We start from the raw sequence: 57,311 nt of genomic DNA on the forward strand, positions 1-57,311 counted from the left end.
CGGCGGCGACACGGCGGGCACGCACCGAGTCCTCCAACGCGACCTGCACCCTGGCCTGCGCGGCCGCGGCGGCAGCCTTCAAACCCTCCAACGCCGTAAGCTCCTCCACCAGTTCACGCTCCGGCGCGCACAGGTCGATGCACTCGAGGGCGGCAGCCGCCGCGCGAACCGCGGCAGAACCGACCGGTGCCGCGGCCGGTCCGGGGTCCCGCCTCGAACCGCTGCCGGCAGACGATACTGGCGCAAGCGCTGCCGCGGCGGGAGGTTCGGGTATGGCCGGATCAAACATCTCAGCGTCTCAATCTTCAGCATGCGTACTGCATGGCCTCGACTACGAGCGGTCACGAACCCTGGACGGATCCGCAGACGCCACCGACAAACCCACTGCCCGGCGGCCAACGATGGTGCTGAACTGCTACTGAAAACAGACTATCCGCCGCCACTGACAGTTTCGGAGGACGCGCCCTCGCTGCCGCTGCCGGCAGCACGGCAATTAGTGGAGTGGCCCTGACCGTCAGCGCCACATTGAGGTGGAAGTCCGCCGCCAGCAGCTCCAACCGCTTGCGCGTGTGGGAAGAAGAAATGACTCGAGGTGTCGATCAGGCGCGTCCGGGACGACATCCACCGGCTTCTCCTCGGCTTGCGGCCACCAACTACCGGAACCGGCCCGGCGTTGTTCCAGCACTTCGTCGGCTGCCAGCCAGCAACTAGCGCGACCGGCCCCGCCGTCGTTCGATCACTTCCTCGGCGGCAGCGACCAGCTGCTTGGCCGACTCGTTCCAGTCGTAGGCCGCCGCTCTGCGGATGCTGGCCTCCGACGCCGCGCGGAAGGCACCGGGCTGGTCGAGCGCTGCCACGGCCGCCGCGAAGTCGGCGGGCTCGTCCGGGTCCACGAGCGTGACGGCGCCGCCACCGACCTCCCGGAAGATGGGGATGTCGCTGGCGATCACCGGCGTTCCGGCGGCCATGGCCTCGATCAGCGGCAGGCCGAAGCCCTCGTCACGGGAGAGCGTGACCAGCGCCGTGGCCCGCTGCAGCAGCTGCTGGTACCCGTCGTCGGAAATCCCGTTGTGGAAGACCAGCCGGCGAGAGTCGACGGCACGCGCCGCCAGCTCGGCCTGCCGATCCGGACGCACCGGGCTGAGCAGATGGAGCCGGTAGTCCGGCAGCAGCGCCATGGCGTCAATGATGGTTTCAACGTTCTTGTACGGCATGAACGAGCCCATGTAGAGCAGGGTCTTGTCGCGGCCGCCCGCGGGATCGCGCGGCGCTCCCTGCGGCTGGGCGGCGTTGGAAACAATCCGGATCGGCCTGCGGGTGAGCCGGTGCCGTCCCATCAACGCCCGCGTGGTGTGGCTGATGGTGGCGACCGTGTCCGCACGGTTCAACAAGAGGCGCTGCGGCCAGTAGGCCTTGTGGTAAAGCCGCCAGAGCCACTGCACCGGCTTGGGCAGGAAGCCCGGCGGTTTGGGGTGGGAGTAGTAGATCAGGTCGTGCAGCGTCAGGATAAGCCCGTATTTGCGGCCGAAGCTGCCCATGGTCTGCATCGGGCAAACGACGACGTCGGCGCCCAACTTGTTCACGCGGCGCGCCACGAAGAGTTCGGCGGGGGAGAGCGGGCTGTTGATCTTGACCCAAGGCACGTCGGGCAGGAACTGCAGTTGCCGCTCGTCGTTGATCAGCATGCTCACGTCCGCCAGCCGGGACGCGGCTTCGATGAGGCTGGCGCCGTACCGGCTGATGCCGTCCAGTTGGTCGGTGCGCGTGAACCGGGCGTCAATCAGGAGTTTCATGCACTCATTCCGTCGATGAAGTCCCGGATGAGGGCGGCGGCCGCTGCCGGGGTTTCGTAATGGATCAAATGCCCGACGGCGGGGATCACCTCCAGCCGGGAGTCCGGGATCATCGCCGCGAGCCTGCGCTGGCTCGCCACGGAACCGATGTCGTCCCGTTCGCCGGCGATCAGGAGGACCGGAAGCTCCAGCAGGCCGGCGACCTGCGCGACGTCGGCGGAGATGGACGCCCGGAAGGCCTCCAGCACCACCTGCCGGTTCGCGAACGCGCTGAAGTAGGCGTCGTGCTGCCCGTGGATGTAGGAACGCAGCTGCGGGTCGCGGGTCTTCGCCATCATGACGCTCATGCCCCGGACGATCAGCCGGTGGCGCAGCAGCCAGAGGCCCAGCCGCTCGGGCAGCCTGGCCCCGGCGAAGTAGTAGAACCCGGCGAGCTGGGAGGGGATCGCCTTGGGGCCCTGCAGCGCGGGCTCGCTGATCGGGTTGACCAGGACGGCGGCCCGGAAGCTGCCAGGATGCGCCGCCAGGTAGTGGCTGACCACGATGGACCCGAAGGAGTGTCCCAGGACGTAGGTGTCCGGGCCCAGGTTAAGTTCGCCGGCCAGGGCGTGCAGGAACCGGGTGTAACCCTCGATATCGTGGGCGCCCGCAGCCAGCGGCTCCGATTCGCCGAAGCCGGGAAGGTCCGGGGCGATCACCCGGTAGCCGGGCAGCCGGCCCACCACCAGTTCCAACCCGTGGTGATCGCCGCGGAAGCCGTGGATGACAAGGACGGTGGGCGCGCCGTCGTCGTCCGCAGGATATTCCCAGTAGCGCACCCGGGCGCCGTCGAGCAGAATTTCGCGGCGCACCGCACGGTCGGCGACGGCGGTCACGCCGGGGTCCCTCCTGATTTCATGCCTTCGACTCTACCGACCCCCGGGCGCGATGCCGCGCAGCGCGGCCGATGTTGCCTGCGCAGCCGCCGGGCCCGCTCGATTGACGCTGGCGTGCGCCGCCGGTTAGGTTCAACAGCAGCCGGGCACGGAAGCCCGGACCCGAGCGTGGAGGACACAGATGGCGGAGTTCGTGCTGGCGATCGACCAGGGAACCACCTCCACGCGCGCGATTATTTTCGACCACGCCGGCACGCCGGTCTCCACCGGCCAGCGCGAGCACCGGCAAATTTTCCCGCAGCCGGGCTGGGTGGAACACGACCCGGTTGAAATCTGGGACAACACCCGCGAGGTGGTGGGCACGGCGCTGTCCCGGGCCAGCCTGACCCGGCACGACATCGCCGCCGTCGGCATCACCAACCAGCGCGAAACCACGGTGGTGTGGGAGAAGAGCACCGGCCGGCCGGTGTACAACGCGATCGTCTGGCAGGACGTGCGCACGCAGCAGATCTGCGACGAACTGGCCGCCGACGGCGGGGTGGACCGCTTCCGCGAGCAGACCGGGCTGCCGCTGGCGCCCTACTTCGCCGGAACCAAGCTGGCCTGGATCCTGCGCAACGTGGACGGGGCGCGGGAACGGGCCGAGGCCGGCGAGCTGCTGTTCGGCACCACCGACAGCTGGGTGCTGTGGAACCTGACCGGCGGGCCGGACGGCGGCACGCACGCCACCGACGTGACCAACGCCTCCCGCACCCTGTTCATGGACCTGCGCACGCTGCAGTGGGACCGGGAGATCCTGGACGCCTTCGGCGTGCCGGCCGCGATGCTGCCGGAGATCCGCTCCTCGTCCGAACCCTATGCGACCGTGCATGGCTCTCAGCTGCTGCGGCACGTCCCGGTCGCGGGCATCCTCGGCGACCAGCAGGCGGCCACGTTCGGGCAGGCGGCCTTCAACCCCGGCGAGGCCAAGAACACGTACGGCACCGGGTGCTTCGTGCTGGTCAACACGGGCGAGGAGATCGTCAGGTCGTCGCACGGCCTGCTCACTTCCGTGGGCTACCAGTTGGGCAAGGCGGCGCCGCACTATGTGCTGGAGGGGTCGATCGCCGTCGCAGGGTCGCTGATCCAGTGGCTGCGCGACAACCTGGGCCTGATCTCGTCCGCGCAGGAGGCGGAGCAACTGGCGGGCACGGTCGAGGACACCGGCGGCTGTTACTTCGTGCCGGCGTTCTCCGGCCTGTTCGCCCCGTACTGGCGGCAGGACGCGCGGGGTGCGCTGGTCGGCCTGACCCGCTTCGTGACCAAGGCGCACATTGCCCGGGCCGCGCTGGAGGCCACGGCCTTCCAGACCCGGGAAGTCCTGGACGCGGTGAACGCCGACGCCGCGGTGCCGCTGACCGGCCTCAAGGTCGACGGCGGGATGGTCGCCAACGATGCGCTGATGCAGTTCCAGGCGGACATCCTGGGCGTGCCCGTCATGCGGCCGCGGGTCACCGAGACGACGGCGCTGGGAGCGGCCTACGCCGCGGGCCTCGCCGTCGGATTCTGGGAGGACACGGACCAGCTGTCCCGGAACTGGGAGCAGGACAAGGTGTGGGAGCCGCAGATGCCGGCGGAAGAGCGGGAACGCAGGCTGCGTTTGTGGAAGAAAGCGGTCACCCGGACCTTCGACTGGGTCGACGACGATGTCCTGTGAACGTGCGGTAAAGTGGTCCCATGTTCGCACTGCTCCTTAGCTAGCCGCTGCCGCGGGGCCCAGGCCCTGCTTCAGCGGCCCGCCCCTCCGATGCCGAGGGGCTTTTGTGTGTCTAGGGGAGTCAGGCCAGTGCGCAGTACAGACAAGAGGACGAGGCAAGCACAGTGAGTACGCAGCCGGGAACGGAACAGCACGAGTACAGTTTCTCCGCCATGGAGGCCAAGTGGCCGGCCGTGTGGGAGGAACTTGATGTCTTCGCTCCCGCCGACGACGGTTCCCGCGAACGCCGCTACGTGCTGGACATGTTCCCCTACCCCTCCGGCGACCTGCACATGGGCCACGCCGAAGCCTTCGCCATGGGCGACGTCGTGGCACGCTACTGGCGGCTGAAGGGCTACGACGTCCTGCACCCGATCGGATGGGACTCCTTCGGCCTGCCGGCCGAGAACGCCGCGATCAAGCGCAACGCCCACCCCAGCGAGTGGACCTACGCCAACATCGACACCCAGGCGGCGTCCTTCAAGCGTTACGCGATCAGCGCCGACTGGTCGCGCCGGCTGCACACCTCCGACCCGGAGTACTACCGCTGGACCCAGTGGCTGTTCCTGCGGTTCTACGAGCGCGGCCTGGCCTACCGCAAGAACTCCCCGGTCAACTGGTGCCCGAAGGACCTGACCGTGCTGGCCAACGAACAGGTGGTCAACGGGGCCTGTGAACGCTGCGGCACCCCCGTGACCAAGAAGAGCCTGAACCAGTGGTACTTCAAGATCACCGATTACGCCGACCGCCTGCTGGACGACATGGACGAGCTCAAGGGCCACTGGCCGGAGCGCGTGCTGGCGATGCAGCGCAACTGGATCGGCCGCTCCGAGGGCGCGCACGTCCGGTTCACGGTGGAGGAGGCGGGCGGACGCCCGGCCCAGGACGTCACGGTCTTCACCACTCGCCCGGACACGCTGAACGGCGCCACCTTCTTCGTGGTCGCGGCCGACGCGCACCTGGCGCTGGACCTGGTGGCCCCGGAGCATCACGATGCGCTGATGGCCTACCGGGAGCAGATCAAGGCACTCTCCGACATCGAGCGCCAGTCCACCGAACGCGAAAAGACCGGCGTGTTCCTGGGCCGCTACGCGATCAACCCGCTCAACGGCGAAAAGCTGCCGGTCTGGGCCGCCGACTACGTGCTGGCCGACTACGGGACCGGCGCCATCATGGCCGTCCCGGCGCACGACCAGCGCGACCTCGACTTCGCGAGGGCCTTCGACCTGCCGGTCCGCGCCGTCGTCGACACCGGGGAAGGGGACCCGGCCGAGACCGGGATCGCCACCAGCGGCGAAGGCACCCTGATCAATTCCGGCGAGCTGGACGGCCTGTCCAAGACCGAGGCCATCGCCCGCGCCATCGACCTGGTGGAGGCGGCCGGCACCGGCGAGAAGACCGTGAACTTCCGGCTGCGCGACTGGCTGCTGTCCCGGCAGCGGTTCTGGGGCGCGCCGATCCCGATCGTCCACTGCGACGAGTGCGGCGAGGTCCCGGTTCCCGATGACCAGCTGCCCGTGCGGCTGCCCGACGACCTGCGCGGCGAAGCCCTGTCGCCCAAGGGCACCTCGCCGCTGGCCTCCGCCGCGGACTGGGTCAACACCGACTGCCCGAATTGCGGCAAGGCCGCCCGCCGGGACACCGACACCATGGACACCTTCGTGGATTCGTCCTGGTACTACCTGCGCTTCGCCTCCCCGGACTACGCCGAGGGCCCGTTCGAGAAGGACGCCGCGGCTCGCTGGCTGCCGGTGGACCAGTACGTCGGCGGCGTGGAGCACGCCATCCTGCACCTGCTCTACAGCCGGTTCTTCACCAAGGTGCTCAAGGACATGGGCCTAATCGACTTCGACGAGCCGTTCCGCGCGCTGTTGAACCAGGGCCAGGTGCTCAACGGCGGCAAGGCGATGAGCAAGTCGCTGGGCAACGGCGTGGACCTGGGCGAGCAGTTGGACAAGTTCGGCGTGGATGCCGTGCGACTGACCATGATCTTCGCCTCCCCGCCCGAAGACGACGTGGACTGGGCGGACGTCTCGCCCTCCGGCTCGGCCAAGTTCCTGGCCCGGGCCTGGCGGCTGGGACAGGACGTCGCCTCCGCTCCGGGCACGGAGTACGACGACGGCGACCGCGCCCTGCGCTCTGTCACCCACCGGACCGTTGCCGACGCGGCGGAACTGCTCGATGCCGGCAAGTTCAACGTGGTCATCGCCCGGCTGATGGAGCTGGTCAACGCCACCCGCAAGGCCATCGACGCCGGACCCGGTGCCGCCGACCCGGCCGTCCGCGAGGCCACCGAGGCCGTGGCCATCATCCTGAGCCTGTTTGCCCCCTACACCGCGGAGGACCTCTGGGCCCGGCTGGGCCACGAACCGTCCGTCGTCAAGGCGTCCTGGCCGGCCGTGGACCAGTCCCTGCTGGTGCAGGACACGGTCACGGCCGTGGTGCAGGTAGCCGGGAAGGTGCGCGACCGGCTGGAGGTGGCAGCCGACGTCGACGCGGACGAGCTGGAAAAGCTCGCCCTGGCCTCGCCGCAGATCATCCGGACCCTTGACGGCCGCGGAGTGCGCAAGGTGATTGTGCGCGCGCCGAAGCTGGTCAACATCGTGCCGGCCTGACCGGCGGCCCGGCCCCGATGAATTGGCTCGAGCACCTCGTACAGCGGTCCAAGCAGCTGCTGCATCAGCAGCAGCAGGCGCCTGCCCGGCCCGGGCAGCCGCCGCGGCACCGGGTCGCCGTCGTCACGGATTCGGCCGCTTCGCTGCCCGCGGACTGGGTCAATCAGCCGGACACCGCGGACTGGCTGCGGGTGGTGCCGATGCCGGTCATGATCTCCGGCCAGATCTACGGGGAAGGCGTCGACGACGTCGCGTCCGCCCTGGCGGTCGGGCTCGCCGAGGGGCGCGACATCAAGACGTCGCGCCCGTCGCCGGGCCTTCTGGAGCGGACCTACCGAGAGCTCGAAGACCTGGGCTTCGACGCGATCGTTTCCATCCACCTCTCGGCCGAGCTCTCCGGCACGATCGAAGCGGCGGGCCTGGCGGCCGACGGCGTGGGCATCCCGGTTGAAGTGGTGGACACGCGCAGCGCCGCGCTCGGTGAAGGATTTGCCGTCATCGATGCCGTCATCGCCGCGCAGAGCGGTCTCGACCGGCAGGCCGTGACGGAGCGGGCCAAGGCGGCCGCCGTGTGTTCGGACGTGTTTTTCTACGTGCCCAGCCTGGACCAGCTGCGCCGCGGCGGCCGGATTTCCGCCGCCTCCGGCCTGCTCGGCACCCTGCTGGCGATCAAGCCGCTGCTGGCCATCCGCGACGGTGCCATCCTGCCGCTGGATAAGGTGCGCACCGCTGCCCGCGCCCAGGCCCGGCTGCAGCAGCTGGTGGTGCGCCGGATCGAGGAGCTCGACTACGAACCCCGGGTTGCCGTGCACTACTTCGGCAACGAAACCGAGAGCCGGGCCATCGCTGAAACCCTGCAGCAGTACCTGAGCGACGAGGTCCTGCTGACTCCGGTACCCTCGGTCCTGGCCGCCCACACCGGCCTGGGCGTCGTCGCGGTGGTCGTCGGTCCGCCGACGCCGCCCCTGGACTAGTCGTTCCGGGGAACAACCTTTTGCTTACCTGCGGCACAACTTCCATATCGATACTCGTGTGCCAGTAATTCCAAAGGCGTAGGGACGACAATGAAGCATGGCCGCGCCCGAAGTACCGACACGCGCTCCGAAGAGCAAACTGGAGCGCATCTCTGATCACGCCATGTGGTGGCTGCCCATGGCGGCTTTGCTGCCTGCAAATATCCTGCTGCCGAATGCGGACTTTGGCGCCCGGATCCTCACCAGCCTCGGGGCAGTCGTCCTCGTCGAGGTCCTGCTGCTGGTCGGCGTGAGACGCGACAAACGCAAGCGTCTGACCGTGGATATCGAAGAACACGGGATCATCGATTGCCTCCTTCGCTATCCAAATGCTGTGCCCGGGTCACTGCGCGACCGCTGGGCACACGGGTCGGCACAGCTCAAACCAAGGACCATCGTGTTCAGAGAGCAAAACGTCATTGAACCCTTTGGCCTCGACCAAGTCATCGGAGCGCCTCGAATCCTCGAAGTCCAGTCACCGCCCGAGCAACGGGTGCTGCCTCCGTCTACGCGAAAGGAGCTCCGAAGGAACCAGCGCGTGGTCAGTATCCGAACGAGGGACGGCGAAGTGGAAGTGGCAGCTGATGAGATGAGCCTCGACTCCTTGCGCAGGCTCGTCTACGGAACAAACGATGGCGATTGAACGCTCACGACCGTGGTCGAGTCACGCCGCGCGAAGCCGGCGGTGATGCCAGGCCTAAGCGAGCTGCTCCAGTTTGTAGATAGCCATGACGGGGCCATCATCTCTAACAGGTACCGGAAAATTTGTTGCTCAACGTGACACCAGCTTCAGGAGTACCTAGGCCCGGCTTTACTGCGACCGAGCGCCGGCCGGACCACGCTGCCATCAACAGCCCTGCCAGCACCGCCGCGCCGGCGAAGCCCCGCGGCGAAGCCCATCCGAGCTCCGGCAGCGTCAGCGCCACTGCAACGACCGCGCAGGAGAGCAGGAACTCGACGGCGGCTCGCAGGAGCCGCTGCCTGTAAGCAGGCGATGCGGTGAAGTGTGCCAGCGGTACTAGCGGCACCATGGCGAGTAGGGCGGTACCGAGAAACGGGTAGAGCCCGTAAAAGACGAAGAACAGCGACGACGCCGCCAGGAGCACCACGAAAAGTGCCAGCTTTGCCACCCGCTGCGTCCCGCCGTAATTGTCCCAACGCCGGCAGACAATGGCCCAGGCCGGCAGGCCCAGCAACCAAAGCCCGCCCCAGTAGCCGGTGCCCAGCACCCACAGCGCCACCATCAACAAACCGGGCAGAACGAATGCCAAGACGCGGCCCCAAGTGACATCTCTGCGACCAGGACCGTAAATGAACACCCCAATCACTGCGTACACGATCAAGTACCCAGGCAACAGCTCAGCATCAGGCCGGGTCGCCAGCTCAAAGAGGAGCAACAGCATGCCAATGGCTGCGACAGCAACAGCGGCTACTACCCAGGGGCGGCCTGGAGCCGCCACATCGTCAAGCCAAGCCCGCCGATGCATCAGGGTTTCCATGCCTGCAGTATTGCAGAGCGGGCGGTAGATACCCCGCCCGCTCTGCCGCCCATCCTGCACGCCGCACACATCACGACGCGGCAGCATACGGGTGTTCGCAGGATTGATCAGAAGTCTCGAACGTGGAAGACAGACTTGAGGTTCAACTGGCGCAGGGGTTGGCTTTCTTTGAGGTTGTCGATAAGAACCGATGCTTCAACCCACGTCGCGCCAATTTCGTGGGTGAGTCGTTGGAGCGCCAAGAGCTGACCGCCTGTATCGACCAAATCGTCCACGTCAAGGACGCGGTCTCCGGATCTGATGAGGCCTTTGGGGAGCCCAAGTTGAAGGTGGCGGTCTTTATAGTCGGGCTGGCTCGTGACTGTGACCCAGGGATCGCTGTCGAAGGTTGGGGCTGCGTCTTTTGGCACTGGACAGAACCCGACGCCCAGAGTCGACGCAGTCAGTGCCCCTGTCAGGTACCCGCTGGCGGACGGGCCAATGACAACGGTGGGAGCGGCTGCGCGGAAAGGTTCGGCGAGCAGTTCGCCTATGCCGGCCAAAACCTCTGGCTCCCGCCACCAACTAAAAAGATTGAAGTAGTTTTGGTTGATTGAGCGGGTCGTTTTCCACTCGAATAGCTCCGCCATACGCTGTCGGAGTGCTCTAGGTTTCGCGGCCATGGGCTGAATCCTAATATCCAAGACCGTTTCGCAGGCATCCCCATGCCTAGCTGGAACCATGCCACCAGTGGGAGTGCGAAAGCGCTGAGAATGCCCCGTTGCTTGGCCTGCCGCCGCGGTCCCTTGGGGACTTCGGAACGAATCCGGGGGCTTGTTATCTTGGGTAACCTCCTGCTTCACGCCCGAAGTCGACGGGCTACGGCCAGTATGTCCGCTATTTTCGGTCCGTGCGGGGCGCGAATAAGCGTCGAAAACCTTTGAGCGGCGTAGGCCGGGAAGCTCGCTCTTCATAGTGCCCCCGAAGATCCTGCAGAAGGTTTTCGTATTCGGTCCGTTCAAAGGTGAAGGACTGGCCCGGGAAGATCCAAGGCTCGTCGTCAGCGGCCTGCCAGCCGAATCTCTGCCATGTGATTGTCTGGGGCGTCTGCGACAGTTCCATGCTTATCGTGCCGCACCATAGATCGCCGCAGACCGGACAGAGCAGGAGCGCAATACGCCCGTCGTCGAAGTCACCCGGCATATGTCCCAGCAGTCGGTCTAAGAACTCCAATGCAGCCTTCGGTGACCAATCATCACGTAGTGCCGTGGTTTCCTGTTCCGGCCGCGCCGCGTCTTCTGGAATTCTCAGCAGGTCCTTTAGGGGCCGACCGTCAACCAGGAATCCGAGGAAGTCCAGCGGGTGCTCTCGTCCTGTGGGAAATTCCATGTAGTGCGAGGTAGCAGTTTCGACACTTAGTCGGTGGCGATCGTTTCCCATGCACTCAGTATTGCTGGAGATTTGATTGTCCATGCAGATTTCTGATTTCTTCCGAACAGACAATACGCGTCAAGAGGTACATGCGTGTCTCGTCGGTCAAACAGGGGGGAAGCAGAGACTAGCGGGCGTCGGTGTCAGGACAGGCGTCCCCGCGGAGGTGTCCGGACCGCAGCGGCCATCCTGAAGCTGCGTATTCCTTTCCTCCACAGACGGCGCCGCCGGAGCCGCTGTCCACGACAGTTTGCTGCACGGCGGGGCCGCAGCACCGCCGACCTAGTGTTGCCGCATGGGCCGACACCGCTGGCTTCCGTCAACCGCCCGCGGCGGCATCGCGTCGCAGCCGCGGCGAATTCCGCGCTTCCGCATAGCCCTCGGGGCCGCATTCGTGGTAGCCGGTCTGTGCCTGGGCTATGGACTTGTTTCGCTGGCCACCGCAGATGTGAGTCGCTCGGCTGCTCCCATCCTCGATAGCATCCCGCTGGCGTCCGAGCCGGCTGCCGGCCCGTCTGCCGACGAGGAAAGGGAAGGGGAGCCCTCCGCCGCCGGCGAGGACGGTACGGAGACCGCGGGCGCACCGTCAGGCGGCGGCCTCGACATCATCGTCCATGTGGCCGGGGCCGTTGCCTCGCCGGGGATCGTTCGGCTGGCCGACGGCTCCAGGGTGTTCGAGGCCATCGACGCGGCCGGGGGTGCGACGAAGAAGGCCCAGCTCGAGGCGCTGAACCTCGCGGCGCCGCTGACCGACGGACAGCAGGTCTACGTGCCCACGCCGGATGCGCCCGGGCCGCCACAACCGGCGGCCGGTTCGGGAGGTGGCGGCGGTGCCGGTGGGGGCTCCGGCGGCGGGGAAGCTAAACCCGGCGGGGGCGGTGCCGGTGAGGGTCCGGCTGGCAAGATCAACATCAATACGGCGACGGCCGAGGAGCTCCTCGAGCTGCCCCGGGTAGGACCGGTTCTTGCCGCCCGGATTGTCGAGTTCCGCGAGCAGCACGGCCCGTACGGGCAGCCATCGGATCTTGATGCAGTGCCCGGCATCGGGCCGGTCATGCTGGAGGCGCTGGTGGAGCTGGTGTCGGTATGAGCCGCCCGCCGCGCTGGCAGCGGTACGCGGATGCGGCCAGACGTCCTTCTGTCGCCGGGCTGGACCAGAATGAGGGAGGACAGCAGCCCAGACGGCGCAGCGACCTGGGCCGTCTGTTGCTGCGCCACGTCAAGCCAGATCCCGCGGCCGCTGAGGCCGCTGCTGCGGAGGCCGGCGGCCGGCGCCTGGATCTTCGATTGGGGCTCGTCGCGGCGGCATGCTGGGCAGCTGCACTGGCGCTGCCCCACGCGCCGCCGGGGGTGGCCCTGCTGAGCGCGGGCGTGCTGTTGGGAACCGCCTGTGCAGCGGCCGCCCGTTTGCTATTACCGCTGCGGCCGGTCCGGCTCCTGCCTCGGCCGGCCAGCCTGTTGGCACGCGACCACCGGGCCCGGCCCCGGGAAGGCCCGCCTCAGCCACGGTCGCCCCGGGAGGGAAGCCGGCACCACCCACGGGCCCGGCAGCAGGGGCACTCGCCTCAATCCCGCGTCCGACCTCGGCGCGGCGGCGGCGCGGGAGGCATTGCCGTCGTCGTTGCGCTGTGCAGTTGCACCGGGCTGCTGGCACTGACGGTGGGGCTGCAGCAGGCGGAGCGGCTGGCGGGCCCGATCGGGACGGCCATCACGGGCGAGCAGACCATCACGGCCCGCCTGGTGGCGACCGGGGACGCCGCGGAAGTGAAGGCGCCGCGGCAGTTTGGCAGCGGGCCGCGTTTCCACCTGACCGCGACTATCGTCGAGGCCACGGCCGACCGCGTGCGGTTCGAGGCCGACACGCCAGTGCTGGTCCTCGGCGGTGCCGAGTGGTCCCACGTGCGGTTCGGCGAGCGGCTGCGGACCTCCGGCAAGCTCGTCCGGGCGGACCCGGGCCAGGCCGTCGACGCCCTGCTGATAGCAGCCATCGCCCCGTCGGAGCGCTCGGCACCGCCCCTAAACGCGTGGGTCTCGGCCCTGCGCGGCCAGTTCGTGGCGGCGCTGGCGGGATTGCCACCCGACGCCCGGGGGCTCCTTCCCGGGATGGTGCTGGGGGACAAGGAACACCAGGGTGCGGACCTCGAGGAGGCCATGCGGCGCACCGGGCTGACGCACCTTCTCACCGTCAGCGGCGCCAATGTTTCGTATGCGCTGGCCTTCATCTACCTGCTCGGATCGGCGGTCCGCCTGCCCCGGTGGGCGAAGGCAGTTGCGGGCCTTGTTGGTCTCGCCGGGTTCGTGCTGCTGGTCCGGCCGGAGCCCAGCGTGCTGCGGGCGGCGGTGATGGGTTCGCTGGGAGTGGTTGCGGTACTGAGCGGAAGGCGCAGGGCAGCGCTGTCCTTCCTGGCCGTTGCGGTGCTGGTGTTGCTGATCGTCGATCCGTGGCTGGCGGCCAGCTACAGCTTCGTGCTCTCGGTGTTGGCAACCCTCTCCCTCGTGCTGCTGGGGACCGTGTGCTCCCGCCGCCTGCAGCGCTTCCTGCCGGTCCCGCTGGCGCACGCGGTCGCCATGCCGCTGGCGGCGCAGGTTTTCTGTGCCCCGGTCATTGTCCAGCTCCAGCCCGAACTGGCCTTGTATGCAGTCCCCGCCAACGTGGCTGCAGGTCCGCTGGTCCCCTTCATCACGGTCGCCGGGATGATCGGGACGGGACTGCTGCCGCTGTTGCCAGGACCGGGCGCCGCGGTGCTGCATGCCGCGGGCTGGATGACCTTGTGGATCGCAGGGGTCGCCCGCTGGTTCTCCGAATTGCCCATGGCCGCGCTGCCGTGGGCGGGTGGCCCGCTGGGTGCCGCCGGAGCGGCGGGTGCCGGTTTGGCGCTCCTGTGGGGATTGCGGGCCGCGGACAGGCGGCGGGCTCCGCAGGAGCAACACCTTGGGTCCGACGACGCCGGGTCTGAGTTGCGGGGGCGCGGCTTCGCTTCCGGCATGCGCCCTACGTTGCTCAAGCTGATCTGTTGGACGGCCCTGCCCGGGCTCGCGGCAGGGGCGCTGGCGGGTGCGCTGCTGCGGCCGGCACCGGCGGGGGAGTGGGACGTGGCGGCCTGCGACGTGGGACAGGGTGATGGCCTGGTGGTGCGGACGGGCGAGGGCAGCGCGATCGTGGTGGATACCGGACCCGACCCGGAGGCGATGGACCGGTGCCTTGACGGACTCGGCGTGGAAAGGATCGACCTGCTGGTGCTGACGCACATGCATTTTGACCACTATGGCGGACTCGCGGGAGCCGTTGCGGGACGGCAGACAGCGCGGGTGCTGTACTCGAGCGCGGAGTTAGCGCCACCGGCTTCCGTGCTGGCCACGCTTGAGGGCCAGCGGCTGCAGGCCGAGCGTGCCTTTGCGGGCCTTTCCGGCTCGTCCGGAGCAGTTGCCTGGGCGGTGCACTGGCCGGTGGAGGGCGGGGGCGGCCTGTCCGAAAACGACGTGAGCATAGTCCTCGACCTCACGCTGCCGTCGCCTGCCGGGGGATCGACGCGGATGCTGCTGACCGGCGACCTGGAGGAGGAGCAATTGCCGGCCCTGATGCGCCGGTTGGGCCCGGACTTCGCAGTCGACGTGCTCAAGGTCAGCCATCACGGCGCACGGAACGGGGGAACCGAACTTATCACCGCGCTGCGTCCGGCCGCGGCCCTGATCTCCGTGGGCGCCGGCAACGATTACGGCCATCCGGCGGGCGAAATCCTGGCGGCGCTCCAAGCAGCCGGCGCGCACGTCCTCAGGACCGACGAGCTGGGAACGGTTCTCGTGGACGTCGGCGACCGGGAATTGTCCGTCCGTGCCAACCGCTAGCCGGGCAGCGGAGGCCCGAGCCGGCCGGGCAGGGGAGAACTGTGCCAAGTGGGTAACGAGAACTGAGCCAAGCGGGTAGCGGAGACCCGGCCAGGCGGCAGCGGGCAACTACTTTGGGCAAAAGGCCCGGATCGTGAAACTCTTGACCTGAACAAGGAGGAAACTGCCGTGAACCCGCCACCCGGATCCCGCTCTTCGGCCGCCAAGAAGAGTGCCGTCACCGTCTCCTGGCGTGACGTCGAGCCGGCCGCCGTCGTGCTCGTCAGCGGTCCGGAAGAGTACTTGGCCCACCGGGCCAAGGAACGCATCCGGGGCCTCCTGCGCGGCCGGCACCCGGACCTCGAGCTGGTCCAGCTCGATGCCTCCGCCTACACCACCGGCGAGCTCACCATGCTGGCCAGCCCCAGCCTCTTCGGAGAAGCGAAACTCATCGAGGCGTCGTCGCTGGCGCAGATGAACGACGAGTTCCTCACGGACCTGCTGGCCTATGTGGCGGCACCGGCCGAGGACGTCTGGCTCGTCCTGCACCACGGGGGCGGAACCCGCGGCAAGAAACTGCTGGACGCGGTCAAGGCTTCCGGTGCCCCCGTGGTCGACTGCCAGGCCATGAAGAAGGACTCCGAAAAACTGGACTTCGTCCGGCAGGAGTTCAAGTCGGCCCGCCGGGCCATCGAACCCGCCGCGGCCCAGGCCCTGGTGGCCGCCGTCGGCTCGTCCCTTCCGGACCTGGCAGCCGCCTGTTCGCAATTGATTTCCGACGCCGAGAGTGCGGTCACCGAAGAGACGGTCGAGAAGTACTACGGCGGGCGGGTCGAGGCCACCGGATTCAAAGTCGCGGATGCGGCCATATCCGGCCGCGGCGCGGCCGCGCTGTCGTCCCTCCGGCACGCCCTGGCCACCGGGGTGGATCCCGTGCCGATCGTTGCCGTGCTGGCCATGAAGCTGCGCCAGATTGCCAAGGTCAAGAGCGCGTCGGCCAATGCGCGCGATCTGGGCATGGCGCCGTGGCAGTTCGACCAGGCCCGAAGGGACGCGCGGCTGTGGGAATCAGATGCCCTGGCCCGCTGCATCCAGGTTTTGGCCGAGACCGACGCCCAGGTCAAAGGCGAGGGCCGCGACCCGGAATATGCCGTGGAGCGGGCCGTTACCTTAATCGCCACCAGCGCGCGCCGCTGAACCTCAGGCGCCCCTGGCTCTTCCGCCGTGTCCCCGGACCCGGCTGCCCATGTAGCCGCCGAGGAAACCCCCGGTGATCGCAACGGCTGAGCCTGCCCGCGCCAGGCCGAAACCCAGCCCCTGACGTCCCTGCCGGCGGGCCAGCCACGAGCCGGCGAATACCAGGGTGGCTGCCGAGGTTGCACGGCCATGAACCAGGCCCCGAACGGCGCGTCGGGCAGAACAGCATGCGGCGGGATGGCTGTGTCCACCCCGCTGAAGACTCCCGGCGCCCGAGGACAACCAAAGGTACCCTCCGGGCGGGCCGTCGTCTGCAGCCGGACGGCCGGACGCACAAAAGCCGGAGGCCGCCTCCCCGAATGGGTGGCGGCCTCCGGCCTTGGCTTAGGTCGGCCTTTCGGCCGGAACGCGCTGCTTAGAGCGCGTTGACCTTCTTGGCCAGCGAAGACTTGTGGTTCGCGGCGTTGTTCTTGTGGATGACACCCTTGCTGACGGCCTTGTCGAGCTTCCGGCTAGCGGCAACCAGGGCGGTGGCGGCGGCGTCCTGGTCAGCGGACTGGACGGCACCGGTCACGGCGCGGATGGCGGTCTTCAGCTCGGACCGAACCGAGATGTTGCGCTGGCGTGCCTTCTCGTTGGTGAGGATGCGCTTCTTCTGGGACTTGATATTGGCCACGAAATAACTCTCTTTGTTGAGGAACTTGGTCTTTTGAGGGCAGTCGGTCCGGTCATTGACTGAGCGGCGTGGGGTACCGTAATGGCAACCGGCCCGAGGTGCCCGTCGACCTGCGCGGACACACAGCTATAAATGTTAGCAGATCCGCGCTCAGGGCGGCGGATCTGAGCGCGACCGACACGCCGCGCCCCGGCGGCGGGCCTGCGGGCGGCCGACACGCCGCGGCCCGGCCGATGCACAGCCCGGGACCGCCGGCCGCTCCTCCGATCAGCTCCAGCCGCGGCGGCGCATGGCCCGGGCAACCTCGTCGAACGAGGCCCGCGGCAGCACCGCTCCTTCGCGCCGGACCCGATCCGGCTCCAGTTGCAGCACGCGGTCGAGCTTAACTTCACTCGGGCGGCCCCGGACGTCCCAAGCGCCGGAGCCCAGATCCAGGTAGTCGCCGTCGCGCCGGCCGTCGTTGTTCCGGTCCCGTGTGGTCAGCATGAGCGCCAGCAAGCGGCCGCGGTGGTAGCCGATGACCAGGACGGGCCTGTCCTTGCCCCGCGTGTGGTCTTCTTCATACGGCACCCACGTCCAGACGATCTCGCCGGGATCCGGCGCACCGTCGGGCTCGGGGGAGTAGCTGATGGTCCCCGTGCCCCGGTAGTCGCCCGGATACGCCGAGCCCGGTCCGGTTTCCGCGCCCGGGCGGCGGGCCACGCCTCCTGAAAGCTGGCCCTGCCTGCCGCCCATCGGTCCGCGCCGCTGCGTGGAACCTCCCGAGTGTCCGGCACCGGACAGCCCGCGGACGGCCCGGACGGCGGAGCGAAGGAGACGGTTGAGGCCGCGCTGGGAAAATGCCATGGCCCTAGGCTACCGACGGCGGCACGTGCGGGAAATCGGCGCGTCTGCCGTTTCGGCACGGCCGCGATATGGGCGGGTCTGCCGTTTCGGCACCACCGCGAGAGCGGCGGGTCCGTCGATCCGGCACATGAGCGATCTCGCCAGCTACGCGCCCGGGTGCGCGGATCACGGGCCGGCATGGGACACTTATAGTTGAGCAAATTCAGCGTGCTGGTCGACCCGGCCGCATTGCCGTAGCCCGCTTGTCTGAGAGTAAGGAACCATCTGTGTCACCGATGGCCCGCACCGCGCCGGTGCCTGCCGCCACCGATCCGGCGATCATCAGGAACTTTTGCATCATCGCCCACATCGACCACGGCAAGTCCACTCTTGCCGACCGGATGCTCCAGCTCACCGGCGTGGTCCAGCCGCGCGACATGAAGGCCCAGTATTTGGACCGGATGGACATCGAGCGGGAACGCGGCATCACCATCAAGTCCCAGGCCGTTCGCATGCCGTGGGAGCTTGACGACGTCAGTTACGCCCTGAACATGATCGACACCCCGGGCCACGTGGACTTCACCTATGAAGTTTCGCGGTCGCTGGCAGCCTGCGAAGGCGCGGTCCTGCTGGTGGACGCGGCCCAGGGCATCGAGGCCCAGACGCTGGCCAACCTCTACCTGGCGATGGAGAACGACCTCACCATCATCCCGGTCCTGAACAAGATCGACCTGCCGGCCGCGCAGCCGGAAAAGTACGCGGCCGAGCTGGCGAACCTGATCGGCGGCGATCCCGAAGACGTGCTAAAGGTCTCCGGCAAGACCGGCGTGGGCGTCGAAGCGCTGCTGGACAAGATCGTGCGCGACCTGCCGGCACCGACGGGCGACGCGGACGCACCGGCCCGCGCGATGATCTTCGACTCGGTCTACGACACCTACCGCGGTGTGGTCACGTATGTCCGGGTGGTCGACGGCAAGCTTTCGCCGCGCGAACGCATCCAGATGATGTCCACCCGGGCCAGCCACGAGCTGCTCGAGATCGGAGTCAGCTCGCCCGAACCCACCCCGTCCAACGGCCTGGGCGTCGGGGAGGTCGGCTACCTGATCACCGGCGTGAAGGACGTCCGCCAGTCCAAGGTCGGCGACACCGTCACCAACCTGCTCAAGCCGGCAGCGGAGTCCCTCGGCGGCTACGCAGACCCCAAGCCCATGGTCTTTTCCGGGCTCTACCCGATCGACGGCACGGACTATCCGGTACTGCGCGACGCGCTGGACAAACTCAAGCTCAACGACGCGGCACTGATCTACGAGCCGGAGACCTCCGCCGCTCTCGGCTTCGGCTTCCGGGTCGGCTTCCTCGGGCTGCTGCACCTGGAAATCACCCGGGAACGGCTTGAAGCCGAGTTCAACCTGGACCTGATCTCCACGGCCCCCAACGTGGTCTACGAGGTCACGCTGGAGGACAAGAAGGTCCTGACGGTCACCAACCCGAGCGAATATCCCGACGGGAAGGTTTCCGAGGTCCGGGAGCCGATGGTCTCGGCGACCATCCTCGCGCCCAACGAGTTCGTCGGCACCATCATGGAGCTCTGCCAAGGCCGCCGCGGCGAGATGAAGGGGATGGACTACCTCTCCGAGGACCGCGTGGAGCTGCGCTACCGGCTGCCGCTGGCGGAAATCGTCTTCGACTTCTTCGACAACCTCAAGTCGCGCACCCGCGGCTATGCCTCGCTGGACTGGAAGGCCGACGGCGAGCAGGTGGCCGACCTGGTCAAGGTGGATATCCTGCTGCAGGGCGAACAGGTCGACGCGTTCAGCGCCATCACGCACCGCGAGAAGGCCTACAGCTACGGCGTGATGATGACCTCCAAGCTGCGCGAACTCATCCCGCGCCAGCAGTTCGAGGTACCCATCCAGGCCGCCATCGGTTCCCGCATCATCGCGCGCGAAAACATCCGCGCCATCCGCAAGGACGTGCTGGCGAAGTGCTACGGCGGCGACATCTCCCGTAAGCGCAAGCTGCTGGAGAAGCAGAAGGAAGGCAAGAAGCGGATGAAGATGGTCGGCCGCGTGGAGGTCCCGCAGGAGGCCTTCATCGCCGCGCTGTCGTCGGATGACTCCAAGGACAAGGCAAAGAAGTAGTTCCGCAGTGCTTGTGACAACAACGACGACGGCGGAGGCGCGCCTCAGTGCCTAGCGTCCTGCCCCTGGGGGACCCGGCGCCGGCCGACGGCCTGCTGCCCGCACAGGCAGCGGCGGGCGCGGAGGACCGGGTGTTCTGCCTGTATGTCCACATCCCGTTCTGCCGGGTGCGCTGCGGCTACTGCGATTTCAACACCTACACCGCCAAGGAACTGGGTTCCGGGGCCTCGCAGGATGAGTACTCGGGCACGCTGAACACCGAACTGGAGCTGGCCGCGCGGGTCCTGCGCGAGTCCGGCGTGCCGGAGCGGCCGCTGGCCACTGTCTTCTTTGGCGGCGGCACGCCCACCCTGCTGCCGGCGGCGGACCTGGCGTCGATGCTTCGCAGGGCCGCGGGCCTGTGGGGTCTGGAGCCGGGCGCCGAGGTCACCACGGAGGCCAACCCGGACTCGGTGACGCCGCAGTCGCTGGAGATCCTGGCCGAGGCCGGTTTCACCCGGGTGTCCTTCGGCATGCAGTCGGCCGTGCCGCACGTCCTGCGGGTGCTCGACCGTACGCACGACCCGGAGCGGGTGCCGCAGGCGGTGCAGTGGGCACGCGACGCCGGGCTGAACGTCAGCCTCGACCTGATCTACGGCACGCCGGGCGAATCCATCGCGGACTGGGAAGCCAGCCTCGACTCCGCGATCGCCTGCACGCCGGACCATATCTCCGCCTACGCCCTGATCGTCGAGGAAGGCACCAAGCTTGCCGCCCAGATCCGCCGCGGCGAAGTGCCCGGCATCGACGACGACGACCATGCCGCCAAGTATGAGATCGCCGACGCGCGGCTCGGCGCGGCAGGCTTCGGCTGGTACGAGGTCAGCAACTGGGCCCGCACTCCCGAGGACCGCTGCCGGCACAACCTGGCCTACTGGCGCGGGGACGACTGGTGGGGAGCCGGTCCGGGCGCACATTCGCACGTGGGCGGCGTCCGGTGGTGGAACGTGAAGCACCCCGCGGCGTACGCCCAGCGGCTGGCCACGGGGGTATCTCCGGCAGCCGGCCGCGAAACGCTGGACACCGGCACCCGCCAGCTGGAACACGTGATGCTCCAGACCCGCATCATCGACGGGCTGCAGACCCGGGACCTGGGCCCGAACGGCCGGAAGGCCGTGGCCGGGCTGATCGCCGACGCCCTGGTCGACCCGGCCGCGGCCTTCGCCGGGACCATCCGGCTCACCCTCAAGGGCCGGCTGCTGGCCGATGCCGTGGTGCGGCGGCTGCTCGAGGACTGACCGTGCCGGCCTCCAGCGACCGGCCGATCCGGTGCAGGGCCGCCTCGTAGGCGGAGTCCCAGCTCCACCCGGCCGCCGGGGCGCCCGCCAGCTCCAGCGAGACGAGACCGTGGACCTGGCCCCACACCACGCCGACCATGGACGCGACGTCGTCGTCCGATGCCCCGGGCAGGGCGGCGGCGACGGCGGCAAACAGCGGCGCGATCGCCGGTTCCGCGGCACCGGGCGTCGGCTGGCACGGCACCTGGCTGGCCAATGAACCGCCGAACATGAGGCCGTACAGGACAGGATGCTCGAGGGCCCACGCCCGATAGGCCCTGCCCAGCGCCTCCATTCCGTCGGGAGCGGCGCGCTGTTGGGAGGCGGCGAAGGAGGCGAAACCGTCGTCGAGGATGGCGGTGAGCAGCTCCGCCTTCCCGCCGAAGAGCGAGTACACCGCCGTCGTTGACGTCCCGGCCGCCGCCGCGATCGCCCGGAGCGACACGGCGGGGGCGCCGTCGCGGGCGATCAGGGCCGCGGCAGTATCGAGGAGCGTGCGGCGCAGCGAATCATCGTGGACTATGGGTCTTGCCATGACCCCAGTATTCCATAACAATGTTCTGTAACACTGTTATGAAAGGAATCGGCTCATGTCGGAACAAGTACACACAGGACGGTTCACGGCCGACCCGGGCGGCGAACGGGTTACCGTCTTCCTCATCGGGATGCGGGCCAACCGATGGTGGAAGCTCGGCAGGGTGGCCCGCACCGCGTCGGCGATGCCGGCGATGCTGGCGCACCTGGCGGCCTCGCCGGAGGCCGGGCTGCTGGGCTTCCACCAGTGGTTCGGGCGGACCACGATCATGGTCAGCTACTGGAAAAGCCCGGAACATTTGCAGCGGTTCGCCTCCGACCGCTCGGCGCCGCACCTGGAACCCTGGCGGCGGTTCATGCGCGAATCGGCCGGCAGCGGGGACGTCGGCGTCTGGCACGAGACCTACGAGACGGTGCCGGGGGGCCGGGAGAGTGTCTACAGCGACATGCCGCGCTTCGGCCTGGCCGCGGCGACCGCCCACGTGCCGATCGCGGCGGGGATGAACACCGCCCGCCAGCGGTTGGCGCGGCAGGCAGGGTAGGAGGCCGGCAGTCTGGCGGAGCGGCAGGGCTGGCGGGATGCCAGGGCTAGCGGAACAGGCGCAGGTTGTAGGCGTACCGGTAGGGAACGCCGCGGTTGCACTTGACGCCGGCAATGACGGAATAGACCGTGAGGAAGACCCAGATGGAGGCCGCGATGACGGCAAAGAGCCCGCTGACCGCCGGGATGACGATCAGCAGGTTCGCAATGATCGCCACCACCGTGGGCGGAACGGTGAAGTTCAGTGCCTCTTTGGACTCCTGGGCGGTGAAGGGGCCCCGGTCCTTGAAGATCAGGTAGATCGCCAGCGACGGGAAGCAGCCCAGGATGCCGCCGAAGTGCGCCATGGTGGCCCATTGCCGGTCCTCCGAAGGGGTCAGGGGCAAAGCGGACGCCGACGCGCTCTGGTACTGCTGGCGCGGAGCGGACTTGCGCTCCGGCTGCTGCTTACGCGCAGAGTTCTCGGACACTGGACCTACCTTCGGAAAATCTTCTGATGGCTCACTTCTGTTCCTAGCCTAGCCGTTCCACCCCGTCACCCGGTGCATTCCGCGAGCGCCGGCGCCGGCCGGGACCGGCTCAAACGGTCAGGAAATCGATGACTTCTTCCACCCGGCCCAGGAGGCTGGGCTCCAGGTCGGCATAGGTGTTGACACTGCCCAGCAGCCTCTTCCAGCCGTCGGCGATGTCGATCTGGGTCCGGTGCGGCCAGCCGAGGCCGGCGAGGATGCCGGTCTTCCAATCGGTGCCGCGCGGAACCACCGGCCACGCGGACCGCCCGATGACCGCCGGTTTGATGGCCTGCCAAACATCGACGTAGGGGTGGCCCACAATCAGTACGTTGCCCGCTGCCGCGGGCACGGCCATGGCGGCCTCGGCTATCCGCCACTCCTTGGAGTTGGGGACCAGGTGGTCCACCAAAATGCCGAGCCTGCGCTGCGGACCGGGGGAGAAGTCCGCCACGGCCGCCGCCAAATCGTCCACGCCGTGCAGGGGTTCGACCACGATTCCCTCTACCCGGAGGTCGTCTCCCCAGACCTTTTCCACGAGTTCGGCGTCATGCTTGCCTTCGACCCAGATCCTGCTGGCCCGCGCGACCCTGGCACGCTGGCCCTCGACCTTGACCGAACCGGAGGCCGTCCGTTGCCGGACGGGTGCCTTCTGCGCGGGCGCCGCCGGCACCACCTTCACCGGCTCGCCCTCGAACAGGAAGCCGAAACCCAGCGGAAACGAGCGGACCTTGCCCCGGCGGTCTTCCAGCGACACCAGATGCACACCGCCGGACTTCTCCACCCGGACGACGGCGCCCACCCACCCGCTCTGTGCGTCCTCGAGCACCAGTCCCGGTTCGGCGCCGATTTCGCGCAGTGCCCGGGCCTTGGGGGCGGTGAGATCCTGGGGGCCCCAGCCGTAGCTGCTCATAAACTTTAAGTCCTCTGCTGGTTGTGGTCCTCACGGCACGGCCGCCCGACAATGCTAACAACGGCGGCGACGTATTAGACTTAGCACTTGGACGTGTTGAGTGCTAACGGTCTGTCCGCAGACGAGTTGGAGACAGGAGGAGTGCAGTGAGCGAGGTCCGGAGGCTGGAAGTGCTCCGCGCCATTGTCGAAGACTATGTGCACTCGCGCGAGCCGGTGGGCTCCAAGGCACTGGTCGACCGGCACAGCCTGGGCGTGTCGTCAGCCACGATCCGCAACGACATGGCGGCGCTGGAGGAAGAGGGGCTGATCGTCGCCCCGCACACCAGCGCCGGCCGGATTCCCACGGACAAGGGCTACCGCCTGTTCGTGGACCGGATTTCGGACGTCAAGCCGCTCTCTGCCCCCGAGCGCCGCGCCATCCAGAAACTGCTGGAAGGCGCCGACGACCTCGACGATGTCATGGAACGCACCGTGCGGTTGCTGTCCCAGTTGACCAACCAGGTGGCCGTCATCCAGTATCCCCAGCTGGGTGCTGCCAAGGTGCGCCACATCGAATTCATCCTGCTGGCTCCCAAAAGGGCCCTGGTCGTGCTGATCGCGGACAACGGCAAGGTGGAGCAGCATGTCGCGGCGCTTCCGGCGGACGTCACCGAGGATGCCCTGTCCACGCTGCGCGCAGCGTTCCTGTCGGCGCTGTCCGGGAAACCGCTGGCGGCGGTGCCGGGGCTGCTGAAGACCTTCCCGGTGCCGCCGCAGACGGCACCGGCGGGCACGGTCGAGGCCTTGGCGTCGCAGCTTTCGCAGCTTGCCGCGGCCACGAACGAGGAGCGGATCCTGATGGCCGGCACGGCCAACCTGGCCCGTTCCACGGTCGACTTCCAGCTGAGCATCGGTCCCATCCTCGAGGCTCTTGAAGAACAGGTGGTGCTGCTGCAGTTGCTCTCCGAACTGCATCAGGACGCGCGTGGCATGTCGGTGAGCATCGGCAGCGAAAACCCCTACGGTTCGCTGGCCGAAACCTCCGTGGTGGCCACCGGGTACGGCCCGGGCGCGACGGCCAAGGTCGGCATCCTCGGCCCCACCCGGATGGACTATCCCACCACCATGGCCGCGGTGCGCGCCGTCGCACGTTATTTGTCACGGATCCTCGCCGGCTAGCCACACGCCGCGCAGTGTCCGCACCGGCCGTCGGCGCCGGTGAACCGATCCCCAGGAAGTGAAGTACTACAAGGTGAGTAACCACTACGACGCCCTCGGTGTCAGCCAGGACGCCTCCACCGAGGAAATCAAGAAGGCCTACCGCAAGCTGGCCCGCAAGCTGCATCCGGATGTGAACCCCGGCCCGGAGGCAGCCGAACAGTTTAAGCAGGTCAGCCACGCCTACGAGGTGCTGTCCGACCCGCAGAAGCGGCGCATCTACGACACCACCGGCAACGAGAACGGCAATGACACCGGCTTCGGCGGTGGCTTCTCCGGGTCCGGGTTCGCCTTCCAGGACATCTTCGAAAGCTTCTTCGGCGGCGCCGGGGCGGGCGGCGCCGGTCCGGCCTCCCGGACCCGCCGCGGCCAGGATGCCCTGATCAATGTGCGGATCGACCTCAAGGACGCGGTCTTCGGGGTCAACAAGAAAATCGAAGTGGACACCGCCGTCGTCTGCCCCACCTGCGACGGCAGTTGCTGCCGCCCCGGCACCAGCCCGCGCACCTGCGACATCTGCGGCGGTTCCGGCCAGGTCCAGCGTGCGGTGCGGTCCATCCTGGGCCAGGTCATGACCACTGCCGCGTGCGGCAGCTGCCAGGGCTTCGGCACGGTCATTCCCGACCCCTGCAACGAGTGCAACGGGGAAGGCCGCGTCCGCAGCCGGCGTTCGCTCACCATCAAGCTCCCGGCGGGCGTCGGGACCGGAACGCGGATCCAGCTGGCCGGCCAGGGCGAAGCAGGCCCTGCCGGCGGCCCGCAGGGCGACCTGTATGTGGAAATCCGCGTCAACCCGGACAAGAACTTCATCCGCGAGGGTGACGACCTGCATGTCACGCTCTCGGTGCCGATGACCGCTGCCGCGCTGGGCACCGACCTTACGCTGGACACCTTCGACGGCGAACAGGAAGTCAGCATCAAGCCTGGCACGCAGGCGGGCGAGACCCTCACCCTGCGCGGCCTGGGCGTGACCCACCTGCGCGGTTACGGCCGCGGCGACCTGCAGGTGCACGTGCATGTGGAGACGCCCAGCAAGCTGGATGCGGAGCAGGAGGACCTGCTGCGCCGGCTGGCCCGGGCCCGCGGCGAGGAATACACCGAGGGCAAGCTGGCGTCCTCCGGCACGGGCGTCTTCGCCCGCCTGCGGGACCGGCTCGGTAACCTCTAGGCGTGACCAGCCACCTGTTCTTCACGGCTCCGGGCGAGCTCGACGACGTCGCTCCGGGCGACAGCTTCACCCTGGCCGGGGACGAGGCGCGGCACGCCGTCACCGTCAAGCGGATCGAGCCGGGTGAAGCCGTCGATCTGGCCGACGGGCTGGGCCGGCGGCTGATAGGGGAGGCCGTTGCCGGCACGTCCGGCCAGCTCACCGTCCGCGCGCTCCGGATCCTGCAGGAACCGAGGCCGGACCCGGAGTTGGTGCTGGTGCAGGCGCTGGCCAAGGGAAACCGCGACGAACTTGCCATCGAAGCGGCCACCGAACTGGGCGTCGATGCCGTGGTGCCGTGGCAGGCCGAACGCAGCATCGTGCGCTGGAAGGCGGACAAGGCGGCCAAGGGAGCGGCGAAATGGCAGCTGGCGGTCCGGGCGGCCGCCAAGCAGTCGCGGCGTGCCCGCGTTCCGGAGGTGGAGCCGCTGGTGGAACGGGCCGGGCTCTGTGCCCTGATCCGGGACAGCCGGCTCTCGCTGCTGCTGCACGAGGACGCCGCAGGCAGCGTTGCCGACGCCGTGGAGGCGGCCGGGTTGCGTGCCGGCTCAGCCGCCGGGGAGCGCGGCGGAAACGACGGCGCCGGTGCCCGGCCAGGTGCCCAGCCCGGGGGCCGGACCGGCGGCGTGGCGCGCGTGCTGATGATTGTGGGCCCCGAAGGCGGGATGAGCCAGGCCGAAGTGGACGCGATGCTCGACGCCGGGGCGGTGGCGGTGCGGCTGGGGCCGCACGTCCTGCGTTCCTCCACGGCCGGGCCCGCCGCCTTGACCTTGCTCAGCGAGTTGCTGGGCCGCTGGCGCTGACCGCGTCCGTCAGCAGAACCGGCCTAGGTGATGGTGAAGACCTTACTGTCCGCATTCTGCCGTTCGTCGGTCCGCCCGTCCTGGTCCTCTTGGAACACGTACAGCTGGTAGGTGCCCGGATCCAGCTTCTGGCTGAACCGGAACTCGCCGATCTGCCCGCTGTCGGCATCAACGAGGGCCGTGCCGTCCTTGACCAGTTCGCCTTCGGACGTGTCGTCGGAGCCGGCAAGGCGAAAAATCTGCCAGCTCAGTTCCGATTCGTACGCGACGCCGCGGCCGAACACCTCCACGCGTCCGGCGGCGGTGGCACCGTCGGCCGGATCGATGATCCATACCGGGGCCGCCATGCTGCTGTTCCGGCCCATCGGCTGGCCCAGCGGCACATGGCCAAAGGCTTCGTAACCGTGATGCCCGTCCACGAGGATGACCACTTCCAACGGATCGTCCGACGTGCTCAGCCCGGCGTTCGCCGCCGCGGCAGTGGCGGTGAAGACCAGTTGTTGCACGGCCCGTTCGGCGATGCCGGCATCCACGCGGCGGCTGAAGGCGTCCGAGGAAATGTCCAGCGTGATGACCGAACCGTTGGTGATGGACGCGCCCACCTTGCTCGCCGGGCTGAGCGGGTTGAAATAGTCGGGATCGAGGGGCTGCAGCCGCGTCAGCGCGGCCACCGCCGTCGTGATGGGATCACCCAGGTTCTCCGCCTGGCGGTATTCGCGGTACAGGAACACGTTGTCGGCGTTGGTGCCCAGCCAGTAGATGGGAGAGAGTTCCGAAGAGCGCAGGGTTTCGACCGGCACGCTGGAGACCAGGGGGCTGCTGGCCGAAGCGGGGGCGGTGGGATCCGGCATCGAGGTCTGGCCGCCGCCGCCACCGCCGGCGGCCTGCGGCGAGCATCCGAGCAGCACCAGCGACGAGGCAGTGACCAGCGCCAACCACGCACCGAAGCGGCGTGTCGGGACCGGGCCTGCGGGCTGCCGGAGCTGATTGCTGGCGATGCTTTCGATCCCTTCTGACGTGGGCAATGACCGGGTGGGTGTGGGCCGAAAAGGGCTGCTGCCTCCTTTCCTGCCTCACTAGCTTGGCACAGGGGAGGGGGGCTGATGGCTGCTTTAACCAGCGCTCAACCGGACTGATGCAGGATTGATGCAGGATCGATACCAAGGCGTTTTTCGTCCCCGCAGAGGACGGTGCGGCGGCTCGTGCCGTAGCATGGACGTGTACCGTCGGGACCGGATTCATTTCCGGTTACCGCCAGCAAGCGCCCACCGAAGGAGCGATGAAAGGCCACATCGGCCGGACTATGTCCCAATCACGCCTGGATGTCGATCCGCTGGGATCAAGCAGCCGTTCCGTCCATTTCGATTCGTCGGAACACATGGTCAGGGCGCTCGGCGCCCACGACGAGGTGCTGCGGGTCATCGAGTCGGAGTTCAGCGATGTGGACCTGCATGTACGCGGCAACGAACTTTCCATCACCGGCCCCGCCGACGCGGTGCAGCTCACGCTCAACGTGGTGGAAGAAATCCGCGCCCTGGCGGCGAAGGATACGAGGATCACCGCGCAGGTGGTCGCCCAGCTGCTGCGCATGCTCGGCGAACAGTCGGCGCAGCGGCCGGCCGAGGTCCTGACGCTGAACATCCTCTCCTCGCGCGGCCGCAACATCCGGCCGAAGACCCTGAACCAGAAGAACTACGTCGAAGCCATCGACAACCACACCGTGGTCTTCGGGATCGGCCCCGCGGGCACCGGCAAGACCTACCTGGCGATGGCCAAGGCGGTACAGGCCCTGCAGCACAAAGAGGTCAATCGCATCATTCTGACCCGTCCCGCCGTCGAGGCGGGGGAGCGGCTGGGCTTCCTTCCGGGCACGCTCAGCGACAAGATCGACCCGTACCTGCGCCCGCTCTACGACGCCCTGCACGACATGATGGACCCGGAGTCGATTCCGCGCCTGATGGCCGCAGGCACCATTGAGGTGGCGCCGCTGGCCTACATGCGCGGGCGCACGCTCAACGACGCGTTCATCATCCTGGACGAGGCGCAGAACACCACTCCGGAACAGATGAAGATGTTCCTCACCCGGCTGGGCTTCGGTTCCAAGATGGTCGTGACCGGCGACGTGACGCAGATCGACCTGCCGAACGGCACCAGCTCGGGCCTGAAGATCGTCAGCGAAATACTCGACGGCGTGGAAGACGTCCGCTTCTCCCGGCTGGACGCCACCGACGTGGTCCGCCACCGGCTGGTCAGCGACATCGTGACGGCGTACAGCCGCTGGGACGAGTCCCGGCGCGGCGAGGGCGGCCGGGACGAATCGCGCCGCTCGGACGGCGGCCGGGGACCGCGCCGCGCACCCGCGGCCAGGCGTAAGACGGACGTGGAAGCCGGCCCGGAGGATCGAGCATGAGCATCGAGGTCAACAACGAATCGGCCGTCGCCGCCAACGAGGAAGAGCTGGTGCGGCTGGCACGGTTCGTGCTGGACTCCCTCTACGTCCATCCGGAAGCGGAACTGTCCATCATCATGGTCGACACCGAAGCGATGGAGCGGCTGCACATCGAGTGGATGGACGAGCCGGGCGCCACCGACGTGCTGTCCTTCCCGATGGACGAACTGCGTCCCGGCACCGCGATGAAGCCGGGCCCGCCCGGGGTGCTGGGCGACATCGTGATCTGCCCGCAGGTGGCGCAGGAGCAGGCGAAGAAGGCCGGCCACGGCCTGTTGGACGAAATGCTGCTGCTGACCACGCACGGCATCCTGCATCTGCTCGGTTTCGACCACGCCGAGCCGGCCGAGAAGGAAGAGATGTTCGGCCTGCAGCGCCAGTTGCTGTCCTCCTTCACCGGCAAGGCAGCCCCCACCGAAACCACCCTGTAGAGACCGGCGATGCTCTGGATACTCGCCGGCATGACGCTGGCTTTCACGCTGTTCGCCGGGGTGCTGACCGCCGCCGAGGCCGCCTTCACCTACTTGCCGCGCCACGACGCCGAAAACCTGCTGCGTTCCGGCCGGAGCCGCAGCCTGCGCCTCATCCTGGCCTCGCCGGCGGCCCACATGCACGGGCTGCGTTTCTGGCGCGTCTGGTTCGAGATGGCCGCCGCCGTCGCCATCGCCCTGCTGTTCCACGACCTGCTGGACAACATCTGGCTGGCCGGACTGCTGGCCACCGTCACCATGGCCGCCGTCGGATTCGTGCTGGTCGGGGTTTCCCCGCGGCAACTGGGCCGGATGCACGCCGGCGCCGTCGTGCTTTCCACCGCCTTGCTGGTCAGGCTGCTGCGCTCGATCCTCGGCCCGGTGCCCCAATGGCTGGTCCGTTTGGGCAGCACGGTTGCCCCGAACGCGCCGCGCGCCGACGCGGCCTTCTTCACGGAAGAGGAGTTCCGCGAACTCGTGGACCGGGCCAACGAGTCCGACATGATCGAGGACACCGAGGCGGAACTGATCCACTCCGTCTTCGAGCTGGGCGATACCAAGGTCCGGGCGGTGATGGTGCCGCGCACGGACATGCTCAGCATCGACTCCGGCTCCACCCTGCAGGAGGCCATGACGCTGTTCCTGCAGTCGGGCTATTCGCGGATCCCCGTGATCATGGACACCGCGGACCAGATCCGCGGCATCGTCTACCTGAAGGACGTGGCCGCCAGGATCCACGGCCGGGCCGACCACGGCGCCGGCATGCTGGTGGACCAGATCTGCCGCGAGGTCCGCTACGTGCCCGAGTCGAAGTCGGTCGGCGAGCTGCTGCAGGAAATGCAGCGCGAGTCCACGCACGTGGCGATCGTGATCGACGAATACGGCGGCACCGCCGGCCTGGTCACGCTGGAGGACCTCATCGAGGAGATCGTCGGCGAGATCGTCGACGAATACGACACCGAGCGCCCCGAAATCGAGGCGCTGCCGGACGGCCTGTACCGGGTCAGCGCGCGCACCAGCATCGACGACGTCGGCGAGCTGTTCAATCTGGAGCTGGACGACGAAGAGGTGGACACCGTCGGCGGGCTGCTGGCCAAGAGCCTCGGCCGGGTGCCGATCGTCGGCAGCGAAGTGGAGCTGGACGGCCTGCATTTGCGCGCCGAACGGCTGGAGGGCCGGCGCAACCGCGTCAGCCATGTCCTGGCCTGGTATGAAGCGCCCGCCCGGGACCAGTACGCCAACGACGACGGCGCTGCCGCCGCCGATGACCCCGCCCGCTTGCCCGGGACGGAGAGGGAACGATGACCAACCCCGAAAACGCCACTGGCGAAGAGAGCACCGACAAGGCCATGGCCATGCCTTCCAGCGGCTGGCCCAAGGACTACCGCGCCGGTTTCGTGTCGCTCGTGGGCCGCCCGAACGCGGGCAAGTCCACGCTGACAAACGCGCTGGTCGGGCAGAAGGTGGCCATCACCTCCGCCAAGCCGCAGACCACGCGGCACACCATCCGCGGCATCGTGCACCGGCCGGATGCCCAGCTGGTGCTGGTGGACACGCCCGGCCTGCACCGGCCCCGGACCCTGCTGGGGCAGCGGCTGAACGACCTGGTGGCGGACACGCTTGCGGAAGTGGACGCGATCGGCTTCTGCCTGCCGGCCAACGAGAAAATCGGCCCCGGCGACCGCTTCATTGCCAACCAGCTGGCCGCCCTGTCCGGCAAGCCGGTGGTGGCACTGGTCACCAAGACGGACCTGATGGACAAGCAGGCGCTGGCCGAGCAGCTGCTGGCGGTCGCGGCGCTGGGCGCGGAGATCTTCGGCCCGGACGGTTTTGCCGACATCGTGCCGGTTTCCGCCGCCAAGGGGGACCAGGTCCAGACGGTCGCCGATGTGCTGGTCCGGCAGATGCCGCTGTCGCCGCCGCTCTATCCCGACGGCGAGCTCACGGACGAACCCGAGGCCGTCATGGTGGCCGAACTGGTCCGGGAGGCGGCGCTGGAGGGCGTGCGCGACGAACTGCCCCACTCGCTGGCCGTGGTGGTCGAGGAGATCGTTCCGCGCGAAGGCCGCAGCGCCGACAACCCGCTGCTGGATGTCCGGGTGAACCTCTTCGTGGAACGTCCGTCGCAGAAGGCCATCATCATCGGCAAGGGCGGGGAGAGGCTCCGTGACGTTGGAACCCGCGCCCGCAAGGGGATCGAGGGCCTGCTGGGCACCCGCGTCTACCTGGACCTGCACGTGAAAATAGCCAAGGACTGGCAACGCGATCCCAAGCAGCTGGTGCGGCTCGGTTTCTGAGCCTCCGGCGCCGCCGGGAACTTTCCCGGGTCGCAACCCGTAGAATACTTAGCGGCCGGTGATTGGCTGGCCGCGTCATTTTCGTTTGGCTTATAACCGTGCAGAGGGGTACCCCGTGGATCATCGCGGCAGTTTCGGTGATGACCCGCAGACCCCGGCGGGACAGCAGCCGGCTGGGCAGGATCCCGCCGCGCTGTCCCCGGCCGGCGGAACGCCGTGGCGCGGGCAGGCGCGGGCCGCCAATCCGAGGCACATGGGCCGCGGGCCCAGGCTGCTGTGGCTGAAGGTCGTGGCGGCCGCGCTGGCGCTGGCGCTGGCGGCCGGTGTGGGCGTCGTGGTGTTCAAAATCGTGGGCCTGCGCGACAGCCTCAGCACCTCGCCGCTGAACCTGGGCACCGGCGCCCCGGGGCTTCCGGTGGACCTGAGCCGCGATCCCGTGCAGATCCTCATCCTGGGCACCGACACGCGCGTCGGCACCGACGGCCGGTACGGCTCGGACGGCCCCTCGGCCGGCCGCGGCAAGTCGGACGTGATGATGCTGATGAACCTGTCCGCGGACCGGGAACGGGTCACCGTGGTCAGCCTGCCGCGCGACCTGCTCACCACCATCCCCACCTGCACCGATCCGGAGACCGGCGAGGTGTATCCGGAACAGCAGGATGCCCAACTCAATGCCGCGCTGAGCTACGGCGGCCCCGGCTGCACCGTCGCGGCCGTCAACGAGATGACAGGCCTGGAGATCGACCACTTCATGATGGCCGACTTCAACGCCGTCAAGGAGCTCTCCACGGTGATCGGGGGCGTGGAAGTCTGCGTCAACGAGCCCATCAATGACACCTACTCCAAGCTGCGGCTGCCGGCCGGAGTCAGCACCGTGCAGGGCGAGCAGGCGCTGGCGTTCCTGCGCACCCGGCACTCCTTCGGCGACGGCGGAGACCGCGGCCGGATCCGTGCGCAGCAGAGCTTCCTGGCGTCCATGGCCCGCAAGGTCCAGTCCGAAGGCACGCTGACCAACGTGCCCCGCCTCTACTCCATCGCCGAGGCCGTGGTTAACAACCTCACGGTGGACGAAGGCCTGGCGGAGGTTTCCCGGCTGCTGGCCTTGGCGGACCGGATCAAGAGCGTTGACTTGGGCAAGGTTGCCTTCGTCGCGCTGCCCACGCGGAGCGCCCCGATGGACGAGAACCGCCTGGTCCTGGACGAGGAGCCGGGGCAGGCCCTGTTCCAGATCCTGCGCCAGGACGGCGACGTCACCGCGCCGGAGGTCAACACCGCCGGGAAGCCCGACCCGACGACCACCGGGGAAGCCGGCGGGGAACCCACAGCCGGTGCCTCAGGCGGCGGCGCCCCGTCCCCGACGGCAACCGACGACGGCGGGCCAACGGCCGGGGCGACGACCGCGCCGGGCGGGGACCCGACGGCCGGCGTGCCGTCCTTCGACCCGGCCGAGCAGCCCGTCAAGGTGGTCAACGCCTCCGGTGCGGCCGGCCGCGACGAGGAACTCTCCGAACAGCTGCAGGCGCTGGGCTACCTGTTGGCGGCCCCGGCCGAAGCCGGAACCGAACGCACCACCACGCAGCTGTACTACTCCACCGGATTCGAACACGTGGCCCTCGCCCTCGCGGAAGAGCTGAACGTCCCCCGGGCCAACGTGCTCGCCTCCGGCGACCACTACGGCGTCGCCCTGTCGGTCGGCCGGGACTTCGCCAGCGGCACGCAGCTGGCCGAGACCGGCGGCGTGGCCGGCGGCTTCAAGGGCCAGACCGCCGACCAGGTCACCTGCCAGCAGCCCGGCGCCTTCTAGCAGCCGCTACCAGATCCGGACCCGCTCGTCCGGGGCGAGCCACAGCCCGTCGCCCGGAGCGGTGCCGAACGCTTCGTGGAACGCGTCCAGGTTGCGCACCACCTGGTTGCAGCGGAACTCGTTCGGGGCGTGCGGGTCGATCGCCAGCCGGCGTGCCGCCTCCTCGGAACGGATCTTCTGGCGCCAGCATTCGGCCCAGGAGTAGAAGAACCGCTGGCTGCCGCTCAGCCCGTCGATCACCGGGGCTTCCCGGCCCGCCAGGCTCAGCCGGTACGCGCGGTAGGCGATGGCCAGCCCGCCGAGGTCGCCGATGTTCTCGCCCAGGGTGAGTTCGCCGTTAACGGTGTTGTCGGGAGCCTCGGCCGGACTGAGCGCCGCGTATTGGGCCACCAGCTGGCCGGTGAGCCGCTCGAAGGCGGCCCGGTCTTCGTCGGACCACCAGTTCCGCAGCGCTCCGGTGCCGTCGTACTGCGATCCCTTGTCGTCGAAGCCGTGGCCGATCTCGTGGCCGATGACCGCGCCGATGGCGCCGTAGTTGGCCGCGGCATCGGCGTCGGCGTCGAAGAAGGGCGGCTGCAGGATCGCTGCGGGGAAGACGATCTCGTTCATGGTGGGCATGTAGTAGGCGTTGACGGTCTGCGGCGTCATGTGCCACTCGGCCTCGTCGATGGGCTTGCCCAGCTTGGCCAGGTTGCGGCGGACCTCGAACTCGTTGGAGGCGAGGACGTTGGACCAGACATCGTCCCCGGGCACGAAGGCGGAGTAGTCGATCCACTTCTCCGGGTAGCCGATCTTGGTGCGGAAGGCCGCCAGCTTCTCCAGCGCTTTCCCGATGGTTGCGCTGCTGAGCCACGGCAGGGCGGAGATGCTTTCCCGGTAGGCGGCCAGCAGGTTGGCCACCAGTTCTTCCATTCGTTCCTTGTGCGCCGGCGGGAAATGCCGTGCCACGTATTCCTGCCCGATGGCTTCCCCGAGGGCGCCTTCCACCAGGGAAACGCCGCGCTTCCACCGCTCCTTGAGTTCCGGGGTGCCGCTGAGGGTGCGGCCGTAGAAGCCGAAGTGCGTCTGGACCGCTTCGTCGTGAAGATAGGGCGCCGCCGTCGTCAGCACGTGGAGCCGCAGCCAGGCCTGCCAGGCCTCCAGCGGCTCGCTCTCCAGCAGGGCGTCGAGCGTGCCGAGGAACCCGGGCTGGCAGACCACCATCTCGGCCGCGCCGCCCGCTTCCGGGCCCAGCGCCGCCAGCCAGTCCGGCATCCAGTCCGCCATGGTGGCCACCTGCCCGGCGGTGCGCAGATTGTAGGTCTGCTGCGGGTCGCGGCAGGAGACCTTGTCCAGGTGGCCGGCCGCCAGCTTGTGCTCCAGGTCCAGTGCCGCGTCCGCCTGCACCGGGTCGAAGCCGGCCAGCTGCAGCATCTTCCGGGCGTAGTCCCGGTAGGCCTCGCGGATGGGGCCGAAGTCGTCCTCGCGGTAGTACGCCTCGTCCGGCAGGCCCAGTCCCGCCTGGTACAGGTAGATCAGGTAGCGGGTGGGGTTGCCGGCGTCGTTGTTGACGAAGAACGCGAGCGGATACGCGGCGCCGCTGCGGCTGAAGGCCCCGATGACCTCGCGCAGCCCGTCCCGGTCGGAAATTTTCGCGATCGCGGCGAACTGCTCCGCCAGCGGCGAGAAGCCCTTGGCCTCGGCCGTGTCGGTATCCATGAAGCCGGCGTAGAGGACGCCGATCTTTCCCGACGGGCTGGCGGGATCCGGGTGCGCGGCGGCGTCTTCGATGATGGCCCGCACGGATTCTTCGGAGGCGTCGCGCAGGGCGGTGAACGAGCCTTCCAGAGCGCGGTCGTCGGGGATGGCGGTCTCCGCCAGCCACTTCCCGTTCACGTGCCGGAAGAGGTCGTCCTGCGGGCGGACGGCCGGGTCGACGTTGGACAACACGATGCCGGAGCGGCTCATGTGCGCCTCATTTCTTTGTTGCTTTCATCTTTTCCCTCACATCCTACGCACCGTGCTAGTGTGAAATTGTGCGCGCAGGAATGCTCCTTCTTAGCTGCCGCGGCGAGGCCACGCGAACTTCTGTTTGACAGGCCGAACCCTCGCTGCGGAGTTTGTGTTGCCCGGCCAAAATTTTTCGATTAGCTCACATGAGAAAAGGCCACACACCAAAATGCGAAACGCACAAAAGTCCTCCGGAATGCCCATCCATAAGTACATTCCCTTCCAGGACCAGATCGCCGTAGAACTGCCCGACCGCACCTGGCCGGACAAAGTGATGACGAAGGCCCCGCGCTGGTGCGCGGTGGACCTGCGCGACGGGAACCAGGCGCTGATCGATCCGATGAGCCCCGAACGCAAGCACAAGATGTTCGACCTGCTGGTCAAGATGGGCTACAAGGAGATCGAAGTCGGTTTCCCGTCCGCATCGCAGACCGACTTCGACTTTGTCCGCCAGCTGATTGAAGGCGACCGGATCCCCGATGATGTGACCATCCAGGTCCTCACCCAGTCCCGCGAGCACCTGATCGAGCGCACCTACGAGTCCATCGCCGGCGCCGGCCGCGCCATCGTGCACCTGTACAACTCCACCTCCGTGCTGCAGCGGCGAGTGGTGTTCCGGGAAGACCAGGACGGCATCGTGGACATCGCCTTGCAGGGCGCCCGGTTGTGCCGGAAGTACGAAGAGGGCCTGAAGGGCACCGAGATTACGTACGAATACTCGCCCGAGTCCTACACCGGCACGGAGCTGGAATTCGCCGCCCGCATCTGCAACGCCGTCACCGACGTCTTGGAGATCTCCGCGGACCGGAACGTCATCCTGAACCTGCCGGCCACGGTGGAGATGGCCACCCCGAATGTCTACGCCGATTCCATCGAGTGGATGTCGCGGAACCTGAACAACCGTGAGAACGTGATCCTCTCCCTGCACCCGCACAACGACCGGGGCACCGGTGTGGCGGCGGCGGAACTGGGCTACCTGGCCGGCGCCGACCGGATCGAGGGCTGCCTGTTCGGCAACGGCGAGCGGACCGGCAACGTGGACCTGGTGACGCTGGGGCTGAACCTGTTCAGCCAGGGCATCGACCCGATGATCGATTTCTCCAACATCGACGACGTGCGCCGCACCGTCGAATACTGCAACCAGCTGCCGGTGCCCGAACGCTCCCCGTACGGCGGCGATCTGGTGTTCACGGCGTTCTCCGGCTCCCACCAGGACGCCATCAAGAAGGGCTTCGAGGCCATGGAGGCCGACGCGGCCGGCCAGGGCAAGACGGTGGACGAACTGGTCTGGGCAGTGCCCTACCTGCCGGTCGATCCGAAGGATCTGGGCCGCAGCTATGAGGCAGTGATCCGGGTGAACTCGCAGTCCGGCAAGGGCGGCGTGGCCTACCTGCTCAAGCACGAGCACAACCTGGACCTGCCGCGCCGCGCCCAGATCGAGTTCTCGGGCGTCATCCAGCGCCGCACGGACACCGTAGGCGGCGAGGTCAGCCCGGCGCAGCTGTGGGAGACCTTCACCGACGAGTACCTGCCGACCCCGGACAACCGGTGGGGCCACTACACCCTGGGATCGGTCAAGACCGACAGCGCCGACGACGGTTCCTTCCAGCTGACCGCAACCATGGGCGTGGACGGCGTCCAGAGCCGCCGCACGGCCGAGGGCAACGGGCCGATCGCCGCGCTGCTGGAAATTTTCCGGCAGGACGGCGTGGACGTGCGGGTACTGGACTACACCGAGCACGCCCTCTCCGAGGGTGGCAACGCCCGGGCCGCCGCTTACGTCGAGTGCGCCGTGGGCGACCGGGTGCTGTGGGGCATCGGCATCGACACGAACACCACCATGGCCTCGCTGAAAGCCGTCGTGTCTGCGGTGAACCGCGCCATCCGCGACGAAGGCGCCAAGGCCGCCGGCTCGCTCTAGGAAACCGCCCAGCGGGCTTCCCTGCCGTGCCGCGGCGGGGAAGCCCGCTTAAGTGGGAGAATGAAACGGTGTCCAACAGATCCTTCGCCTCCCGCACGTACCGGGACCAGGGCGTCATCCTGCGGACCCACAAACTCGGCGAGGCCGACCGGATCATCACGCTGCTGACCAGGCAGCACGGCCAGATCAGGGCGGTTGCCAAAGGCGTGCGGCGCACCAGCAGCAAGTTCGGCGCGGTGCTGGAACCCTTCATGGTCGCCGACCTGCAGCTGGTCTCCGGCCGGAGCCTGGACATCGTCACGCAGGCCCAGATGGTCGGGCCGTACGGCCGGGACATCGCCGCCGACTACACCAAGTACACCTCCGCCGCCGCCATCTGCGAGACGGCGGAAAAACTCACCGACGTGGACGGCGAATCGGCAGGAGCGCAGTACGGGCTGGTCATCGGCGCGCTCTCGGCCCTCAGTCGCAGCGTGCACGCACCCGAGCTGATCCTGGATTCCTACCTGCTGCGGGCCCTTGCGACGGCGGGCTGGGCCCCCAGCTTCGACGAGTGTGCCCGGTGCGGCGCCCAGGGACCGCATACCGCCTTTGCCGCTCCGCTGGGCGGCGCCGTGTGCCATGATTGCCGTCCGCCCGGGTCGGCCTCGCCCGCACCGGAAACGATGCAGCTGCTCGCCGCCCTGCTCTCCGGAGACTGGCCGGCGGCGGACGCCTCCGCCGCCGGTCCGCGCCGTGAGGCCGCCGGCCTGGTGGCCAGTTACCTGCAGTGGCACCTTGAACGAACCCTGAAATCCCTCAAGCATGTGGAGCGAGTGTGACCCCGATTTCCCGGCAACCGCAGCGGCCATGGCCGCATCCCTCCGGCGCCAAACCGCCCGCCCTTCCTCCGGCGCTGGTCCCGGAACACGTGGCCATCGTGATGGACGGCAACGGCCGCTGGGCGAACCAGCGCGGGCTGCCGCGGACCGAGGGGCACCGTGCCGGGGAAGCGGCTCTGCTGGACGTGATGGCTGGCGCGATCGAAATCGGGGTCAAGCACGTCAGCGTGTACGCCTTCTCCACCGAGAACTGGAAGCGGTCCCCGGAAGAGGTCCGCTTCCTGATGGGCTTTAGCCGGGACGTGCTGCGCCGCCAACGCGACCAGCTCGACGCCTGGGGCGTGCGCATCCGCTGGTCCGGCCGCCGGCCCCGGTTGTGGAAGTCGGTGGTCAACGAGCTGGAGGTCGCCGAGCGACAGACGGCCGGCAACGCCACCTGCACCCTGACCATGTGCGTGAACTACGGCGGGCGGGCGGAAATCGCCGATGCCGCCGCCGCCATCGCCGCCGACGTCGCCGCCGGACGGCTGCGGGCGTCGTCGGTCTCGGAAAAGACCGTGCAGCGCTACCTCGACGAGCCCGACCTGCCGGACGTCGACCTGTTCCTGCGCACGTCGGGGGAGCAGCGCTTCTCCAACTTCATGCTGTGGCAGTCCGCCTATGCGGAGATGGTGTTCATGGATACCCTCTGGCCCGATGTGGACCGCCGCACCCTCTGGGAAGCCATCGACATTTACGCCCGCCGCGACCGGCGGTACGGGGGAGCGGTGGACGCCGCCGCGGTCGGCGGAGCCTAGCCCGGATGGCCGCGCACGTGGTCGCCGTCGGCACCCGGGGCCCGGGCCCCGGCTTTGGCGGCCGTACTACCGCTGCTGGGTGTCCGTGAGGTCCTCGGTCCGGTCGTCCTGCAACACGTAGGCCTGCGCCCAGCGCTGCAGCCGGGCATAGGCGTCCCGCCGCACCTCGGTCCGGGAGAGGAATACGTCGTGCAGGGCGTCCTGGACCTGCTCGATGGAGACGGTGTAGCCGAGCCGGACCGCCCGCTCGGTCATGGTGCGGATGTCCAGCACCACGTCGGTGCTCCTCATGTCCTCGTGCCAGACCGAGCCGTTCATGCTGCGGGTCGAAGACATCACCAGCACCGGGATCTCGAGCTTGAGGCCCTTCGCGACCTTCGACTGTCCCTCCCAGATGGCGCTGAGCCAACCGGCGCGCACGGGGAAGGACTCCGGCGGCCGCAGCTTGGGGTCCAGATCCCATTCGCCCTCCGCGGTGCTGCTGATGCTGCGGTAGTAGAAGCCGCGGACCGGCAATTTGATCTCGGTTTCCGGCTTCAGCCGGGACAACGGTTCCAGCACCGCGCCGGCGGCGCGCCGGACCAGGGAACTGCCGTGCATCTCCAGCCAGGGACTGTTCAGGACCAGGGCGCGCAGCTCGCCCGGGTGTTCCGCCGCCCACAGGGCAGCCACCAGCCCTCCGGTGGAGTGTCCCATCAGCGTGATCTTCGTCTCCGACTGGCCGCGTTCCTCACGGATCAGATCGAGCGCCAGCGAAATCTCGTCCTCGTACTGGCGCAGGTCCGTCACAAAGCCCGCCGGATCACCCTCCCGCAGGCTGCGTCCGTGGTGGTGCAGGTCCAGCGCAAAGAACGCCACGCCTTGGCGGTGCCAGAACTCTGCCAGTTCCGTGTTGAAGAAATAGTCGCTCCAACCGTGCACATACAGGACGGCGTGCCCGCCGGGGGAGCGCTGCGGGGAGTGCGGCAGGTAGCGGATCAGCGTCGCCCGCTGCTCCCGCCCGCCGGGGGCCGGCACTTGCAGGACCGTGGACTCGAACTCCGGGCCGAGGATGTCTTCCTGCCAGTCGGCTGCCGTCGCCACGGTGGTCCTTCCTCTCTGTCCGGTTGCTGCCCCCATGTTATCGCCGGGTGGACACGGTTTGGTGCGGCGGCCTCCGCACGGAAAACTAGGACTATGCGCCTCTACCCCGCCTTCTTCCGCGCCGCGTTCTCCTGGATGGACGCCGAGCGTGCCCACCGAATCGGTTTCCAGCTCATCCGCGCCGCGCACCGGTGCGGGGCCGGGGCAGTGCTGCGCCGCGTCACGCGCCCGGATCCGTCCCTGGCCACCGAGGCGCTGGGCCTGACCTTCCCCTCGCCGTTCGGCCTGGCAGCGGGTTTCGACAAGGAAGGTTTCGGCATCGAGGCGCTGGCCGACCTGGGCTTCGGCGCGGTGGAGGTCGGCACCATCACCGGGAGCGCGCAGCCGGGCAACGCGCAGCCCCGGCTGTTCCGGCTGGTCGAGGACCGCGCCGTGATCAACCGGATGGGCTTCAATAACGACGGCGCAGCCGCCGTCGCGCCGCGGATCGCCGCCGCCCGGCGCGGGCTGGCTTCCCGCTACGGCACGCTCCGGCCCGTCATCGGCGTGAACATCGGCAAGACCAAGGTGGTGGAACTGGCCGACGCCACCGAGGACTACCTGAAGAGCACCCGGCTGTTGGCCCGGTCCGCCGACTACCTTGTGGTCAACGTTTCGTCGCCGAACACGCCCGGACTGCGGCTGCTGCAGAACGTGGAGACGCTGCGACCGCTGCTGCGGGCAGTGGGGGAGACCGCCGATTCCGCGGCCGGCCGCCATGTCCCGTTGCTGGTGAAGATCGCCCCGGACCTCAGCGACGAGGACATCGACGACGTCGCCCGGCTCGCGCTGGAACTGAACCTGGACGGCATCATCGCCACCAACACGACGGTTTCCCGCGAGGGCCTTGTCTCGGACCAAAGCAAGGTCGCGGCCTGCGGCGAAGGAGGCCTCTCCGGCGCCCCGTTGAAGCAACGCTCCCTCGACGTGCTGCGCCGGCTGCGCACTGCCGTCGGGGACGACCTGGCGCTGATATCCGTGGGCGGTGTCGAGACAGCCAGCGACGTGCAGCAGCGGCTGGATGCCGGGGCCACCCTGGTGCAAGGCTATACGGCGTTCCTGTACGAGGGACCCTTCTGGGCCGGCCGCATCAACCGCGGCTTGGCCAAGCGCCCCCGCTGAACGGCCCTGCACGGCGTCATTCCGAAACCGGGCCGGGCCATCCGGAGCCCGGCCGGGCCTCGAGGGCATGCAATAGGGCCGGGAGCCGCAATGCTCCCGACCCTTGGCATGCGATGCTCCCGACCCTTCGACCGGTCCCTCCCCTGGATCAGGCGGGGTATTCGCCGCGCTTGACCTGCGGCTTCGGCAGGCGCATCCGGCGCAACTGCAGCCCGCGCATGACGCCGTACCAGACCGCCCCGCGCTCGACCTCGCCAAACTTGGCGGCCAGGCGCTTCTTGAGCTGGCGGCCGAGGATGAAGGCGTCGATGGCGACCAGCGCCAGCAGCACCCAGAAGCCGAACAGGATGAACGCCTGGACGTTGAGGTCGCGGATAAAGCTGAGGACCACGAAGATGAGGGCGAAGACGATCAGGAATTCGCCCAGCACCCAGCGGGCGTCCACGAAGTCGCGGACGAAGCGCTTCTGCGGTCCCTTGTCGCGCAGCGGCAGGAAGCGCTCGTCGCCGGTGTTCATGGCCTCGCGCATCTTCAGCCGCTGATCCGCCATGGCGGCCCGGTTGGCCTCCTTGGCGGCCTTGCGGTCATTTGGGACCAGGGGGCGCTTGCGCGCAGCTTCCTGGTCCTTGCGCCGGGGCGTGGGCGCGCCCTTGCCGTATCGAGGCTGCTGGGCGTCGTTGGCCTGGTCGATGGTTTCCTGGGGCGTGGGAGCCTCTTTTTTACGTCCGAACACCAGTCAAGAATACCGGACCGCGTACGGCCGTTGTCCCCCTTGGGGCCCGCGCCGCCGGGGCAGCCACGGGGCATCGTCGCGACGTTGCCCGGGCGATAGGGTGTCGACTATGACCAATGTGAACGTAGACGAACTTGCGGCCGCCGTGGACGCCGGCATGGGGCTCACCATCTCCTCGTTGGAACAGCTGGTTTCCATCCCGGGGATCGCCTGGCCGGCCTTCGACCCGGAGGACCTCGCGCGCAGCGCGGATGCCGTAGCCGGCATGGTCCGGGAGCTGGGCCTGGAGGACGTACAGATCCTCAGCGTGGCGAACGGCGAGGCCGCCGGCGGCCCCGCCGTCGTGGCCCGCCGCCCGGCCGCGGCCGGCAAGCCGACCGTCCTGCTGTATGCCCACCACGACGTGCAGCCGCCGGGGGACCCGGCACTCTGGCGGACGGAACCGTTCAAGGCCACCGAGATCGACGGCCGCCTCTATGGGCGCGGAACCGCAGACGACAAGGCCGGGATCATGGTCCACCTGGCCTCGCTGCGCACTCTGCTGGAGGTCCTCGGCGACGATTTCGGGCTCGGCATCACGTTGTTCTTCGAGGGGGAGGAGGAGGCCGGTTCGCCAAGCTTCCGCCCGTTCCTCGAGACACACCGCGAACTGCTGCGGGCAGACGCCATCATCGTCGCCGACTCCAGCAACTGGAAGGTCGGCATCCCGGCCCTGACCACCAGCCTGCGCGGCCTGGTGGACGGCACCGTGGAGCTGCGGGTGCTGGAACACGCCGTCCATTCGGGCATGTTCGGCGGGCCGCTGCTGGATGCGCCCACGCTGCTGTCTCGGCTGATCGCCACCTTCCACGACGACGACGGGGCGGTCGCCATCGAGGGCCTCGCTTCGGCTCCTGCCGCCTCGGTGGAATATCCGGAAGAAGACTTCCGCCGCGATTCTTCGGTGCTCGAGTCCGTGCAGCTCGCGGGCACCGGCAGCATTGCCGACCGGCTCTGGAACAAGCCGGCCCTGTCGGTGATCGGCTTTGACGCCCCCAGCGTCGAGCTCGCGTCCAACACCTTGATTCCCGCCGCCCGCGCCAAGATCAGCCTCCGGCTGGCACCGGGACAGGATCCGGACCGGGCGATGGAAGCGGTGGCCGCGCACGTTGCCGCCCACGCGCCCTTCGGCGCCGCCGCCACCTTCGTGCCGGGGGAGCGCGGCCACGCGTTCGCCACGGACACCTCCGCGCCCGCGGCCCAGGCGGCGCTGTGGGCCCTGGAGCAGGCGTGGGGCACGCTGCCGGTGGAGGCCGGCATGGGCGGCTCCATCCCGTTCATCGCCGACCTCACGGAAGTCTATCCGGAGGCACAGATCCTGATCACCGGCGTCGAAGACCCCGACTCGAGGGCGCACTCGGCCAACGAGTCGCTGCATCTCGGCGACTTCCGCAATGCGGTCCTGGCCCAGGCCCTGCTCCTGGCACGGTTGAACAGCGAGGGACTCTAGGCCTGTTCGGGCCAGGCTGGAGGCGGGGGAGAGTTATCCCATTTCGGCCCACCAGACGTACGATGGATGGGAAGCCCGACGCACCACTGAGTAATAGCAGCAGGTCACCGGACGGCCCGAAATAGATAAGGAAGTGCAATGAGCGCAACGATCAACTCGTCCGCCCCCACCACGGCACCCGAAGCGGCAGAACTGCCCACGCATGAAGTGGCTTTGACCGACGTCGCCGCCGGAAAGGTCCGCAGCCTCCTGGAACAGGAAGGCCGCACGGATCTGCGCCTGCGCGTTGCCGTACAGCCGGGCGGATGCTCCGGCCTGATCTACCAGCTGTACTTCGACGAGCGGATGCTCGACGGGGACGCTGTCCGTGATTTCGACGGGGTTGAGGTCGTCGTCGACAAGATGAGCGTTCCTTACCTCTCGGGCGCCTCGATCGACTTCGAGGACACGATTTCCAAGCAGGGCTTCACCATCGACAATCCGAATGCCGGTGGCTCCTGCGCCTGTGGAGACTCCTTCCACTAAGGGCCTGCAGGGCGCTCTCCGGCCGCCGGAACGGCCGACGCACGGGGGAGCCTGTCACATGGAAGTCATGTGGGCGGGTAAGCTCTACAGTGAGTAGTAAAACTGGATATGCGGCCAAGCTCAGCTCTGCCATGGCCGCATCACTTGCACGAAACAAAGAGGAAGGGCCGTCTGTGAGTTCGCAGGTTCGAACCGGCAGTCGACGCGCCAAAATCGCCAAGGCTACAGGTCTGGGTGCACTCGGTGCGTTGTTGTTGACGGGATGTTCAGAAGAAGTCCGTTTGGGTTGGTTGCCCACCGAGCGGGACGTTACCAACCACACGCCCGAAATCATTGATTTGTGGGTCAACGGATGGATCGCCGCCCTGGTCGTCGGTGTCATAACCTGGGGCCTGATGCTCTGGTGCATCATCGCGTACCGCCGCCGCAAGGACGAGACGGGCTACCCGCGCCAGCTGAGCTACAACCTGCCGCTGGAGATCTTCTACACCGCGGTTCCCGTGGTCATGGTCATGGTCTTCTTCTACTTCACGGACAAGACCACGTCCAACATCACCGAGCGGGTGGACAACCCGGACGTCGTCGTCGACGTGCGCGGCAAGCAGTGGGCCTGGGACTTCAACTACGTCAAGCAGGACAAGTACTTTGCCGGCGTGCAGGCCCACCTGACCGGCGAGACCGGCGTCCCGGAGACCCTGCCCACGCTGTACCTGCCGGTGAACCAGAGCGTGGAGCTGCAGATCAACTCCCGCGACGTCATCCACTCGTTCTGGGTCCCCGCCTTCCTGCAGAAGGTGGACATGATCCCGGGCAAGACCAACTACCTGAACTTCACCCCCACCCGTGAGGGCATCTACGACGGCAAGTGCGCCGAGCTGTGTGGCGAGTACCACTCCGAAATGCTCTTCCGTGTCGCGGTGGTCTCCGAGGCTGAATTCGACGCTCAGATGGCGCGGCTCAAGGACGGCCAGCTTGGCGAAGAGTACGACCGCAACCCCTACGCTGAAGCGTCTGAGTAAAGGAGCGAGGGCCACAAGTGTCAACGTACGAATACACAGCTGACGACCGGGCTACCACTGTAGCTCCGCGCGTCGTGCCGGTGTCCAAGGGGCGCATCGTCGTCAACTGGATCACCTCAACGGACCACAAGACCATCGGGTACATGTACCTGATCGCGTCGTTCATCTTCTTCTGCCTCGGCGGCGTGATGGCCCTGGTCATCCGTGCCGAACTGTTCGAGCCCGGCATGCAGATCCTGCAGACCAAGGAACAGTACAACCAGCTGTTCACCATGCACGGCACGGTGATGCTGCTGATGTTCGCCACGCCGCTGTTCGCCGGCTTCGCCAACGTCATCATGCCGCTGCAGATCGGCGCCCCCGACGTAGCGTTCCCGCGCCTGAACGCGCTGGCTTTCTGGTTCTTCCTGTTCGGCAGCATCATCGCGGTGGCCGGCTTCATCACGCCGCAGGGCGCCGCTTCCTTCGGCTGGTTCGCCTATGCACCGTTGTCCAACACCACCTTCTCCCCGGGAGTCGGCGGGGACTTGTGGGTCTTTGGTTTGGCGCTGTCCGGCTTCGGCACCATCCTCGGTTCGGTCAACTTCATCACCACGATCATCACCATGCGCGCCCCCGGCCTGACCATGTGGCGCATGCCGATCTTCACCTGGAACACGCTGGTTACCGCCATCCTCGTCATGATGGCATTCCCGCCCCTGGCCTCCGCGCTGTTCGCCCTCGGCGCCGACCGGCGCCTGGGTGCGCACATCTTCAACCCGGAGAACGGCGGTGCCATCCTCTGGCAGCACCTGTTCTGGTTCTTCGGCCACCCCGAGGTCTACATCATCGCCCTGCCGTTCTTCGGCATCGTTTCCGAGATCTTCCCGGTGTTCAGCCGCAAGCCGATCTTCGGCTACAAGGGCCTGGTCTACGCCACCATCGCCATCGCCGCGCTGTCCGTGACCGTGTGGGCCCACCACATGTACGTCACCGGCTCGGTGCTGCTGCCGTTCTTCGCCTTCATGACGATGCTCATCGCGGTGCCCACCGGGGTGAAGTTCTTCAACTGGATCGGCACCATGTGGCGCGGCTCGATCACCTTCGAGACGCCCATGCTGTGGAGCCTGGGCTTCCTGGCCACCTTCCTGTTCGGCGGCCTGACCGGCATCATCCTGGCGTCGCCGCCGCTGGACTTCCACGTCTCCGACACCTACTTCGTGGTGGCGCACTTCCACTACGTGGTCTTCGGTACGGTCGTGTTCGCAATGTTCGCGGGCTTCTACTTCTGGTGGCCCAAGTGGACCGGCAAGATGCTCAACGAGCGCCTCGGCAAGATCCACTTCTGGATGCTGTTCCTGGGCTTCCACGGCACCTTCCTCATCCAGCACTGGCTCGGCGTCGAGGGCATGCCCCGTCGCTACGCCGACTACATGCCGGAAGACGGGTTCACCGCGATGAACCAGTTCTCCACGGTGGCATCCTTCGTGTTGGGCGCCTCGATGATCCCGTTCTTCTGGAACGTCTACATCACCTGGCGCAACGGCAAGAAGGTCGAGGTCGACGACCCCTGGGGCTTTGGTGCTTCGCTTGAGTGGGCGACCTCCTGCCCGCCGCCGCGGCACAACTTCACCTCGCTGCCCCGCATCCGGTCGGAGCGCCCCGCGCTGGACCTGCACCACCCGGAGCTGGCGCCGCGGCACACCCCGACGACTCCGGCACCGGTGGCCCAGATGGCCGGTCCCGCTGACCAGAAGGACGCATAACTGTGAAGATTGAAGCCTGGCTATTCATTGCGCTTGCGCCGTTCTTCGCCCTCGTTGCCACCGTCTACGGCTACATGGGGAACTGGGAAGAGCCCGTCGGCTGGCTGGCGCTGTACCTGACGGCCGGACTGTCCCTGATGATTGGCGGTTACCTCTGGTTTACGGCGCGGCGCATCGGCCCCCGTCCGGAGGACCGGGTAGACGCCGAAATCCATGAGGGTGCCGGCGAGCAGGGCATGTTCAGCCCGTGGAGCTGGTGGCCCATCGTGCTGGGTCTCGGTGCCGCCACTGGATTCATGGGCCTGGCGGTCGGCTGGTGGATCGTCTACATCTCAGTCGGCCTGACCACGGTGGCCATCATCGGCTGGGTCTACGAATACAGCCGCGGGGACCACGCGCACTAATACCCGCAGCTACACGACGGAAGGGTCCGGAACCATGAGGTTCCGGATCCTTCCGCGTATCCGCGGGCCGGCCGGGCGCCGGGACGCTGGTCTAGACCGGATAGAATGGGTGAATGCAACCGGCTGAACAGGAGGCCGCATGTCCGTGAACGCCGCCGCGATCGAGGGTGGGCTCGATGGCTCCTCCCGTACCGCCAAGCACGTCCAGCTCCGGGACATTTTGCGCAGGCATGCCCAGGAACGCTGCGAACCCGGGGCCGCTTTTCCCTCGGAGAGGGAGCTGGCCGAACGCTTCGGCGTGGCGAGGATGACCGTACGCCAGGCGATCGACTCCCTCGTCGCCGAACAGGTGCTCGAACGCATTGTCGGCCTGGGGACCTTTGTGCGGCAGCCGAAGCTGGACCTGCAGGTCAAGCTCACCTCCTACAGCGAAGAGATGCAACGCCGCGGCATGGTTCCCGATGCCCGTGTCCTCAGCTTCGAGCAGATCGGCGCCACCCCGCTGGTCGCCCGCGAGTTGCAGATCGATGAGGGGCAGCCGGTGGTGCGCTTCCGCCGCCTGCTGCTGGCGGACGCCGAACCGATGAGCGTGGACGAAAACTTCATTCCGGCGCAGCGGGTGCCGGGGATCCTCGACGAGGGGCCGCCGTCGTCGCTGTATAACGTCTTGAGCGAACGGTACGGACTGATCATGGAGTGGGGCGAGGACACCATAGAGGCAACCGCAGCCCAGCCCTCCATTGCGCGACTCCTGAGCGTGGACATCGGATCTCCGCTGCTGAAAATCCAGCGGCATGCCTACGTCTCCAAGACCATGGTCGACTTCTCGATCTCGTATTACCGCGCGGACCGCTACAAGCTCTGGGTACCGCTGCAACGGCCCGGGGGACGCGCGCCGCGTTCCTACAACGTCAAGCGCTTTTAAGGGCGCCAGAGGGCCGCTGGAGGCCGCCCGCGCCGCCAGCCTATCGTCGTCCGCCGTACAAGCCCTGCAGTGGGCGGACGGCCTCGCGCGTAGCCGCACATGCCGGCAAGGGGCAATGACCGCCGTCGCCGATAGCCCCGTTTGTCGGGGGCACACCGGCCCGCCCGTGGCACTAGGCGCCGCTGACGCGGGTCTCGTGGCACTAGGCGCCGCTGGACGTACCCGACAACCCAGGCCGCTTGCTGCGGCCGCACACGACCTCTGGAACCGCCGCAATGCCCCAGTGGCGGCAGCGCCGGGGGAGCGCGTCAGCTCGGTATACGCAGGGTGCCTCACCGGGCGGCGAGGCAAAGGGGCGAGACAACAGAGAATGGCCCCGGACCAGGTCCGGGGCCATTCTCTGTGCGGTTATTGCCTTAGCGGGCGGTGACTTCCGCCTTCTCGGCGGGTGCCTCAACCTCGGCGTGGTGGCTGTGTGCAGCCTCCAGCTCGGCCGGGGTAACCGGTGCCACACGGTCTTCGAAGAAGAACCGGGACAAGGCGCCGCGCAGCTTCTCGGAGCGCTTGATGTGGCCAGCCCTGTTCGGCTGCGCCGGGATCACCTCGGGCGACTCGTAGCTGACCAGCCGGTACTGCTTGTACTCGTTCAGCGGCTCGTGGACCTCGATGAACTCACCATGCGGCAGGCGGACAATGCGTCCGGTCTCCCGGCCATGGAGGGCGATCTCCCGGTCCTTGCGCTGCAGCGCCAGGCAAATGCGGCGCGTGACGATGAAGCCGAGGATCGGGCCCAGGAAGAACAGCGCACGCAGCCAGTACGTCACGTCGTTGAGCGACACGTGGAAGTGCGTGGCGATCAAGTCGGAGCTGGCAGCTGCCCACATCACCGAGTAGAAGACGATGCCGGCGACGCCGGTGGCGGTGCGGAACGGGACGTTGCGCGGGCGGTCCAGGATGTGGTGCTCGCGGGTGTCCTTGGTCACCCAGCTTTCGATCCACGGCCAGGCGAACATCACGGTGAACAGCAGGGCCGCCGGGCCGAGGGCCGGGAGGAGCACGTTCAGCGAAATGGTCCGGCCGAAGATCACGAACTCGCCCACGCCGGGCATCAGGCGCAGCGCGCCGTCCACCCAGCCGATGTACCAGTCAGGCTGGGTACCGGCCGAGACGGGGGAGGGGTCGTAGGGGCCGTAGTCCCAGATCGCCAGGATCTGGAAGTTCGCCGCAATGACGGCCAGGATGCCGAAGACAACGAAGAAGAAGCCGCCTGCCTTGGCCGCGTAGACCGGGCCAATCGGGAAGCCGACGACGTTGGTCTCGGAACGGCCGGGGCCGGGGTACTGGGTGTGCTTGTGCACGACAACCATGAACAGGTGGACGGCGATCATCAGGAGGATCAAGGCCGGGACCAGCAGGATGTGCAGCACGTACAGGCGGCCCACGATGTCCGTACCCGGGAACTCGCCGCCGAACAGCAGCAGCGAAATGTAGGTACCAACCAGCGGGATTGCCTTGATCACGCCGTCGATGATGCGCAGGCCGTTACCGGAGAGCAGGTCGTCCGGCAGGGAGTAGCCGGTGAAGCCGGCAGCCAGGGCCAGGATCAACAGGACGCAGCCGACAACCCAGTTCAGCTCACGCGGGCGGCGGAACGCACCCGTGAAGAACACGCGCAGCATGTGGAACGAGACCGAGGCAACGAACAGCAGCGCAGACCAGTGGTGCAGCTGGCGCATGAACAGGCCGCCGCGGATCTCGAACGAGATCTCCAGGGTGGACTGGTAGGCGACGGACATTTCGACGCCCTTGAGCGGCACATACGGTCCGTCGTATGTGGTATGAGCCATCGAAGGATCGAAGAAGAACGTCAGGAACGTTCCGGTGAGCAGCAGGATGACGAAGGAATACAGTGCCACTTCGCCGAACATGAAGGACCAGTGGTCGGGGAAGATCTTCCGGCCGAATTCCTTGACGATCCCCGAACCGCCGACGCGGGTATCGACGAAGTTGGTGATCCGTCCGGCCCGCGTCTTGGGTACGTAGGTATCAGTTGAAGCGCTCATGCTTAGCCACGCTCCCAGTAGCTAGGTCCGACAGGTTCATGGAAATCGCTTGTGGCGATCAGGTAGCCCTCGTCGTCGACGCTGATCGGCAGCTGGGGAAGGGCGTGTGCGGCCGGGCCGAACACAACCTTGCATTCCTGTGCCGCATCGAAGGTCGACTGGTGGCAAGGGCAGAGCAGGTGGTGCGTGTGCTGTTCGTACAGCGCCACCGGGCAGCCAACGTGAGTGCAGATCTTGGAGTACGCAACGATGCCATTGTAGTTCCAGTCTTCGCGGCCTGGGGAGACCTGGAGGACGTCGGGATTCAGGCGCATCAAGAGGACGACCGCCTTGGCCTTCTCCTCGAGCTTGTGCTCGGCCTCGTTGAGCCCCTCGGGGATGACGTGGAACGCGGAACCAATGGTGACGTCCGAGGCCTTGATCGGGGTGCCGCTGGGGTCGCGGGTCAACCGGACGCCTGCGTCCCACATGGTGTGCCGCAGCACCTCCGGGTTCAGGTCCTTGGACAGGTCGCGGAAGATGCCGATGGCCGGCAGGATAGCCAGCACGCCGGCGCCGATCAGGGTGTTGCGGATCAGCGGTCGGCGGGAGATGCCGGATTCGTCCAGGACCTGGCCGATGATCTGCTCGGCGTCCTTGCGGTCTTCCTCGGTGCGGACCTCGTGGCGCTCTTCAACGATCTCGTGGTCCGGCATGAGGGTCTTGGCCCAGTGGACAATGCCCACGCCAATGCCCAGCATGGCAAAAGCGGTGCCCATGCCGAGGGTGAAGTTCTGCAGTCGCAGCGTTGCGGTGGTGTCATCCAAGCGGATGCCAAAGTACCCGACGAAGAAAAGTACGGTGCCGATGATGGAGATTACGAAGAGTATCGCAACCTGGCGTTCGGCTCGCTTTTCCGCCCGGGGATCTTTGTCGGCACGGCGCGGGCGGTGCGGGGGGAGTCCAGGATCCTGAAACTTCTCCACGTCGCTCTGACCAGCCGTAGCAACGGTGCCCGAGGTGTTCGGACTGCCGTGACTATGGTCGCCCATGATCCCTCTCATCCTTCTCTAAATAGTTCAAAACTCATAATGACTGTTGGCGCTTCTCCGGCGGCCCGTTGGGCCGCCGGAAGCGAAGGTTAGGAAGACCGCTGGGTCAGCCAGATGGTGAACGCGATGACCACGCCCAATCCAAGCGTCCACATCAGCAGGCCCTCGGACACGGGGCCGAGGCCGCCAAGGGCGAACCCGCCGGGGGAGGGCTGCTCTTCGATGGTCTTCAGGAAGGCGATGACGTCGCGCTTCTCCTCCGGGGAGATGTTCGCGTCGCTGAACACCGGCATGTTCTGCGGACCGGTGGCCATGGCCTCGTAGATGTGCGCTTCGCTGACGCCGGCAAGCGCCGGTGCGAACTTGCCGCGCGTCAGGGCGCCACCGGCTGCGGCGGCGTTGTGGCACATGGCGCAGTTGACCCGGAAGATCTCGCCGCCGGCGGCAGGATCACCCTGGGAAACGTCGAGGAATTCATCAGCCGGAATCGCGGGGCCGGCGCCGAGGGAGGCAACGTATGCCGCCAACTGCATGGTCTGCTCTTCGTTGAACTGGTTCGGCTTTTCCATGGCCTGGGGGCCGGACATCTGCATGGGCATGCGGCCGGTTCCTACCTGGAAGTCCACGGCGGCGGCGCCGACGCCAATCAGCGACGGACCGGCCTGGTTGCCGTGCGCACCCTCCGGGGCCCCGACAGCACCGATTCCGTGACAAGTTGCGCAGTTGGCTACGAAGAGCTTCTCGCCCTCTTCGATGTCCTGCGCGGAAAAGGTGGTGGTTTGGGCCTTGGCCTCGTTGACGTTCCCGGCAACGGCGTACAGTCCGCCGGTGACGAGCAGTCCCATGAGCAGCAGGGCAACGGCCGCCAGGGGATGTCGTCGCCTCTGGGAGAGTGCCTTCACTTGTTGGTTCCTAACTTTGCGGTGCGTGTGCGTAGATGTTCGGCCGGCTGGTCCGCAGCGAGGCGCGGACCTTTCTGCCGTCTACTTAAGGAAGTAGATGATGATGAAGAGAGCGATCCACACGACGTCGACGAAGTGCCAGTAGTACGACGTGACGATGGCCGACGTGGCTTCGAAATGGCCGAACTTCTTGGCGACGTAGGCGCGGCCGATGATCAGCAGGAAAGCGATGAGGCCGCCTGTGACGTGGAGGCCGTGGAAGCCGGTGGTGATGTAGAACGCCGAACCGTAGGAATTCGAGGACATCGAGACGCCTTCGGAGACGAGCATCGCGTATTCGTAGGCCTGGACGGAGACGAAGATGGCGCCGAGGAGGAATGTCAGCAGGAACCATTCGACCATGCCCCACTTGGCGACATTGAAGAGCCCGCCGGAACGGCGGGCCTGCAAGCGCTCTGCGGCGAAGACGCCGTACTGGCAGGTGAAGGAACTGGACACCAGGATGATGGTGTTGGCCAGCGCAAACGGAACATTCAACTTCTCGGTTTCCATCGCCCACATCTCGCCGGAGGTGGCGCGGAGGGTGAAGTACATAGCGAAAAGGCCGGCGAAGAACATCAGCTCGCTGGAGAGCCACACAACGGTTCCGACGGAAACCAGATTGGGGCGGTTCAGCGTTGGATGCGCCGGGGTACTGGGGGCATGGGTTGCAGTTGTCACAAGGCCATTATGTCTATAAATCTGCCCACTTCACCAATGCATTTGAACGCGTGGCGCCGCGTTCCAGTTCCTGAACCGCTGGATTCCGCGGAACGGCGCGGAAGTTAACAATCCGGAAGTTTCTACAAAACGTAGATAACCTAGTGAAGTGACGACCGAACCCAACGCTCAGAACACACCCACCTGGCCTGAACTGATCTCTGCCCTGATCTCCCGGCAGGACCTCACTGCGGCCCAAACCCAGTGGGCGATGAACACGATCATGTCCGGCGGGGCCTCCGACGCGCAGATGGCCGGCTTCCTGGTCGCGCTGCGGGCGAAGGGGGAGACAGTCGATGAGCTGACCGGCCTGGTGGAGGCCATGGTCGGCAACGCCCGGCCGATCGACATCCCGGGGGAGAAGCTGGACATCGTCGGCACCGGCGGGGACCGGCAGAACACCGTCAACATCTCGTCCATGGCCGCCCTGGTGTGCGCGGGGGCCGGGGCGCGGATCGTCAAGCACGGAAACCGCGCCGCGTCGTCGTCGTCCGGTTCTGCCGATGTGATCGAAGCCCTCGGTGTGCGCCTGGACCTCCCGGTGGACCGCGTGGCACAAACCGCCGTCGAAGCGGGGATCACGTTCTGCTTCGCGCAGGTGTTCCACCCCTCCATGCGCTATGCGGGCGCGGTGCGCGCGGAACTCGGCGTGGCCACGGCCTTCAATTTCATGGGTCCCATGACTAACCCGGCGAATCCCACGGCGGCCGCCATCGGCGTTGCCGATGCCCGGCTGGCGCCGCTCATCGCCGGCGTGCTGGCCGCCCGGGGCATCCGCGCGCTGGTCTTCCGCGGCGGGGACGGCCTGGATGAGCTGACCACCACGGGCCCCTCGTCGGTATGGGAGGTGCGCGGAGGCGCGGTGACGGAACACGACCTGGACCCGCTGGACCTCGGCATCCCCCGGGCAACGCTGGACGACCTGCGCGGCGGCGACGCCGCCGCGAATGCCGAAGTGGTGCGCCGCGTGCTCGCGGGGGACAAGGGGCCGGTGCGCGACGCCGTCGTCCTCAACGCGGCCGCCGCCCTGGTGGCCAACGAGGCAACAGCCGACGCCCCGCTGCTGGAGCGGCTGGCCGCCGGTTTGGAACGGGCCGAGGAAGCCATCGACAGCGGTGCCGCGGCCGAGGCGCTGCAGCGCTGGATCGACGCTACCCGCTGACTTCCCGGCCCGCGCGTGGGCCGCAACAGCTTAACAAGGAGTGCCCCGGACAGGACGTCCGGGGCACTCCGTTTGAGTGCGAAGCCTAGTGCTCGAATCCGAGCGAGAAGGCTGCATCCAGGTCGTGCTTGGAATAGGCGCGGAAGGCGATGTGAGTGGTCGTTGCCTGCACGCCCCGGACCTTCGAGAGCCGGTCGGCGATGACATCGGCCAGCTCGTCGTGCTTGGCGACCCGGGCGACGGCGATCAAATCCCATTCCCCGGTGACCGAATAGACCTCGCTGATGCCCTCGATCTCGGAGATCTCCTGGGCGCACTCCGGAATCCGGGTCGCATCGGTGCGGATGAGAACGAATGCTGTAGCCACTGCACTGCCTTTCTGCTGGAACTGGGTGTTCTTCCCTCTATCCGAGGTTATTCCACCCGTCGGGCGAAACGTAGTTTGATGAACAGGGCGGCGGCCGCCCGCCACCCCAACAGCAGGGCGCCGAGGACCAGGAAGGCCACGATCTGGAAGGACAGCGCGAGCCCGCCGCCCGCCAGGCCGCGCAGGGCGAGCCCCAGGGCCACTGCGGCCAGCCAGACTGCGACCCCGGTCGGCCAAAGGGAGGCCGGCCGGCGCCAGGCGCGCGAGGCCAGCCAGCCCACGAGGGCCCCGGCCAGGAACGGGCTCGCGGTAATCAGGATTCCGGCCAGGGCCATTCCGTGTTCGTGCGTGTTTCGGCCCGCCGCCGCAAAAATGACGACGGCGGCCAGGTCCAGGGCGATCGATGCGGCCGCCAGCGGGATGCCCGCGCGGAGCCGGGGCGATGTTTCAGTCACCCCTCCACACTATCGGGCATGCACGGGCGTACGATTCGAGGACGAGCCGGCCGGGGTCCGACGCTGTCGGCGGCAGTCGGGCAGGGGGCGAAGCCGGGCGGCTGGGCAGGGGCCGAAGCCCGCGGCGGATTGGGAGGAGCGGAAGCCATGAAGTTGGCACAGGTTGCGCTCGGTGTGCATGAGCTCGAGCGGGCCACCGCTTTCTACACCGACCTGCTCGGTGATCCGCCGGCCGGGGTCTTCGACCCTCCGGGCTTGGTGTTCTTCGATCTAGACGGCGTGCGGCTGTTGCTGGAGGTGGGCGCGCCGGCCGCCCTGTTGTACCTGCAGGTCGACTCGGTGCGGGACCGGGTCGAGGAACTGCGCGCCCGGGGGATTGCGGTTGTCGAGGAACCACACATCATCTTCCGGCATGCCGATGGCGCCCTGGGACCTGCCGGCATGGATGAATGGATGGGGTTCATCCGCGACTCCGAAGGCAATCTCCTGGGGCTGGTCAGCCACCAGCCGGTGGAGCAGTAAGGTTGCATCCGCGCCTACAACCCTGCATACTTGTTGCCTGAGCCACAAGGAAGTAGGTTTGTATGTATGTTCTGACCGTCGATCAGCGGCGCTCACGCCGCCACGTGGACCTCGTTGAGGGCGCGCTTGGAGCCCTGAATGAGGACCGGTCCCGTCCGCTGGTGCGCGGGTTCGAACGCACCGCCGGCGACGAGATGCAGGCGGTCGTCGCCGACGCTGCCGTGGCGGCGGATCTTGCCCTGGACCTGGCGGTCAGCAACCACTGGAGCGTGGGAATCGGCGTGGGCGGGGTCGTCACTCCGCTGCCGGAATCTACCCGCGCGGGCTCCGGCGAGGCCTTCGAGCGCGCACGCGAAGCGGTGACCGCGGCCAAGACATCGCCGGGCAACGTCGCCGTCTCCGGTGCCCGCGAGGAGGCCGGCCATGCCGAAGCGGTGCTGCAGTTGCTGGTGTCGGTGGCGCGGAAGCGCAGCAGGCAGGCCACCGAAGCCGGGATGCTCAGTGATGAAGGACTCACCCAGCAGCAAATCGCCGACCGACTGGGGATCACCCAGCAGGCCGTCTCCAGCAGGCTGCATAGTGGGCTCTGGCCGGAGTGGCGACGCGCACGGTTGGCGGCACAAGCGTTGCTGGAAGGGGCCGACCGATGAGCGTCATGGCACTGCTCGCGCTCTGCGTGGCCGCGGCGGTGGCGGCGCCCATGTACTTCGAGCGGTTCCAGGGCCGGGGCAACCGCTGGCTGTACGCCGCCAGCGCCGTGTCGCTGCTGCTCCTGGGCATTGCGGGATTGTTGGCGGTCCTGGGGTCCGGCGGTTTGGGCCCGGCAGCCTATGCGCTGGGCGTGGCGGCCGCCGCGATCGGCGGTGGCCCGGCCACCGTAACCATCCTGCGGTTGTCGTTCAATGCCTCGCACCCGGACAACCACACCGACCCCGAAGCATCCCCGGTGCTCCGCGGAGGGGCCTGGATCGGGGTGCTCGAGCGGACGGCCATCGCGGCCACCCTGCTGGCCGAGTGGCCGGAAGGATTGGCAGTTGTCCTCGCAGTGAAAGGCCTGGGCCGGTATTCGGAACTCGGCCAGTCCGGGGCGGCCGAGCGCTTTATCCTGGGCACCTTCGCGAGCGTGCTGTGGGCCGCGGCCGCTACCGGCATCGCGGTTCTCCTGCGCTGAGCGCAGGCGACGCCTCGGCATTCCCGGCCAAGAGGGCGGCGCCGGGTTAGCGGCGCTCAGTCCGTAATAGAAAGCACGGTCCCGCCCGGTGCTGCCGCCGCCCCCTGCAGGGCCCGCGTTCCGTCCCCACGAAATATTCCCCGCGGTCTGTTGCCCACGCCACATTCGTCCTCTTATGATGATCACCGGTCAAGGAGCGGCCATGGGGAACTCTTGAGGGGACAAAGCATGGATCCCAAACTGCGAGTGGTCGTCCGGCTGGATATCGATCGGGAATCCGCCAATATCGAAGTGCGCGGGCACGTGACAACCCGAAACATCGTGGCGCTGTATTCGTTGGTTCGCCGCACCAGCGCGCTTGCGCCCGGGCGGGGCGTCACCATCAACCTCCAGAATGCCCGGATTGAAGCTGCCGCGCTGGAAGAGCTTCACCGCTGCAGTGAAAGCAAGCGGCTTCCCGGTTATGCGGCCCCCGAAGGGGAGGGGTGCCGCCTGCAGGTGATAGGCCCGGATGACAGGGACGCCACGACCCTGCTGCTGGCCGGTGCCCCCGGCTGAGCCGGAGGCATCACGTTTGGCTGCCGGTCGGTGCCCGGTTCACGTCGCACACCCGATTCACAC

The 57,311-nt window shown here is 67.7% G+C and carries 53 protein-coding genes; 33 read left to right on the plus strand and 20 right to left on the minus strand.

Features of this window, described 5'->3' with window-relative positions:
* Positions 1–707: 707 nt before the first annotated feature.
* Both AC5RUP_RS08975 and AC5RUP_RS08980 read right to left on the minus strand, forming a co-directional pair.
* On the minus strand, positions 708–1,793 hold the full coding sequence (locus AC5RUP_RS08975; RefSeq protein WP_494153909.1) for a glycosyltransferase family 4 protein: 1,086 nt from the start codon (positions 1,791–1,793) through the stop codon (positions 708–710).
* Complete coding sequence (locus AC5RUP_RS08980; RefSeq protein ID WP_494153910.1) at positions 1,790–2,668, minus strand: alpha/beta fold hydrolase; 879 nt, start codon at positions 2,666–2,668, stop codon at positions 1,790–1,792. Before AC5RUP_RS08980 ends, AC5RUP_RS08975 begins: the two co-directional genes overlap by 4 nt.
* A 181-nt stretch (positions 2,669–2,849) precedes the next feature.
* Between AC5RUP_RS08980 and glpK the strand changes: the two genes are divergently transcribed.
* The 4 genes from glpK (at position 2,850) to AC5RUP_RS09000 (ending at position 8,674) form a co-directional block, all read left to right on the plus strand.
* Complete coding sequence (gene glpK, locus AC5RUP_RS08985; protein ID WP_494111220.1) at positions 2,850–4,364, plus strand: glycerol kinase GlpK; 1,515 nt, start codon at positions 2,850–2,852, stop codon at positions 4,362–4,364.
* 164 nt (positions 4,365–4,528) lie between these two features.
* Positions 4,529–7,018 (plus strand): leucine--tRNA ligase, encoded by a 2,490-nt coding sequence (leuS, locus tag AC5RUP_RS08990; protein WP_494153911.1) that lies wholly within the window; start codon positions 4,529–4,531, stop codon positions 7,016–7,018.
* Positions 7,019–7,035: 17 nt separating this feature from the next.
* Positions 7,036–7,992, plus strand: a complete 957-nt coding sequence (locus tag AC5RUP_RS08995) for a DegV family protein (RefSeq protein WP_494153912.1) — start codon at positions 7,036–7,038, stop codon at positions 7,990–7,992.
* A gap of 97 nt (positions 7,993–8,089) precedes the next feature.
* Positions 8,090–8,674 (plus strand): hypothetical protein, encoded by a 585-nt coding sequence (locus AC5RUP_RS09000; RefSeq protein ID WP_494049907.1) that lies wholly within the window; start codon positions 8,090–8,092, stop codon positions 8,672–8,674.
* Between the two features lie 103 nt (positions 8,675–8,777).
* Here the strand turns inward: AC5RUP_RS09000 and AC5RUP_RS09005 are convergent, their stop codons facing one another.
* From AC5RUP_RS09005 to AC5RUP_RS09015, 3 genes are all read right to left on the minus strand, one after another.
* On the minus strand, positions 8,778–9,530 hold the full coding sequence (locus AC5RUP_RS09005; protein ID WP_494153913.1) for a hypothetical protein: 753 nt from the start codon (positions 9,528–9,530) through the stop codon (positions 8,778–8,780).
* Positions 9,531–9,637: 107 nt separating this feature from the next.
* Entirely contained in the window at positions 9,638–10,192 is a 555-nt protein-coding gene (locus tag AC5RUP_RS09010; protein WP_494153914.1) for a phosphoribosyltransferase family protein, read from the minus strand.
* A 214-nt stretch (positions 10,193–10,406) separates the two neighbouring features.
* A complete protein-coding gene (locus AC5RUP_RS09015; RefSeq protein WP_494153915.1) occupies positions 10,407–10,982 on the minus strand; it encodes a hypothetical protein in 576 nt (191 codons plus the stop codon).
* A 253-nt stretch (positions 10,983–11,235) separates the two neighbouring features.
* Between AC5RUP_RS09015 and AC5RUP_RS09020 the strand changes: the two genes are divergently transcribed.
* From AC5RUP_RS09020 to holA, 3 genes are all read left to right on the plus strand, one after another.
* The gene (locus tag AC5RUP_RS09020; RefSeq protein WP_494153916.1) at positions 11,236–12,030 is read left to right on the plus strand and encodes a ComEA family DNA-binding protein; all 795 of its coding nucleotides are present in this window, start codon (positions 11,236–11,238) and stop codon (positions 12,028–12,030) included.
* Positions 12,031–12,599: 569 nt separating this feature from the next.
* Entirely contained in the window at positions 12,600–14,786 is a 2,187-nt protein-coding gene (locus tag AC5RUP_RS09025) for a ComEC/Rec2 family competence protein (protein ID WP_494158477.1), read from the plus strand.
* 168 nt (positions 14,787–14,954) lie between these two features.
* Positions 14,955–15,962 carry a DNA polymerase III subunit delta gene (gene holA, locus AC5RUP_RS09030; protein WP_494154923.1) on the plus strand — a complete coding sequence of 336 codons (1,008 nt, stop codon included), beginning with the start codon at positions 14,955–14,957 and terminating at the stop codon, positions 15,960–15,962.
* A gap of 415 nt (positions 15,963–16,377) precedes the next feature.
* Here holA and rpsT read toward each other — a convergent pair whose 3' ends face one another.
* Both rpsT and AC5RUP_RS09040 read right to left on the minus strand, forming a co-directional pair.
* A complete protein-coding gene (gene rpsT, locus AC5RUP_RS09035; protein ID WP_493978395.1) occupies positions 16,378–16,638 on the minus strand; it encodes a 30S ribosomal protein S20 in 261 nt (86 codons plus the stop codon).
* 267 nt (positions 16,639–16,905) lie between these two features.
* A complete protein-coding gene (locus AC5RUP_RS09040) occupies positions 16,906–17,484 on the minus strand; it encodes a type II toxin-antitoxin system PemK/MazF family toxin (protein WP_494154758.1) in 579 nt (192 codons plus the stop codon).
* A gap of 266 nt (positions 17,485–17,750) precedes the next feature.
* On the opposite strand from AC5RUP_RS09040, the gene lepA reads away from it, so the two are divergent.
* Both lepA and hemW read left to right on the plus strand, forming a co-directional pair.
* Positions 17,751–19,604 carry a translation elongation factor 4 gene (gene lepA, locus AC5RUP_RS09045; RefSeq protein WP_493999775.1) on the plus strand — a complete coding sequence of 618 codons (1,854 nt, stop codon included), beginning with the start codon at positions 17,751–17,753 and terminating at the stop codon, positions 19,602–19,604.
* Between the two features lie 47 nt (positions 19,605–19,651).
* The gene (gene hemW / locus AC5RUP_RS09050; protein WP_494154757.1) at positions 19,652–20,881 is read left to right on the plus strand and encodes a radical SAM family heme chaperone HemW; all 1,230 of its coding nucleotides are present in this window, start codon (positions 19,652–19,654) and stop codon (positions 20,879–20,881) included.
* Here the strand turns inward: hemW and AC5RUP_RS09055 are convergent.
* Entirely contained in the window at positions 20,829–21,455 is a 627-nt protein-coding gene (locus AC5RUP_RS09055) for a TetR-like C-terminal domain-containing protein (protein ID WP_494158478.1), read from the minus strand. The two genes, hemW and AC5RUP_RS09055, sit on opposite strands and share 53 nt — an antisense overlap.
* 55 nt (positions 21,456–21,510) lie before the next feature.
* On the opposite strand from AC5RUP_RS09055, the gene AC5RUP_RS09060 reads away from it, so the two are divergent.
* Positions 21,511–21,996, plus strand: a complete 486-nt coding sequence (locus AC5RUP_RS09060) for a DUF4188 domain-containing protein (protein ID WP_494154554.1) — start codon at positions 21,511–21,513, stop codon at positions 21,994–21,996.
* A 46-nt stretch (positions 21,997–22,042) separates the two neighbouring features.
* On the opposite strand, the gene AC5RUP_RS09065 is transcribed toward AC5RUP_RS09060, so the two are convergent.
* Together AC5RUP_RS09065 and AC5RUP_RS09070 are read right to left on the minus strand one after the other, a co-directional pair.
* Positions 22,043–22,465 (minus strand): DUF4870 domain-containing protein, encoded by a 423-nt coding sequence (locus AC5RUP_RS09065; protein WP_494067883.1) that lies wholly within the window; start codon positions 22,463–22,465, stop codon positions 22,043–22,045.
* Positions 22,466–22,574: 109 nt separating this feature from the next.
* Positions 22,575–23,417, minus strand: a complete 843-nt coding sequence (locus tag AC5RUP_RS09070) for a DUF3097 domain-containing protein (RefSeq protein WP_494067882.1) — start codon at positions 23,415–23,417, stop codon at positions 22,575–22,577.
* A gap of 146 nt (positions 23,418–23,563) precedes the next feature.
* On the opposite strand from AC5RUP_RS09070, the gene hrcA reads away from it, so the two are divergent.
* The 3 genes from hrcA (at position 23,564) to AC5RUP_RS09085 (ending at position 26,626) form a co-directional block, all read left to right on the plus strand.
* Positions 23,564–24,577: a heat-inducible transcriptional repressor HrcA gene (gene hrcA / locus AC5RUP_RS09075; RefSeq protein WP_494067881.1), complete on the plus strand. Its 1,014-nt coding sequence runs from the start codon at positions 23,564–23,566 to the stop codon at positions 24,575–24,577.
* 73 nt (positions 24,578–24,650) lie between these two features.
* Positions 24,651–25,784: a molecular chaperone DnaJ gene (dnaJ, locus tag AC5RUP_RS09080; RefSeq protein WP_494001258.1), complete on the plus strand. Its 1,134-nt coding sequence runs from the start codon at positions 24,651–24,653 to the stop codon at positions 25,782–25,784.
* Positions 25,785–25,786: 2 nt separating this feature from the next.
* On the plus strand, positions 25,787–26,626 hold the full coding sequence (locus AC5RUP_RS09085) for a 16S rRNA (uracil(1498)-N(3))-methyltransferase (RefSeq protein ID WP_494158479.1): 840 nt from the start codon (positions 25,787–25,789) through the stop codon (positions 26,624–26,626).
* 23 nt (positions 26,627–26,649) lie between these two features.
* On the opposite strand, the gene AC5RUP_RS09090 is transcribed toward AC5RUP_RS09085, so the two are convergent.
* The gene (locus AC5RUP_RS09090) at positions 26,650–27,561 is read right to left on the minus strand and encodes a GerMN domain-containing protein (protein ID WP_494154544.1); all 912 of its coding nucleotides are present in this window, start codon (positions 27,559–27,561) and stop codon (positions 26,650–26,652) included.
* A 368-nt stretch (positions 27,562–27,929) separates the two neighbouring features.
* On the opposite strand from AC5RUP_RS09090, the gene AC5RUP_RS09095 reads away from it, so the two are divergent.
* The 5 genes from AC5RUP_RS09095 to AC5RUP_RS09115 all read left to right on the plus strand — a co-directional run bounded on the left by AC5RUP_RS09095 (position 27,930) and on the right by AC5RUP_RS09115 (position 33,646).
* Positions 27,930–29,036 (plus strand): PhoH family protein, encoded by a 1,107-nt coding sequence (locus AC5RUP_RS09095; RefSeq protein WP_494067878.1) that lies wholly within the window; start codon positions 27,930–27,932, stop codon positions 29,034–29,036.
* Positions 29,033–29,506 carry an rRNA maturation RNase YbeY gene (gene ybeY / locus AC5RUP_RS09100; protein ID WP_493978405.1) on the plus strand — a complete coding sequence of 158 codons (474 nt, stop codon included), beginning with the start codon at positions 29,033–29,035 and terminating at the stop codon, positions 29,504–29,506. Before AC5RUP_RS09095 ends, ybeY begins: the two co-directional genes overlap by 4 nt.
* Before the next feature lie 9 nt (positions 29,507–29,515).
* Positions 29,516–30,850, plus strand: coding sequence for a hemolysin family protein (locus AC5RUP_RS09105; RefSeq protein ID WP_494154543.1), 1,335 nt, complete (start codon positions 29,516–29,518; stop codon positions 30,848–30,850).
* 44 nt (positions 30,851–30,894) lie between these two features.
* Positions 30,895–31,842 carry a GTPase Era gene (gene era, locus AC5RUP_RS09110; protein WP_493978553.1) on the plus strand — a complete coding sequence of 316 codons (948 nt, stop codon included), beginning with the start codon at positions 30,895–30,897 and terminating at the stop codon, positions 31,840–31,842.
* A 115-nt stretch (positions 31,843–31,957) separates the two neighbouring features.
* A complete protein-coding gene (locus AC5RUP_RS09115; RefSeq protein WP_494158480.1) occupies positions 31,958–33,646 on the plus strand; it encodes an LCP family protein in 1,689 nt (562 codons plus the stop codon).
* Between the two features lie 6 nt (positions 33,647–33,652).
* On the opposite strand, the gene AC5RUP_RS09120 is transcribed toward AC5RUP_RS09115, so the two are convergent.
* Positions 33,653–35,593 (minus strand): M13 family metallopeptidase, encoded by a 1,941-nt coding sequence (locus AC5RUP_RS09120; RefSeq protein ID WP_494154142.1) that lies wholly within the window; start codon positions 35,591–35,593, stop codon positions 33,653–33,655.
* A gap of 211 nt (positions 35,594–35,804) precedes the next feature.
* Between AC5RUP_RS09120 and leuA the strand changes: the two genes are divergently transcribed.
* The 3 genes from leuA to AC5RUP_RS09135 all read left to right on the plus strand — a co-directional run bounded on the left by leuA (position 35,805) and on the right by AC5RUP_RS09135 (position 39,174).
* On the plus strand, positions 35,805–37,556 hold the full coding sequence (gene leuA, locus AC5RUP_RS09125) for a 2-isopropylmalate synthase (protein ID WP_494154141.1): 1,752 nt from the start codon (positions 35,805–35,807) through the stop codon (positions 37,554–37,556).
* Positions 37,557–37,624: 68 nt separating this feature from the next.
* The gene (recO, locus tag AC5RUP_RS09130) at positions 37,625–38,377 is read left to right on the plus strand and encodes a DNA repair protein RecO (protein WP_493978410.1); all 753 of its coding nucleotides are present in this window, start codon (positions 37,625–37,627) and stop codon (positions 38,375–38,377) included.
* Positions 38,374–39,174 carry an isoprenyl transferase gene (locus tag AC5RUP_RS09135; RefSeq protein WP_494067873.1) on the plus strand — a complete coding sequence of 267 codons (801 nt, stop codon included), beginning with the start codon at positions 38,374–38,376 and terminating at the stop codon, positions 39,172–39,174. Before recO ends, AC5RUP_RS09135 begins: the two co-directional genes overlap by 4 nt.
* A 66-nt stretch (positions 39,175–39,240) precedes the next feature.
* Here AC5RUP_RS09135 and AC5RUP_RS09140 read toward each other — a convergent pair whose 3' ends face one another.
* On the minus strand, positions 39,241–40,257 hold the full coding sequence (locus tag AC5RUP_RS09140) for an alpha/beta hydrolase (RefSeq protein ID WP_494154140.1): 1,017 nt from the start codon (positions 40,255–40,257) through the stop codon (positions 39,241–39,243).
* A gap of 93 nt (positions 40,258–40,350) precedes the next feature.
* On the opposite strand from AC5RUP_RS09140, the gene AC5RUP_RS09145 reads away from it, so the two are divergent.
* On the plus strand, positions 40,351–41,418 hold the full coding sequence (locus AC5RUP_RS09145) for a quinone-dependent dihydroorotate dehydrogenase (RefSeq protein WP_494154139.1): 1,068 nt from the start codon (positions 40,351–40,353) through the stop codon (positions 41,416–41,418).
* Positions 41,419–41,566: 148 nt separating this feature from the next.
* Here the strand turns inward: AC5RUP_RS09145 and AC5RUP_RS09150 are convergent, their stop codons facing one another.
* Positions 41,567–42,151: a DUF3043 domain-containing protein gene (locus tag AC5RUP_RS09150; RefSeq protein WP_494067870.1), complete on the minus strand. Its 585-nt coding sequence runs from the start codon at positions 42,149–42,151 to the stop codon at positions 41,567–41,569.
* Positions 42,152–42,260: 109 nt separating this feature from the next.
* On the opposite strand from AC5RUP_RS09150, the gene AC5RUP_RS09155 reads away from it, so the two are divergent.
* The 6 genes from AC5RUP_RS09155 to AC5RUP_RS09180 all read left to right on the plus strand — a co-directional run bounded on the left by AC5RUP_RS09155 (position 42,261) and on the right by AC5RUP_RS09180 (position 48,258).
* Positions 42,261–43,640 carry a M20/M25/M40 family metallo-hydrolase gene (locus tag AC5RUP_RS09155; protein WP_494158481.1) on the plus strand — a complete coding sequence of 460 codons (1,380 nt, stop codon included), beginning with the start codon at positions 42,261–42,263 and terminating at the stop codon, positions 43,638–43,640.
* A gap of 138 nt (positions 43,641–43,778) precedes the next feature.
* Positions 43,779–44,165, plus strand: coding sequence for a HesB/IscA family protein (locus AC5RUP_RS09160; RefSeq protein WP_494154027.1), 387 nt, complete (start codon positions 43,779–43,781; stop codon positions 44,163–44,165).
* A 173-nt stretch (positions 44,166–44,338) separates the two neighbouring features.
* Positions 44,339–45,184 (plus strand): aa3-type cytochrome oxidase subunit II, encoded by an 846-nt coding sequence (ctaC, locus tag AC5RUP_RS09165; protein ID WP_494154028.1) that lies wholly within the window; start codon positions 44,339–44,341, stop codon positions 45,182–45,184.
* Between the two features lie 17 nt (positions 45,185–45,201).
* A complete protein-coding gene (gene ctaD / locus AC5RUP_RS09170) occupies positions 45,202–46,929 on the plus strand; it encodes an aa3-type cytochrome oxidase subunit I (RefSeq protein WP_494067867.1) in 1,728 nt (575 codons plus the stop codon).
* Between the two features lie 2 nt (positions 46,930–46,931).
* Positions 46,932–47,333: a cytochrome c oxidase subunit 4 gene (locus tag AC5RUP_RS09175; RefSeq protein ID WP_494154029.1), complete on the plus strand. Its 402-nt coding sequence runs from the start codon at positions 46,932–46,934 to the stop codon at positions 47,331–47,333.
* 139 nt (positions 47,334–47,472) lie between these two features.
* Positions 47,473–48,258: a GntR family transcriptional regulator gene (locus AC5RUP_RS09180; RefSeq protein WP_494154030.1), complete on the plus strand. Its 786-nt coding sequence runs from the start codon at positions 47,473–47,475 to the stop codon at positions 48,256–48,258.
* Positions 48,259–48,674: 416 nt separating this feature from the next.
* On the opposite strand, the gene qcrB is transcribed toward AC5RUP_RS09180, so the two are convergent.
* From qcrB to ctaE, 4 genes are all read right to left on the minus strand, one after another.
* Complete coding sequence (gene qcrB / locus AC5RUP_RS09185) at positions 48,675–50,321, minus strand: cytochrome bc1 complex cytochrome b subunit (protein WP_494092178.1); 1,647 nt, start codon at positions 50,319–50,321, stop codon at positions 48,675–48,677.
* A 2-nt stretch (positions 50,322–50,323) separates the two neighbouring features.
* Positions 50,324–51,352, minus strand: a complete 1,029-nt coding sequence (gene qcrA, locus AC5RUP_RS09190) for a cytochrome bc1 complex Rieske iron-sulfur subunit (protein WP_493978421.1) — start codon at positions 51,350–51,352, stop codon at positions 50,324–50,326.
* 89 nt (positions 51,353–51,441) lie between these two features.
* Positions 51,442–52,254 (minus strand): cytochrome bc1 complex diheme cytochrome c subunit, encoded by an 813-nt coding sequence (gene qcrC, locus AC5RUP_RS09195; RefSeq protein ID WP_494131525.1) that lies wholly within the window; start codon positions 52,252–52,254, stop codon positions 51,442–51,444.
* 81 nt (positions 52,255–52,335) lie between these two features.
* Positions 52,336–52,974, minus strand: coding sequence for an aa3-type cytochrome oxidase subunit III (gene ctaE, locus AC5RUP_RS09200; protein WP_494092177.1), 639 nt, complete (start codon positions 52,972–52,974; stop codon positions 52,336–52,338).
* Positions 52,975–53,122: 148 nt separating this feature from the next.
* Here ctaE and trpD point away from each other — a divergent pair, with 148 nt between their 5' ends.
* Complete coding sequence (gene trpD / locus AC5RUP_RS09205; RefSeq protein ID WP_493999748.1) at positions 53,123–54,175, plus strand: anthranilate phosphoribosyltransferase; 1,053 nt, start codon at positions 53,123–53,125, stop codon at positions 54,173–54,175.
* An 85-nt stretch (positions 54,176–54,260) separates the two neighbouring features.
* Here the strand turns inward: trpD and AC5RUP_RS09210 are convergent, their stop codons facing one another.
* Positions 54,261–54,542, minus strand: a complete 282-nt coding sequence (locus AC5RUP_RS09210; protein WP_494091469.1) for an Lrp/AsnC family transcriptional regulator — start codon at positions 54,540–54,542, stop codon at positions 54,261–54,263.
* A gap of 47 nt (positions 54,543–54,589) precedes the next feature.
* On the minus strand, positions 54,590–54,997 hold the full coding sequence (locus AC5RUP_RS09215) for a DUF3054 domain-containing protein (RefSeq protein ID WP_494131524.1): 408 nt from the start codon (positions 54,995–54,997) through the stop codon (positions 54,590–54,592).
* Between the two features lie 147 nt (positions 54,998–55,144).
* Between AC5RUP_RS09215 and AC5RUP_RS09220 the strand changes: the two genes are divergently transcribed.
* The 4 genes from AC5RUP_RS09220 to AC5RUP_RS09235 all read left to right on the plus strand — a co-directional run bounded on the left by AC5RUP_RS09220 (position 55,145) and on the right by AC5RUP_RS09235 (position 57,248).
* Positions 55,145–55,519 (plus strand): VOC family protein, encoded by a 375-nt coding sequence (locus tag AC5RUP_RS09220; RefSeq protein ID WP_494153754.1) that lies wholly within the window; start codon positions 55,145–55,147, stop codon positions 55,517–55,519.
* Between the two features lie 62 nt (positions 55,520–55,581).
* Complete coding sequence (locus tag AC5RUP_RS09225; protein ID WP_494131522.1) at positions 55,582–56,169, plus strand: sigma factor-like helix-turn-helix DNA-binding protein; 588 nt, start codon at positions 55,582–55,584, stop codon at positions 56,167–56,169.
* Positions 56,166–56,690: a hypothetical protein gene (locus AC5RUP_RS09230; RefSeq protein WP_494067858.1), complete on the plus strand. Its 525-nt coding sequence runs from the start codon at positions 56,166–56,168 to the stop codon at positions 56,688–56,690. The genes AC5RUP_RS09225 and AC5RUP_RS09230 overlap by 4 nt, the downstream gene beginning before the upstream one ends.
* Positions 56,691–56,918: 228 nt before the next feature.
* Positions 56,919–57,248, plus strand: coding sequence for a hypothetical protein (locus tag AC5RUP_RS09235; RefSeq protein ID WP_494153755.1), 330 nt, complete (start codon positions 56,919–56,921; stop codon positions 57,246–57,248).
* The last annotated feature ends 63 nt before the right edge of the window (positions 57,249–57,311 follow it).

The sequence above is a fragment of the Arthrobacter sp. Y3223151 genome, from assembly GCF_059091125.1.

Coding starts and splice junctions, on each gene's coding strand:
- AC5RUP_RS08975 (WP_494153909.1), bottom strand. CDS start 1,793: ATGAAACTCCTGATTGACGCCCGGTTCACGCGCACCGACCAACTGGAC.
- glpK (WP_494111220.1), top strand. CDS start 2,850: ATGGCGGAGTTCGTGCTGGCGATCGACCAGGGAACCACCTCCACGCGC.
- AC5RUP_RS08995 (WP_494153912.1), top strand. CDS start 7,036: ATGAATTGGCTCGAGCACCTCGTACAGCGGTCCAAGCAGCTGCTGCAT.
- AC5RUP_RS09000 (WP_494049907.1), top strand. CDS start 8,090: ATGGCCGCGCCCGAAGTACCGACACGCGCTCCGAAGAGCAAACTGGAG.
- AC5RUP_RS09005 (WP_494153913.1), bottom strand. CDS start 9,530: ATGGAAACCCTGATGCATCGGCGGGCTTGGCTTGACGATGTGGCGGCT.
- AC5RUP_RS09010 (WP_494153914.1), bottom strand. CDS start 10,192: ATGGCCGCGAAACCTAGAGCACTCCGACAGCGTATGGCGGAGCTATTC.
- AC5RUP_RS09015 (WP_494153915.1), bottom strand. CDS start 10,982: ATGGACAATCAAATCTCCAGCAATACTGAGTGCATGGGAAACGATCGC.
- AC5RUP_RS09020 (WP_494153916.1), top strand. CDS start 11,236: ATGGGCCGACACCGCTGGCTTCCGTCAACCGCCCGCGGCGGCATCGCG.
- AC5RUP_RS09040 (WP_494154758.1), bottom strand. CDS start 17,484: ATGGCATTTTCCCAGCGCGGCCTCAACCGTCTCCTTCGCTCCGCCGTC.
- AC5RUP_RS09055 (WP_494158478.1), bottom strand. CDS start 21,455: ATGGCAAGACCCATAGTCCACGATGATTCGCTGCGCCGCACGCTCCTC.
- AC5RUP_RS09060 (WP_494154554.1), top strand. CDS start 21,511: ATGTCGGAACAAGTACACACAGGACGGTTCACGGCCGACCCGGGCGGC.
- AC5RUP_RS09070 (WP_494067882.1), bottom strand. CDS start 23,417: ATGAGCAGCTACGGCTGGGGCCCCCAGGATCTCACCGCCCCCAAGGCC.
- AC5RUP_RS09095 (WP_494067878.1), top strand. CDS start 27,930: ATGTCCCAATCACGCCTGGATGTCGATCCGCTGGGATCAAGCAGCCGT.
- ybeY (WP_493978405.1), top strand. CDS start 29,033: ATGAGCATCGAGGTCAACAACGAATCGGCCGTCGCCGCCAACGAGGAA.
- AC5RUP_RS09105 (WP_494154543.1), top strand. CDS start 29,516: ATGCTCTGGATACTCGCCGGCATGACGCTGGCTTTCACGCTGTTCGCC.
- era (WP_493978553.1), top strand. CDS start 30,895: ATGGCCATGCCTTCCAGCGGCTGGCCCAAGGACTACCGCGCCGGTTTC.
- AC5RUP_RS09120 (WP_494154142.1), bottom strand. CDS start 35,593: ATGAGCCGCTCCGGCATCGTGTTGTCCAACGTCGACCCGGCCGTCCGC.
- leuA (WP_494154141.1), top strand. CDS start 35,805: ATGCGAAACGCACAAAAGTCCTCCGGAATGCCCATCCATAAGTACATT.
- AC5RUP_RS09145 (WP_494154139.1), top strand. CDS start 40,351: ATGCGCCTCTACCCCGCCTTCTTCCGCGCCGCGTTCTCCTGGATGGAC.
- AC5RUP_RS09155 (WP_494158481.1), top strand. CDS start 42,261: ATGACCAATGTGAACGTAGACGAACTTGCGGCCGCCGTGGACGCCGGC.
- AC5RUP_RS09160 (WP_494154027.1), top strand. CDS start 43,779: ATGAGCGCAACGATCAACTCGTCCGCCCCCACCACGGCACCCGAAGCG.
- AC5RUP_RS09180 (WP_494154030.1), top strand. CDS start 47,473: ATGTCCGTGAACGCCGCCGCGATCGAGGGTGGGCTCGATGGCTCCTCC.
- qcrB (WP_494092178.1), bottom strand. CDS start 50,321: ATGAGCGCTTCAACTGATACCTACGTACCCAAGACGCGGGCCGGACGG.
- qcrA (WP_493978421.1), bottom strand. CDS start 51,352: ATGGGCGACCATAGTCACGGCAGTCCGAACACCTCGGGCACCGTTGCT.
- AC5RUP_RS09220 (WP_494153754.1), top strand. CDS start 55,145: ATGAAGTTGGCACAGGTTGCGCTCGGTGTGCATGAGCTCGAGCGGGCC.
- AC5RUP_RS09225 (WP_494131522.1), top strand. CDS start 55,582: ATGTATGTTCTGACCGTCGATCAGCGGCGCTCACGCCGCCACGTGGAC.
- AC5RUP_RS09230 (WP_494067858.1), top strand. CDS start 56,166: ATGAGCGTCATGGCACTGCTCGCGCTCTGCGTGGCCGCGGCGGTGGCG.
- AC5RUP_RS09235 (WP_494153755.1), top strand. CDS start 56,919: ATGGATCCCAAACTGCGAGTGGTCGTCCGGCTGGATATCGATCGGGAA.